At 49.9% G+C, this 51,291-nt stretch carries 54 protein-coding genes and 1 tRNA gene; 43 read left to right on the top strand and 12 right to left on the bottom strand.

What is annotated here, in order from left to right; genetic code table 11:
* Positions 1-198: 198 nt before the first annotated feature.
* Together dapE and NP590_RS15315 are read right to left on the bottom strand one after the other, a co-directional pair.
* Entirely contained in the window at positions 199-1,326 is a 1,128-nt protein-coding gene (gene dapE, locus NP590_RS15310) for a succinyl-diaminopimelate desuccinylase (protein ID WP_256603463.1), read from the bottom strand.
* A complete protein-coding gene (locus NP590_RS15315; RefSeq protein ID WP_256603464.1) occupies positions 1,323-1,676 on the bottom strand; it encodes an ArsC family reductase in 354 nt (117 codons plus the stop codon). Before NP590_RS15315 ends, dapE begins: the two co-directional genes overlap by 4 nt.
* Before the next feature lie 288 nt (positions 1,677-1,964).
* Here NP590_RS15315 and NP590_RS15320 point away from each other — a divergent pair, with 288 nt between their 5' ends.
* The 7 genes from NP590_RS15320 to NP590_RS15350 all read left to right on the top strand — a co-directional run bounded on the left by NP590_RS15320 (position 1,965) and on the right by NP590_RS15350 (position 10,868).
* Positions 1,965-3,530, top strand: coding sequence for an oligosaccharide flippase family protein (locus NP590_RS15320; protein ID WP_256603465.1), 1,566 nt, complete (start codon positions 1,965-1,967; stop codon positions 3,528-3,530).
* 11 nt (positions 3,531-3,541) lie between these two features.
* A complete protein-coding gene (locus NP590_RS15325; protein WP_256603466.1) occupies positions 3,542-4,441 on the top strand; it encodes a glycosyltransferase family 2 protein in 900 nt (299 codons plus the stop codon).
* Positions 4,442-4,471: 30 nt separating this feature from the next.
* On the top strand, positions 4,472-5,575 hold the full coding sequence (locus tag NP590_RS15330; RefSeq protein WP_256603467.1) for a glycosyltransferase family 4 protein: 1,104 nt from the start codon (positions 4,472-4,474) through the stop codon (positions 5,573-5,575).
* Entirely contained in the window at positions 5,575-6,528 is a 954-nt protein-coding gene (locus tag NP590_RS15335; RefSeq protein WP_256603468.1) for a GDP-mannose 4,6-dehydratase, read from the top strand. The genes NP590_RS15330 and NP590_RS15335 overlap by 1 nt, the downstream gene beginning before the upstream one ends.
* 67 nt (positions 6,529-6,595) lie before the next feature.
* Positions 6,596-7,561 (top strand): glycosyltransferase family 2 protein, encoded by a 966-nt coding sequence (locus tag NP590_RS15340; protein ID WP_256603469.1) that lies wholly within the window; start codon positions 6,596-6,598, stop codon positions 7,559-7,561.
* Positions 7,562-7,572: 11 nt separating this feature from the next.
* Positions 7,573-8,550, top strand: coding sequence for a glycosyltransferase family 4 protein (locus NP590_RS15345; protein ID WP_256603470.1), 978 nt, complete (start codon positions 7,573-7,575; stop codon positions 8,548-8,550).
* A 302-nt stretch (positions 8,551-8,852) separates the two neighbouring features.
* Positions 8,853-10,868, top strand: a complete 2,016-nt coding sequence (locus NP590_RS15350) for an acyltransferase family protein (RefSeq protein ID WP_256603471.1) — start codon at positions 8,853-8,855, stop codon at positions 10,866-10,868.
* A gap of 66 nt (positions 10,869-10,934) precedes the next feature.
* Here NP590_RS15350 and NP590_RS15355 read toward each other — a convergent pair whose 3' ends face one another.
* The 5 genes from NP590_RS15355 to NP590_RS15380 form a co-directional block, all read right to left on the bottom strand.
* Entirely contained in the window at positions 10,935-12,878 is a 1,944-nt protein-coding gene (locus tag NP590_RS15355; protein ID WP_256603542.1) for a glycosyltransferase, read from the bottom strand.
* Entirely contained in the window at positions 12,865-13,731 is an 867-nt protein-coding gene (locus NP590_RS15360; protein WP_256603472.1) for a glycosyltransferase family 2 protein, read from the bottom strand. The genes NP590_RS15355 and NP590_RS15360 overlap by 14 nt, the downstream gene beginning before the upstream one ends.
* 21 nt (positions 13,732-13,752) lie before the next feature.
* Complete coding sequence (locus NP590_RS15365; RefSeq protein ID WP_256603473.1) at positions 13,753-15,582, bottom strand: tetratricopeptide repeat protein; 1,830 nt, start codon at positions 15,580-15,582, stop codon at positions 13,753-13,755.
* A 92-nt stretch (positions 15,583-15,674) separates the two neighbouring features.
* Positions 15,675-16,100: a pilin gene (locus NP590_RS15370; RefSeq protein ID WP_305888704.1), complete on the bottom strand. Its 426-nt coding sequence runs from the start codon at positions 16,098-16,100 to the stop codon at positions 15,675-15,677.
* 34 nt (positions 16,101-16,134) lie between these two features.
* Positions 16,135-16,365: a hypothetical protein gene (locus tag NP590_RS15380; protein WP_256603474.1), complete on the bottom strand. Its 231-nt coding sequence runs from the start codon at positions 16,363-16,365 to the stop codon at positions 16,135-16,137.
* 52 nt (positions 16,366-16,417) lie between these two features.
* Here NP590_RS15380 and NP590_RS15385 point away from each other — a divergent pair, with 52 nt between their 5' ends.
* Positions 16,418-16,849: a tetratricopeptide repeat protein gene (locus NP590_RS15385; protein WP_256603475.1), complete on the top strand. Its 432-nt coding sequence runs from the start codon at positions 16,418-16,420 to the stop codon at positions 16,847-16,849.
* Positions 16,850-17,142: 293 nt separating this feature from the next.
* Here NP590_RS15385 and NP590_RS15390 read toward each other — a convergent pair whose 3' ends face one another.
* The 3 genes from NP590_RS15390 to NP590_RS15400 all read right to left on the bottom strand — a co-directional run bounded on the left by NP590_RS15390 (position 17,143) and on the right by NP590_RS15400 (position 19,592).
* Positions 17,143-17,700 carry a Uma2 family endonuclease gene (locus NP590_RS15390; protein WP_256603477.1) on the bottom strand — a complete coding sequence of 186 codons (558 nt, stop codon included), beginning with the start codon at positions 17,698-17,700 and terminating at the stop codon, positions 17,143-17,145.
* Positions 17,701-17,725: 25 nt separating this feature from the next.
* Entirely contained in the window at positions 17,726-18,298 is a 573-nt protein-coding gene (locus tag NP590_RS15395) for a Uma2 family endonuclease (RefSeq protein WP_256603479.1), read from the bottom strand.
* A gap of 166 nt (positions 18,299-18,464) precedes the next feature.
* A complete protein-coding gene (locus tag NP590_RS15400) occupies positions 18,465-19,592 on the bottom strand; it encodes an aminotransferase class V-fold PLP-dependent enzyme (protein ID WP_256603480.1) in 1,128 nt (375 codons plus the stop codon).
* A gap of 270 nt (positions 19,593-19,862) precedes the next feature.
* Between NP590_RS15400 and hrcA the strand changes: the two genes are divergently transcribed.
* The 10 genes from hrcA (at position 19,863) to greA (ending at position 32,109) form a co-directional block, all read left to right on the top strand.
* On the top strand, positions 19,863-20,903 hold the full coding sequence (gene hrcA / locus NP590_RS15405; protein ID WP_256603482.1) for a heat-inducible transcriptional repressor HrcA: 1,041 nt from the start codon (positions 19,863-19,865) through the stop codon (positions 20,901-20,903).
* Positions 20,904-20,956: 53 nt separating this feature from the next.
* Positions 20,957-21,601, top strand: coding sequence for a nucleotide exchange factor GrpE (gene grpE, locus NP590_RS15410; protein WP_256603485.1), 645 nt, complete (start codon positions 20,957-20,959; stop codon positions 21,599-21,601).
* A 72-nt stretch (positions 21,602-21,673) separates the two neighbouring features.
* Entirely contained in the window at positions 21,674-23,611 is a 1,938-nt protein-coding gene (dnaK, locus tag NP590_RS15415) for a molecular chaperone DnaK (RefSeq protein ID WP_256603487.1), read from the top strand.
* A 690-nt stretch (positions 23,612-24,301) separates the two neighbouring features.
* On the top strand, positions 24,302-24,574 hold the full coding sequence (locus NP590_RS15420) for a hypothetical protein (protein ID WP_256603488.1): 273 nt from the start codon (positions 24,302-24,304) through the stop codon (positions 24,572-24,574).
* A 41-nt stretch (positions 24,575-24,615) separates the two neighbouring features.
* A complete protein-coding gene (locus NP590_RS15425; RefSeq protein WP_256603489.1) occupies positions 24,616-24,840 on the top strand; it encodes an addiction module protein in 225 nt (74 codons plus the stop codon).
* A gap of 333 nt (positions 24,841-25,173) precedes the next feature.
* Complete coding sequence (gene dnaJ / locus NP590_RS15430; RefSeq protein ID WP_256603490.1) at positions 25,174-26,316, top strand: molecular chaperone DnaJ; 1,143 nt, start codon at positions 25,174-25,176, stop codon at positions 26,314-26,316.
* A gap of 3 nt (positions 26,317-26,319) precedes the next feature.
* Positions 26,320-27,129 (top strand): 4-hydroxy-tetrahydrodipicolinate reductase, encoded by an 810-nt coding sequence (gene dapB, locus NP590_RS15435; protein ID WP_256603491.1) that lies wholly within the window; start codon positions 26,320-26,322, stop codon positions 27,127-27,129.
* Positions 27,130-27,234: 105 nt separating this feature from the next.
* A complete protein-coding gene (gene carA / locus NP590_RS15440) occupies positions 27,235-28,368 on the top strand; it encodes a glutamine-hydrolyzing carbamoyl-phosphate synthase small subunit (protein WP_256603496.1) in 1,134 nt (377 codons plus the stop codon).
* Between the two features lie 15 nt (positions 28,369-28,383).
* Positions 28,384-31,605 (top strand): carbamoyl-phosphate synthase large subunit, encoded by a 3,222-nt coding sequence (gene carB / locus NP590_RS15445; RefSeq protein WP_256603505.1) that lies wholly within the window; start codon positions 28,384-28,386, stop codon positions 31,603-31,605.
* A gap of 27 nt (positions 31,606-31,632) precedes the next feature.
* Positions 31,633-32,109: a transcription elongation factor GreA gene (gene greA / locus NP590_RS15450; RefSeq protein ID WP_256603506.1), complete on the top strand. Its 477-nt coding sequence runs from the start codon at positions 31,633-31,635 to the stop codon at positions 32,107-32,109.
* Between the two features lie 41 nt (positions 32,110-32,150).
* On the opposite strand, the gene NP590_RS15455 is transcribed toward greA, so the two are convergent.
* On the bottom strand, positions 32,151-32,417 hold the full coding sequence (locus tag NP590_RS15455; protein WP_256603509.1) for a YhbY family RNA-binding protein: 267 nt from the start codon (positions 32,415-32,417) through the stop codon (positions 32,151-32,153).
* A 50-nt stretch (positions 32,418-32,467) separates the two neighbouring features.
* Here NP590_RS15455 and rlmE point away from each other — a divergent pair, with 50 nt between their 5' ends.
* The 8 genes from rlmE (at position 32,468) to NP590_RS15495 (ending at position 39,278) form a co-directional block, all read left to right on the top strand.
* Positions 32,468-33,085 (top strand): 23S rRNA (uridine(2552)-2'-O)-methyltransferase RlmE, encoded by a 618-nt coding sequence (gene rlmE, locus NP590_RS15460; protein ID WP_256603511.1) that lies wholly within the window; start codon positions 32,468-32,470, stop codon positions 33,083-33,085.
* Positions 33,086-33,207: 122 nt separating this feature from the next.
* Complete coding sequence (ftsH, locus tag NP590_RS15465) at positions 33,208-35,127, top strand: ATP-dependent zinc metalloprotease FtsH (RefSeq protein ID WP_256603513.1); 1,920 nt, start codon at positions 33,208-33,210, stop codon at positions 35,125-35,127.
* A gap of 73 nt (positions 35,128-35,200) precedes the next feature.
* Positions 35,201-36,541 (top strand): phosphoglucosamine mutase, encoded by a 1,341-nt coding sequence (gene glmM / locus NP590_RS15470; RefSeq protein WP_256603516.1) that lies wholly within the window; start codon positions 35,201-35,203, stop codon positions 36,539-36,541.
* 54 nt (positions 36,542-36,595) lie between these two features.
* Positions 36,596-37,342: a triose-phosphate isomerase gene (gene tpiA, locus NP590_RS15475; RefSeq protein WP_256603518.1), complete on the top strand. Its 747-nt coding sequence runs from the start codon at positions 36,596-36,598 to the stop codon at positions 37,340-37,342.
* Between the two features lie 21 nt (positions 37,343-37,363).
* On the top strand, positions 37,364-37,744 hold the full coding sequence (gene secG / locus NP590_RS15480) for a preprotein translocase subunit SecG (protein ID WP_256603519.1): 381 nt from the start codon (positions 37,364-37,366) through the stop codon (positions 37,742-37,744).
* A gap of 21 nt (positions 37,745-37,765) precedes the next feature.
* Positions 37,766-37,850: transfer RNA gene (locus NP590_RS15485), tRNA-Leu, on the top strand.
* A gap of 175 nt (positions 37,851-38,025) precedes the next feature.
* Positions 38,026-39,048, top strand: coding sequence for a tyrosine-type recombinase/integrase (locus NP590_RS15490; protein WP_256603520.1), 1,023 nt, complete (start codon positions 38,026-38,028; stop codon positions 39,046-39,048).
* Positions 38,991-39,278, top strand: coding sequence for a tyrosine-type recombinase/integrase (locus NP590_RS15495; protein ID WP_256603521.1), 288 nt, complete (start codon positions 38,991-38,993; stop codon positions 39,276-39,278). The genes NP590_RS15490 and NP590_RS15495 overlap by 58 nt, the downstream gene beginning before the upstream one ends.
* 437 nt (positions 39,279-39,715) lie before the next feature.
* Here the strand turns inward: NP590_RS15495 and NP590_RS15500 are convergent, their stop codons facing one another.
* Positions 39,716-39,973 (bottom strand): ogr/Delta-like zinc finger family protein, encoded by a 258-nt coding sequence (locus tag NP590_RS15500; RefSeq protein WP_256603522.1) that lies wholly within the window; start codon positions 39,971-39,973, stop codon positions 39,716-39,718.
* A gap of 185 nt (positions 39,974-40,158) precedes the next feature.
* On the opposite strand from NP590_RS15500, the gene NP590_RS15505 reads away from it, so the two are divergent.
* The 17 genes from NP590_RS15505 to NP590_RS15585 all read left to right on the top strand — a co-directional run bounded on the left by NP590_RS15505 (position 40,159) and on the right by NP590_RS15585 (position 50,537).
* Positions 40,159-40,611: a Panacea domain-containing protein gene (locus NP590_RS15505; protein WP_256603523.1), complete on the top strand. Its 453-nt coding sequence runs from the start codon at positions 40,159-40,161 to the stop codon at positions 40,609-40,611.
* On the top strand, positions 40,608-41,021 hold the full coding sequence (locus tag NP590_RS15510; RefSeq protein ID WP_256603524.1) for a hypothetical protein: 414 nt from the start codon (positions 40,608-40,610) through the stop codon (positions 41,019-41,021). Before NP590_RS15505 ends, NP590_RS15510 begins: the two co-directional genes overlap by 4 nt.
* 147 nt (positions 41,022-41,168) lie before the next feature.
* Positions 41,169-41,774 (top strand): hypothetical protein, encoded by a 606-nt coding sequence (locus tag NP590_RS15515; RefSeq protein WP_256603525.1) that lies wholly within the window; start codon positions 41,169-41,171, stop codon positions 41,772-41,774.
* Between the two features lie 96 nt (positions 41,775-41,870).
* A complete protein-coding gene (locus NP590_RS15520; protein WP_256603526.1) occupies positions 41,871-42,101 on the top strand; it encodes a helix-turn-helix transcriptional regulator in 231 nt (76 codons plus the stop codon).
* A 286-nt stretch (positions 42,102-42,387) separates the two neighbouring features.
* Positions 42,388-42,780 carry a DUF7673 family protein gene (locus NP590_RS15525; protein WP_256603527.1) on the top strand — a complete coding sequence of 131 codons (393 nt, stop codon included), beginning with the start codon at positions 42,388-42,390 and terminating at the stop codon, positions 42,778-42,780.
* Positions 42,777-43,100 (top strand): hypothetical protein, encoded by a 324-nt coding sequence (locus tag NP590_RS15530; RefSeq protein ID WP_256603528.1) that lies wholly within the window; start codon positions 42,777-42,779, stop codon positions 43,098-43,100. The genes NP590_RS15525 and NP590_RS15530 overlap by 4 nt, the downstream gene beginning before the upstream one ends.
* Positions 43,090-43,782 (top strand): hypothetical protein, encoded by a 693-nt coding sequence (locus NP590_RS15535; protein ID WP_256603529.1) that lies wholly within the window; start codon positions 43,090-43,092, stop codon positions 43,780-43,782. The genes NP590_RS15530 and NP590_RS15535 overlap by 11 nt, the downstream gene beginning before the upstream one ends.
* Complete coding sequence (locus NP590_RS15540) at positions 43,775-44,428, top strand: phage virion morphogenesis family protein (protein ID WP_256603530.1); 654 nt, start codon at positions 43,775-43,777, stop codon at positions 44,426-44,428. Before NP590_RS15535 ends, NP590_RS15540 begins: the two co-directional genes overlap by 8 nt.
* Before the next feature lie 110 nt (positions 44,429-44,538).
* Positions 44,539-45,399, top strand: a complete 861-nt coding sequence (locus NP590_RS15545; protein ID WP_256603531.1) for a toprim domain-containing protein — start codon at positions 44,539-44,541, stop codon at positions 45,397-45,399.
* Positions 45,399-46,901 (top strand): primase-helicase family protein, encoded by a 1,503-nt coding sequence (locus NP590_RS15550; protein WP_256603543.1) that lies wholly within the window; start codon positions 45,399-45,401, stop codon positions 46,899-46,901. The genes NP590_RS15545 and NP590_RS15550 overlap by 1 nt, the downstream gene beginning before the upstream one ends.
* Positions 46,898-47,197, top strand: coding sequence for a hypothetical protein (locus tag NP590_RS15555; protein ID WP_256603532.1), 300 nt, complete (start codon positions 46,898-46,900; stop codon positions 47,195-47,197). Before NP590_RS15550 ends, NP590_RS15555 begins: the two co-directional genes overlap by 4 nt.
* Positions 47,198-47,330: 133 nt before the next feature.
* Complete coding sequence (locus NP590_RS15560) at positions 47,331-47,648, top strand: hypothetical protein (protein ID WP_256603533.1); 318 nt, start codon at positions 47,331-47,333, stop codon at positions 47,646-47,648.
* Between the two features lie 67 nt (positions 47,649-47,715).
* Positions 47,716-48,078 (top strand): hypothetical protein, encoded by a 363-nt coding sequence (locus NP590_RS15565; protein ID WP_256603534.1) that lies wholly within the window; start codon positions 47,716-47,718, stop codon positions 48,076-48,078.
* A gap of 50 nt (positions 48,079-48,128) precedes the next feature.
* Complete coding sequence (locus NP590_RS15570) at positions 48,129-48,386, top strand: hypothetical protein (protein ID WP_256603535.1); 258 nt, start codon at positions 48,129-48,131, stop codon at positions 48,384-48,386.
* Positions 48,387-48,407: 21 nt separating this feature from the next.
* Entirely contained in the window at positions 48,408-49,079 is a 672-nt protein-coding gene (locus NP590_RS15575) for a hypothetical protein (RefSeq protein ID WP_256603536.1), read from the top strand.
* Between the two features lie 65 nt (positions 49,080-49,144).
* Entirely contained in the window at positions 49,145-50,176 is a 1,032-nt protein-coding gene (locus NP590_RS15580) for a phage integrase (RefSeq protein WP_256603537.1), read from the top strand.
* Positions 50,177-50,186: 10 nt separating this feature from the next.
* On the top strand, positions 50,187-50,537 hold the full coding sequence (locus tag NP590_RS15585) for a hypothetical protein (RefSeq protein WP_256603539.1): 351 nt from the start codon (positions 50,187-50,189) through the stop codon (positions 50,535-50,537).
* The last annotated feature ends 754 nt before the right edge of the window (positions 50,538-51,291 follow it).

Genomic DNA, 51,291 nt, shown 5'->3' on the forward strand with positions numbered 1-51,291 from the left:
GCACAGTCGCGATGATGGCCTTGCGGATCGCGACTGTGCGTCGCTCCTACCATGACTTTCAGAGTAAAAACGCGGTTGAGCCTATCAAAATCCCGTTCGCCCTGAGCCTGTCGAGGGTAGGAGGGGATTTAGTAGGCTCACCATCTATGCCCAGTGGGTTCGAACGGTTTCCACGCGCTTCAACTGATTTTTTTAGGATCAAGCCAACAAATTCGCCAAAATCTGTTCGTAAATTTGGCTCAAGGTTGCCAGATCGTTCAAGTCGATATGCTCGTTGACCTTATGAATGCTGGCATTGACCGGGCCCAGTTCCAGCACCTGCGCGCCGGTGGGGGCGACAAAACGGCCGTCCGAGGTACCGCCGCCGGTGTCGTCCAGGGGTTCATAGCCGCAAACCGATTTTATCGCCGCATGGGTGGCTTTTATCAATTCGCCTTGCGAGGTTAAAAACGGATTGCCGGACAAGCGCCATTGCAGATCGTATTTAAAGCCGAATTTGTCCAAAATGGCATGGGTGCGGGCCTTGATGGTGGCTTCGTCAAGTTCGGTGCAAAAGCGCAGGTTGAATTGCGCTTCCAGTTGGCCGGGAATGATGTTTTCCGCGCCGGTGCCGCTGGCGATATTGGACACCTGCAAACGGGTGGGTGGAAAGAAGGTGTTACCGTTGTCCCAGACTTCTTCGGTTAATGCCTTTAACGCCGGGGCAAAACTATGGATAGGATTTTCCGCCAGTTCCGGATAGGCCACGTGGCCCTGCATGCCATGCACCGTCAACTTGCCGTTTAACGAACCGCGCCGGCCTACCCGGATCACGTCGCCGATTTTCGTGCTGCTGGAGGGTTCTCCCACCAGACACAAGTCGATTTTTTCCCCGCGCTGTTGCAACACCTCAACTACCTTGACCACGCCGTGGGTGGCTATGCCTTCCTCGTCGCTGGTCAGCATGATGGCTATGGAACCATGGTGTTGCGGGTGTTTCGCTATAAAGCGTTCCACCGCCGTCATAAAGGCGGCTATGCTGCCTTTCATGTCCGCCGCGCCGCGGCCGTAGAGCTTGCCGTCGCGAATGTCGGGTTCGAACGGCGGCGAATCCCAAGCGCTTAAAGGACCGGTCGGCACAACGTCGGTGTGGCCCAAAAATACAAATAGGGGCGCATGTTGTCCGCGCCGCAACCACTGGTTTTGGGTGTCTGCAAAATTCAGGCGTTCGTCAATGAAGCCCAGATTGCTCAAGCGTTGGGCCATTAGATCTTGGCAGCCGGCATCGTTGGGGGTGACGGATTCGCGGCGAATCAGGTCTATCAATAAGTTTAAAGTGTCGCTCATAGGGCCGAGGATAATTGTTCCGGATGAAAGCCGGCGAACAGTTGTTCGCCGATAGCAATGATCGGACGTTTGATTAGGGTAGGGTTGCTTAACATCAGTTGCAGGGCTTTTTCCGGGGTCAAGTCGCATTTTTGCTCATCAGCCAACTGCCGCCAACTGGTGCTGCGTTGATTAAGTATGGCGTCGGTACCCAGTTTATCGGCGAATTGTTGCAATAAGGCCGGTGTCAGACCGTCGGTGCGGTAATCGTGAAAGCGGTGGCTCATTTGCCGGCCATCCAGCCAAGCGCGAGTTTTTTTGATGCTGTCGCAGTTTTTGATGCCGTAGACAGTAATGATGTGTGTATGCATATAAGATAGAAGTGGAATATCCAAGTATTTGTATTGAGTTGCAATGCGTTTTATGCATGTCATGAATCAAGGCGAAGCGTTATATATTTATCTTTTCTAGTGATACGGAAGGTGATGGGCATTGATCAAACTGTGTAACAAGTCTTTTTGTTGCGTCGATGCAGCGATCCTTGTTCTAGCCAGCGTCAACAGGGTGTGTAAATTAATCTACACTATACCCGAGGAACGGTAAATGACGATAGCAACTATTCAGCCATGTAACTTCGCGACGGGAAGCAGTCGTTCGAAATGTCAGCTGACCAAGGATATATTGAAATCCAAAAATCAACGCAATCAGATCGGCCGGTGGGCTTGGTACACTTTTTCAATCCTGTGACGGTCAAACGCAACATTATCGCCAATTTCTCGGGGAGCGCATGGTCGGCTCTCATGAGCTTGGCTTTCGTGCCATTCTATATTCGTCTGATGGGTGTGGAATCCTACGGTATCGTCGGCGTATTCAGCTCGTTGACGGCAATGCTGGCCGTGCTGGATTTGGGTCTTTCGCAGGCCATGAGTCGGGAAATGGCGTTGCTCTGTGGAGATAAAAGCAATACCCGGCGAATAGTTGATACCGCCAGGACATTGGAAGTCATTTATTGGTTGATTGCGTTGGGGGTAGTTACGGCAGTCATTTTGCTCTCTGATTTTATCGCCTATCGCTGGTTGAACCCTGAACGTTTATCGCGCGATACGTTGCGGCAGGTACTTGGAATAATGGCACTGGTGATTGGATTACGTTGGCCGGTTGCCATTTATATGGGGGGATTAAATGGTCTGCAGCGACAAGTGCTGGTCAACATATTATCGTCTGTTATTGCAACCTTACAGGGGGTTGGATCACTTGCGGTTTTGTGGTTTTTCGAACCAACCGCGCGAGTTTTCTTTTTGTGGCATGCATTGATTGCAGTGATTCAAGCGATAGCATTTCGCATTGCTTTATGGCGGAGCTTTTCTACTGATCGGAAAGGGACGTTTTGCAAAGAAGTTTTACATAACGTTTGGCGTTTTGCCGCTGGTATGACGGGAATATCCATGATGGCAACAATATTAACGCAAATGGATAAAATATTGCTCAGCAGGATGCTTACCCTGACCGATTTTGGGTACTACACTTTTGCCACGACCATTGCCGCAGTCATTTATAGAATTGTTGGCCCGGTTTTTACGGCCTATTACCCACGGTTGACCACGTTGGTAGCTAAAAATGATTATATGGAGCTTGTTGACGCGTACCATCAAGGTTGCCAGTTAATGGCGGTCATGATTCTTCCGGCAACATTTGTTCTGGCTTTTTTTTCCAGGGAAATTCTGGCGCTATGGTCGTGTAATGTAGAGTTGGTCGAAAATTCATCTTTGCTTGTCAGTTTATTGGTGATAGGCAATGCATTGAACGGTTTAATGCACATACCCTATGCGCTTCAGCTTGCACATGGTTGGACGAAGTTTGCGTTTTACACCAATGTCATAGCTGTGATTTTTCTGGTGCCGGCCATTTATTTTGCAACAATTCGTTGGGGGGTAGTTGGCGCCGCCGGCGTTTGGATTACTTTGAATGTCGGCTATATCTTGGTTGGTGCCCAGATTATGTATTGTCATTTGTTGGTTGGGGAGAAATGGCGTTGGTACAGCAGCGATATTGGAAGAATTATGTTGCCGGTTTTGGTTGTTATGGGTGTTGCAAGGCAATTAATGCAGAGTAATTTAGGCGGGGTGGCGGAGACTGTTATATTCATACTTGTATTTTGGATTTCTACTATTGCTGCATTTTTTTGTGCCGGTAATTTGCATAAACGGCTCAATTTTAATGGCTGACTGGGTGGCAAATGGATAGAAATCAGCCATTAGTGAGTGTAGGTATCCCAACATATAATAGAGCCGCCTTGCTGAGCCGTTCAATTGAGTCGGCGTTGAGTCAAGATTACAAAAATATTGAAGTATTGGTTTCAGATAATGCATCAACTGATGAGACAGAGACTGTTTGCTTGCTTCATTGCGGAAAAGACTCACGGTTAAAATATATTCGACACTCTAATAATAGGGGGGCAGTTATCAATTTTTACGATGTGCTTATGCGTGCGTCTGGGCAGTTTTTCATGTGGTTAGGAGATGATGATTGGATTGATGCTGGTTATATTAGCTCGTGTGTTAAACTGTTAATAAGTGATCCAGATATTTCTCTAGTTAGTGGGGTGCCTAAGTATTATCGTGATGGTGAGAAAATCTATGATGGGAATATATTTAGTTTATTACATGATGCATGGTGGGTAAGAGTTGTTTTTTATTACGGATGGGTAGCGGATAATGGTATGTTTTACGGGTTGATGCGAACCCAGAAGCTTCGAAAAATTGAGATATGGAATACGATGGGCGGAGATTGGCATTTAATTGCCAATATAGTCTCTATTGGAAAAGCCGCAATGGTTCCAGAAGTGTCCGTGCATAGAGAGCTTGGTGGAGCTTCAGCTAGTTATAGACATATTGCTAAATCTCTTGGCTTACCATTAATTCAGGCAATGTTTCCAATGTCTACCATTGCCTGCGGTGCATTCAATAACATTGTCTTTAAGGCACATGAATGTAAAAAACGTAGTATTTTTAGTAGAATAATTTTAGCTGGTTTTGTGTTTTCTCTTATTTTAATAAAGGCTATTCTAAATTTTATAGGAAGAATGAGACGCTTAATTACGCGCCTAATATACAGTGAGTCTAAATTTTTCATATAAATGCAATTTATTTTCTCTAGCTGATACAACATGAAGATAGTCTTTGATTCACAGATATTCGCTATGCAAGAGTATGGTGGAATTTCTCGATATGCGTATGAGCTCGCTGTTGAGTTGGCGACATCTACTAAAGAGGATGTTGCCGTCATTTCGCCTCTTTATGTTAATCGTTATCTGGCCTGCGCTCCTTCTGACCTAAATGTGATAGGTGTGCCTGTCCCAAAATTGCCAAAAACCGTGCTACTTTTTCGAGCCATTAATTCTATTCTCGCTTGGCCGGTCACAAGACACATTCGTCCAAACATTTTCCATGAAACCTATTATTCATCAATTAGTATGGCGCCCAAGAGCGCCAAGGTAGTCATGACTGTGTATGACATGATTCATGAGAAATTCAGTGGGCATTTTCCTAAGACTGACCCTACAAGTCGAAGAAAAGCGTTAGCGGTCAAGCGAGCGGATCATGTGATTTGTATATCCGAACAGACTCGACAGGATTTGATCGAGTTGCTGGGCGTCAATCCGGCAAAGACTTCGGTGGTGAACCTCGGCTTCAGCTTAATGAGTCAGAGTGATTCAGTGCCTGAATCCGTTGCTAGAGCCAACCCGTTTTTACTTTATGTGGGGGAACGGCGAGGGTATAAGAATTTCGAGGGTCTACTTCAAGCCTATGCAATGTCGCTTACGTTAAAAAATGATTTTGACTTGATTTGCTTTGGTGGTGGTGAGTTCACGCATCGAGAAAAAACTCTGCTGCAACAGTTCGGACTTTCTAATGAGAATGTTCGTCAGGTTTCTGGAGATGACGCGCTTTTGGCTGGGTACTATAGATCGGCTAGCGCTTTTGTTTATCCTTCTCTATATGAGGGCTTTGGTATTCCGCCACTTGAGGCTATGAGCTTTAATTGCCCCGTGATCTGTAGTGGGGTGAGCTCAATCCCGGAGGTTGTAGGTAATGCGGGAGAAATGTTTGATCCCTGTGATTTGGATTCGATGCGAATGGCGGTTGAACGCGTAGTAAGTGACAATGTTTTGCAACAAACTCTGATTGCCCGCGGCCAGGAACGGATCAAGCTCTTTTCTTGGCATAGTTGTGCGCAGGAAACATTAGCTGTCTATCGGAGCATTCTCTGATGCGGGCATTGATTTGTGGTGTCAGCGGTCAGGATGGAGCGTATCTAGCCAAATTGTTATTAGCTAAAGGTTACGATGTATGGGGTACATCGAGGGATGCTCAAGTAGCCTCGTTTGCCAATCTTGAGCGCTTAGGTATTCGGAGCAAAGTCAATGTGATTTCGATGGCTGTTAACGATTTTCGTAGTGTTCTCACAACCTTGAGTCGTAGTGATCCGGATGAATTGTATTTTCTGGCCGGCCAGAGTTCTGTGGGTTTGTCATTTGAGCAACCTGCGGAAACACTCGAGAGTATTTTGATGGGGACGTTAAATTTGCTAGAAGCGATCCGTTTTCGGGACAAGCCGGTTAAGTTTTATCATGCCAGTTCTAGTGAATGTTTTGGTGATGTGGGTAAACAAGCTGCGGATGAGGGTACCCCATTTCAGCCACGAAGTCCCTATGCAGTAGGCAAAGCTTCGGCACATTGGTTGGTTTCTAATTACCGGGAGGCATACGGTTTGTTTGCGTGCAACGGGATTTTATTCAATCACGAGTCCCCACTTAGGCCGGCCCGGTTTGTGACACGTAAAATTATCGCGGCAGCCTGTCGAATCGCGCAGGGAGACAAGGAAAAGCTTCGGCTTGGTCGTTTGGATATAGTGAGGGACTGGGGGTGGAGTCCAGAATATGTTGAGGCAATGTGGCTCATCTTGCAGCAGAGTGTTGCAGAGGATTTTATTATTGCAACAGGTGAGGCTCATTCGCTGGAAGATTTTGTTTCAGCGGCATTTGATTCGGTTGGACTAGACTGGCATGATCATGTCATTTCTGAACGATCCTTATTTAGGCCAACCGATATCGCATGGAGTCAAGGGAATCCGGCAAAAGCTTTTAGCTGTTTAGGGTGGAAATCAAAAGTGCGTATGCATGAGCTAGTATCGTTGATGATTAAGGCCGAGAGTCTTAATTAGTATTAGCGTGTAACCCTAAAAGGTTTAAATTAGGGCTGTAAAAAAAATCTATGGTTTGTGGGAAATTATGGAAACAGCAGAACGCCCCCCTAAAACCATTGCTTTGGATAGTCGTTATTCCACAGCGCGACACTTGAACACGCTAAGGCCGCCGTTATTGACAAACAGTCCTGATAATAAAATTCAATTTAGTCTATTCTCAACCTCTAACGCGCCTGAAAAGATTGACGGTGGGCTACGCTGTTCAGGGTATTTTAAATATAATTTACCCGATCATCCGCTTATCACAGTGGTTACTGTTGTTTATAACGGCGAGAAATATCTGGAACAAACTATACAAAGTGTCATTAATCAAAGTTACGATGCTGTTGAATATATTGTGATCGACGGTGGCTCAACTGATGGCACTCTGGATATTATTCGTCAATACGATGCATTGATCGATTATTGGGTGAGTGAATCCGATAAGGGAATTGCTGATGCAATGAACAAAGGAGTGAGTTTTGCAACCGGTGAATATATTGTATTTATTAATTCAGATGACTTTTTGTATAATGTAAATAGTTTAGAGGTGGCGGCTAGTTTTCTTGATAATAACTATATGATTTTTTCGTTTGATATTTTGTATGGTAGTAATCTTGTCAGATTATCATCAAGAGGATTTAATTTCTGGCTGAATTTTAGAAATGGAATTTTACATCAAGGTGTCGTCTGTAGTCGTTTATTGTTCAATATGGTGGGCTATTTTGACGAACAGCTTGAAATTAGCATGGATTATGATTTTTTTCTAAGAGCTTATTATAACCGCTTTAAGTTAAAAAAAATTAAAACCGTGCTTTCAGTTATGCGGGACACGGGCCTAAGCTCCCAAAAAGATTGGCAGTCACTGGTGTTACGATTTAATGAAGATAAACTTGTTCAGCATAGAATGATTCAAAATTCCAATACCAAAGTATTCAATAAATTTTTCTGGTTTTTTTATATGCCTTATAGGAAAATAAAATTTTTGTTTGCGGAAAGGTTTGGTAAGTGATAATAAGTCCCATGGCAACCGGTAATGGTGCTTATGTTGTCCATAAAACCTTAGAGAGTGAGCTAAAAAACTATAGGGTTATCCCCTATAATCCTTTTCTCACTTTAATGCCACCCGTTTTATATGGCCTGGGTCGTCTTTCCAAGGCTAGGTTAATTCATACTACACCAGATTACGGACTGTTTCATGTCCGACGAAAAATACCTGTAATACTGACTTTTCATAATTATGTGCTTGACGTCTTTATGAAGGATTATAGTAATTTTTTGCAAAATACTCATTATCAGACTGACTTGAAATGGTTTACCCGTCTATCAGTCAATAATGCATCGGTCATTACCGCTGTCAGTGAATTCACCGCTAAATTAGTCAGTAACGAACTAGCTATTGACAATGTGAAGGTTATTTACAACGGCATCAATCATAATGTTTTTTATCCAGATCGGTTTCGCAATCGCTCGGATAATGAAATAAAAGTACTCTTTTGTGGCAATTTAACAAGTAGAAAAGGAGTGCAATGGCTGTTGCCCATTGTTTCAAGACTTTCACCAAAAATTACGGTTTTTTATACGTCTGGTTTAAGAAGCAAAACAAAACTGCCTGAAAATAGCAGCATGCAATGTTTAGGCTCCATAGATTATGCAGATATGCCAGCCGTTTACAATGAAATGGATATACTTTTATTCCCTACTGTTAGAGAGGGTCTAAGTTTAGCGGCAATTGAAGCGATGGCCTGTGGATTGCCTATTGTTACCACTTACTGTTCATCTTTGCCTGAGTTGGTTGACGATGGCAAGGGAGGCTTTTTGTGTCCTTTGGGAGATGTTCATACGTTCGCCGATAGGATCAATCGACTGGCTGATGATGCGCTTTTGAGGAGGGACATGGGTGAATATAATCGGGAAAGGGTTGAAAAGACTTTCACTTTGGTAAGAATGGTAAAGGAATATAAACTCTTGTTTGATGAGGCGTTGGATACAGCAAATTGAGGAATTATCTGTTGAGGGAGTGCGCCTAATATTTAGGCTTATATGTGGGTGAAATATTTATAACTTAACGAGAATTAGATTTAACTTTTCGGTACGTGTATGAAATAATGGCTTATATCACTATGATTATTAAACCATCAGCAGGCTTGGTTTGATTTTCCTAACCTTGCATGAATAAATTCGAACAACTTTTTGGTCTGCAGCACGTATCATTATTAAAATGTTCTGGATGAATTAAATACGGAAAAACTAACGGCTATTTGGATAAATATACAAGAATAATGCGTATTAATGCAATGGATATGACACTCGATAAAACCATCACCTATCGCCCTGACCTCCAGGGTTTACGCGCTATCAGCATTATTTTGGTGGTATTGAACCATGCCGGAGTATCGCTTGTTTCGGGCGGGTTTGTCGGGGTCGATGTTTTTTTTGTCCTATCGGGCTATCTAATATCCGGTCTCCTGATTAAGGAATATATGAATGTCGGAAGTATTGATCTGTTGCAATTTATAGCCCGGCGTTTGAGGCGTTTACTTCCAGCTCTTTTTGTTATGTTGAGTGTGGTCGTATTGATCAGTTCGTTATTGTTGTCGAACTACGAAGCGTGGCAACAGACTGCGTCAGTGGTATATGCAACGACATGGACCAGCAATTTGTTTTTTTCATTTTCAACGATTAATTATTTTGAAGAAATAAAAACCAAGGACTTGTTTTTGCATACTTGGTCGCTGGGTGTGGAGGAACAGTTTTACATAACGTGGCCCGTGATGATTCTGCTCATTTTTATCGCCCTGAAAAAGCTGCGACAAGGTGCGCTTGATCGGTCCGGGTTGCTTGCGATGCTGACAGTATTGTTTCTGGGTAGCTTGGGTCTGTCCTGGTATTGGATGGCGACGAATCCTTTATGGTCTTTTTATATGATGCCGTCGCGCATCTGGCAGTTTGCCTTGGGTGCGGTAACATTTGTATGGTTTCAGCCGAAAATGCTCCCCCTAAACGATGCCGGGCAACTTTATTTTTCGCCGTGGTGGGGACGCGGTTTGAGCGCTTTGGGTGCGGGATTGATATTCGGTGCGGCCACGTTCCTTACTGCCAATGAGACTTACCCAGGCTATTGGGCCTTGTTGCCCTCCGTGGGTGCAGTCTTGATCATCTCCGCCGGGTATTTCAATCGTGAGCGCGCGGAGCGCGGTATATTGGCTCATCCGGTTCTGGTTTGGGTTGGAGACCGCTCTTATTCCTGGTATCTATGGCACTGGCCGTTATTGATGTTGGGTTTTTCGTGGGGTCTGCATCATCGTTTCTCCGAGACCACGGGTTTGGTGGCATTGTCATTCTTGTTTGCAATAGCGAGCTACCGCTATGTTGAGTTGCCGTTTTGGAAAGGGCGTTTTCGGCATCAGGCCCCGCTTAGAGTGATCCTTTTATCCATCCTTGCCATGCTGACAATGATCTGGGGGGCGCAAAATTATTTGAAACCGCCGCCCGTTGATGAAATGCCTAAAGAGGAGTCATACAGCACTAAAGCTCGTTCGGATTTGCCGATTATCTATACTTACGGTTGTGATGCTTGGTATGGAGATGCTAATTTGAGTCCATGCGTAATAGGCGGAACTGACGCTGAAAAAACCGTCGTTCTGTTGGGGGATAGCATTGGGGCGCAATGGTTTTCAATGTTTCCAGGGATATTCCAGGCACCTAAATGGCGTATCGTGGTCTTGACTAAATCATCCTGTCCAATGGTCGACGAAGATTTTTTCTACAGCCGTATCGGAAAGATTTATACCGTCTGTACCGAGTGGCGTAATAAAGTATTGGATTATTTGGAGTCTATCCGCCCCGACATTGTGTTTTTGGGAAGCGCCGCAACATACGACTTTACCAAGGAGCAGTGGGAGAATGGCTCGGCGCGTATATTGGCCCGTCTGACCAAGATCGCCGGTCGCGTCGTTGTAATTCCAGGAACCTACCCGTTGTCATTTGATGGCCCCGGTTGTCTTGAACGCGATTTCTCGTCTCATCAACTTTTCGATGCCGCCGGTATCCAAGATTGCCGCGAAAATATATCCAACAAACAACCTGAGACGGTGGCCGGGTACTTGGGGCAAGCGGTAAAGCCGTTTTCAAACGCCGCATTGCTTGATCTTAACGACTTGGTTTGTCCTAACGAACAATGTAGCGCGCAAGATGCTGACGGAATCGTAGTGTTTCGTGATCAACAGCATCTTACCGATACATTTGTAAAGTCACGGGTCTCTGTTATACGGAAGCGTCTGGAAATGCTTGGTTTGGAAATGGGTGTCGCGCATTGAGGATTGGTATCGCTTATAGAGAGTGCAGCTCCATGGTCTTCAATGCAAATCGCTGACATCAGACATTCAAGAAGTGGAACACCGAGTATAGAGAGCCGCGAATTTAGCGCCAATCTGCTTCCAGTCATAAGCTTGAGCGGTGGTTTTAGCTGATTCGGCAAGTGCTTTGCGAAACCTGTCGTTGTTTAATAATTCTTCCATGGCATTTTTAAGTGCTTCCGGTTGTTTGGGCTTAACCAGTAAACCATTTTTACCGTGTGTGATGATCTCTGCAATGCCGCCGGTCATTGTCGAGATCACAGCGGTGCCGCTGGACATCGCTTCCAACAACATTACGCCCTGTCCTTCGGTATCGCCAGAGGCGTCTGTAACCGAAGGGGCGATGAACAGGTCGGCGGCAGCATAGTAGTCCGGCAGATGCTGGTTTGGCAGTCTGCCAAAAAAGATTGTTTTTTCTGTAAGCTTTAGCGAATTTGTCAACGTTTCCAGCGTTTTGCGTTCCGCGCCGTCACCAACAATCCACAGTTCGGTTTGGTCGCGTAATGCTTCCGGCAGTAAGGAAAAAGCGTTCAGAAGATCGGAAACGCCTTTCTTTTCAACCAATCTCCCTACAAACAGTAAAACAAACTTATCCGTTGGTTTTTTTACGGATTGTCCGGAACTGAAGCATTGATAATCGATGCCCATCGGAATAATTTCCGGTTGGGGTAGGTCATTGCCCACGGCATCGGCGGTTGCGGAGGTGTTGCTGGTCCAGGCGCTACTGTTTTGGATTGTCCAGTGTTTGATTCTTGCCAATAGAGAGCTTTGCAAGGCGAAAGCGTCGCCGCCATGCGCGGTAAGGATAACGGGAACGCCCGTTAATTTGCCCAGCAATATGGCAATGAAGCCTTGCGGGATTACCCAGTGCGCGTGAATCAGAGTAGGTTTGAGTCGGCGAATTAACACCCAGCTTGCAAAAAAATGAGCTATCAGAAAGAAAGGTAGTTGTAAATATAGCCAGGGATGTTCGCGTAAATTCGGCAAAATGCCGGAGCCATAGGCGAGTTTTTGTTGTCTCCTAGGTAGAGCATAACGAAAGTGATAGCAATAAATCCCGCTGTCGGGAAATGAAGGGTCTACCAAGTCATGATCCGGAGACAAAATATGTATTTCAAACCCTTGCTCATTCATGGTTTCGGCTAAATGACGCAAAAAAATGGAGGCGCTATCCTCTTCAAAGCGCGGAAAACTGGATGTCAGCCATAATATGCTTTTTGCCGGACTCTCTTTTTGCAACATGAAAATAAATGTCGGCATGAACCAGTGGGCGGCGACAAATAGCGTTTTGGGAGTGTTGTTCAGGATTCGGTTTATCCGCTCGGACACATGTAATCGATAACGTTTGGGGTGCTTGCATATCTTTTCGCTGATCGAATAAATTTGGGAGAATTGTCGGCAAAGCGATTTGAGCTGCCAGGAGGTTTGTAGAGAAATGTTTTCCTGATATTTTCCGGTCTTTTGCATTAACCTATGAAAAACCTTATTAGGCAGATAGTGGACTAAGGGAACCCTGTAATGGACTTCCCACGGCCACAAACGGTTAGGGGTTGCCAGATAAAGCCAACCTTGCGGCTTTAGGACCCGGTGAATCTCGTTTATATGCAATTTCGGATGGTTGACGTGCTCGATAACATGATTTGAAATGACCACATCAAAGATATTGCTTGCGAAAGGTAAAGATTCGTTTGCAATTAAAAAATTGAAATTATCGCTTGCCGAGCGATGGTCATTGATATCAACACTGATAACCCAAAAATAATTGCCGAGGTAATGGGCAATCTCACCGTTACCCGTGCCAATATCCAGCACAAGCAAGCGATGGTTGGGGGTGGTTTTTAGATATTCATCCAGAATGATTTTTATTTTTTCGGCTTTGGAGCGACGATTTTGGTCCGAAAAAAAACCGTGTGTTGTCTGACTTGAACGCTGATCGTTCGATGGTGACAAGGGGGGGCTAGCGATTGTCATCACTGTGTTTATAATGCAGGGATGAAATTTGTTCGGAAAGAATGCCGATTAAAAATATGAGCAAAGACGCCAGAATCAATACCGCGCTCATATTGGTAAACCGGCCAAAGTGGATAAACGTGTATGCGTAGTAGGATATTCCGGTCACAAAAACCGCGCCACTCACGGGCAAAAATAAGCGCATGGGAGAAAACAAGGCGCCAACTTTTAAAATAATGATAAAAAAGCGAATGCCATCTTTGATGATTTTAATATGGCTTTTGCCTTCGCGCTTGCCGGCCTTTATCGGCACGTAGGCTACGGGAAAGCCGGAGCGAAAAAAAGCCATGGTGGATGTGGTGGGGTAAGAAAAACCGTTGGGAAGCAGATATAAAAATTTTTTGAATTTGTTCGCTCTGACGGCGCGAAAGCCCGAGGTTAGATCCTCGATTTTATGGCCTGTCATCATCGAGGCGAGGTGGTTATAAAAGCTATTGGCAATGCGTCGGAATAAACCGGCATGCGTATTGGCTTTTCTGGCTCCAATGGCCATGTCGTAGCCATGATTGAGTTTATCCAATAGTTTGGCAATATCGCCCGGTTTGTGTTGGCCGTCCGCATCCATGAAAACAAGAATTTCCCCGTTGGCGTTTCTGGCGCCGGTTTTGATTGCCGCACCGTTGCCTTGGCTGTAAGGATGGCTGATTACCTTGGCACCGCTGGCAATGGCGACGGCGGCGGTGGTGTCGGTGGAGCCATCATCCACCACAATAATTTCGGCGGCAAGGTTCTGTAACCCAATATCCGCCAATAATTCAGGCAGATTCTTGGCCTCGTTTTTGGCGGGAATGATAATGCTGAGTTTATGGCTCATGCTATTTTGATTTTGTAAATGTTACTTGGCTTTGGATGACCATTTGTCAATAAATTCAGTTTTATTTTGAGTTTGCGCAACCAGCAAGGCGACCTTTAAAGCGTCATTGCCGATGTGATAGGTTAATGCGGTGTCAAAATGTTGTAGCGCATGGGCAATGTCTTCATATTGTAGTGCGATAATGCCTTTCAGTACGAAAAGGTTATGCATTGCGATAGGACTTGAAGCGAAGCGATGGTTGCTTATCATGGCGTCGACTATAAAGCTAACCGTACGAAAACTCATGCCTGCACAGTGATGCTTCATCAACCAGGCATGAAATTGCTCGGGTTGATCCACCGCCCAATTTTCAAAACGGGCTGTCGGTGCATTACTAATCAGTTCATTTAGTCTGGCAGCATGATCCCCAGTGGGATTCAATACGCACGACAATTTTAGTGCAGGTATTTGTAAACCAAGGCTGTCGGGGTATCGCTTGTTGAACCTATCCAACACTTGCAGCGCCGTGTTCGTGTCGCCGTCTATTTCTAGTCGTTTAGCCAAATGGAGTGTTGCCCGATTGGATTTTGGATTATCCATGGCCCAAATTTCCGCGGCTATCAGCGGCCGCCCCCATAAATGAGTGGTCATGTAGGTAATCAGTCCAAGTAAGACAATATATGAAGTGCTAAATAATGTTAAGCCATTTCGCCATTTTGGAATTGAAGATAAATATACTATCAGCGCAAAGACAGGGCCGAATAACGGTACATAATTTCGATGCTCGAAATATAATTCCAACGCAATTGTTGTCGATTCCAGCATGTGTCCGAACAGGTACCACAAAATAGCAAATGCCAATAACGGAAAACGTTTACGGTAACGAATACAAAAATAGCCAATAATGACCAAGCAGGCAAAAAGTGCAAGGCCAAAAAATATTTCGTAGGATCCTAAAAGCCAGGGTTCGTCATGAAAAGGCCCCAGCTTGGAAGGGATGGGAAAAAATGCCCTAAACAAATATAACCATAGAATATACCCTTGGATTGCGATACGTTCGGTTTCGGTAAACCCGCGTTGCAGTATCGTTGAATCGTGATAGGGTACTTGTAAAATCAAATAACCTACAATAATTAATAACGGAAACAAAAGAAACGTCCATTGCCAGATTCTCCAGGCATTGTGGCTTGTGTGATAACAATTGGCGGAAAAAAAAGTGGATTCAATTACCAGAGCGTAAACAGGAAAAAGAATGCCGTTTTCCTTGCTGAATGCCGCCAGGGCGCTAAACACTATCACGATACTGCTGAGTTTTATTAAATGCCGCTCGGGCTGATTTAGCGCCTGAAGTCTGACTTTGGTATAAAAAATAAGCCCGCTAAATGTGAAAGTCGCTGAAAGCGTGGTCATGCGTTGAACGATAAACAGTGAGCTGGAAACGAGTATGGGTAATACCAGCCATAGCGCGCCGGCAAAGACTGCGATTCGCGGGAGCGGCATTTTTTGATCGGGAAGGCCCCGACCTAAATTAAACGCCAGCATGGTCACCAGCGCCCCATTGAGCAAGTGGAGATAAATATTCCATTCAATCATCACCTCCGGATTTGCAGGCCATGCATAATATTGCAAGGCGAACGTTAATAGCGCCAACGGTCTGCCCAATGGGCCGGCAATGCCGCTTAAAACGAAGTTTTTTGCCGAATCGTAGTCGTATATTTTTCCCAGGTCCTGCAAGTTGGCAACGTCGTCGAATTGAACACCCGCATTCAAACTTTGAAAATAAATAAATCCAGTGATTAACATTACGCCATAAAAAATCAGCCCCCAGATGGCGTGGTTGGATTCCACTGTTTTGGATGAGATATTTAACATGATGCCGAATAGTTAAGCTGGTGGTTAAGTCTGGTTTTTAGCGCGCCAAATAAAAAAGGCCCCAAAGGGGCCTTTAAAGTGAGCTATGTCGACTATCTGCAAGAGGTTGGGCGGTATTTCTCGGGTATTGTACCGCCGCAGGTCCAGACGACTTGACCGGTGGTAGCGTTGACAACACCAGAAAGCTCTATTGTTTGGTTGTCAATTGCTGCTACGCCAGTGCTTCGGGCTGTTGCTGTGATAACGCCACTAGCGTAAGTAACGCCGGAAACATATTTAGATACTTGCGAGGAAACAGAGGCCGCAGCCGGCAATGTTCCAGTTACGCTGGCCAACTCGGCTAATGTCGTCCGGGCGGATGATGCGGCCAGGATGATCTCCGATACTTTAGCTCGAGCGGTATAGTCTTGATAGGCGGGTAAGGCAACGGCCGCCAGGATGCCGATAATGGCAACCACGATCATTAATTCGATCAAGGTAAAACCTTGCTGTACTTTATTCATGGGTAATGTGTTCATTGTGGGGTCCTCGTTGGTGAATAATCGATTTTACTTAAGCACTAAGTGTGCCATGGTTGCTTGGTGTCGTTGCCTTGTTGAGGTTACTTGATTGTTCTATAAACCAAATCGCTGGCAAATATGAGGTTTTTATTGCTGGGGTGCTGGTGTATTTGCCGGGCATTTTGTGGCGGTAGGGGTAAAATAAAGATGCAAAAGCCCCGTTTGCCTGTAAAAATACTCTGCCAGCCAATAGTTGCCTGTTAAAAAAGCCTGCCAAATTCATGTTGCTAAATTTAAGCCGTAAAAAGTCGCCCAATATTAGTTTGCAAGCCGCAATGACTTTGACTCAATGGAGCGAGCGTACCATTCGGCGGCGCGTTGCTGACGGCAGTTTGCCATGCGTGAGCGGTGTGCCGTTTTCCAACAAAACCCTGATCAGTCTTGAATCCATCAAGGCCGATATTTGTCTGACCTTGTCGGATGAAGACATAGAACTGCTCAAATCGGCCGATGCCGGCAGCGCCCAAGCGCAAACGGAAATGGCTTTGCTGTTTTTGGAAAACGGTAAGGAAAAAAGCGCGATTTATTGGTTGGAGCAGGCAGCCAAGCAAAACTTCCCCGATGCCTTGCATTGGATGGGCAATTGTTATTTGCGCGGCGAAGGTTTTGCCAAGGACGATAATCTGGCGGTGATGTGGATCGCCAAGGCCGCCTCTTTGGGGCATTCGGTTGCAAAATTACAAATTGAGGCCCTGTCAAGAAAATGATTGCCGATACGGGGTTACGGCCAGTAGGCCGGAATAAGCGGGAGCGTTTCCGGCAAGCTTAAGTCGCCAGAAACGCCTATCGGCTTATTCCGGCCAATTTTGGTTGCACTGAACGTTTTTGCTTATTCTGAAAGTCGCTCCTACGAGACTGCCTTTCATTTGCCGGGGGCGATGCGCAGGTTTCATGATCGTTAAATTAATCGTCCCGGCTTAACGTACAGCTAGTCAAAAAGCGTCATCCCGGCGAATTGCCGCCTATCTGGCGCCAACCAACGCTTACTGGCGGCCGGGCGTTATTCCCACAGATTGCTTAATTGAAACGTATGCGATGCAAAAGGCGGTGCACTTACCGGATCGCTGTCCTTTAAGCTCTGTAACAGCATCCAGTGCCCCTCAATCAGTTGATAGGCTTCCAGCGTTTGCAGAATGGGATCTATCAGCCATAAAAAAGGTAGGCCCAAACCGGCATAAATGGGCATTTTTTCGCTGCGGTCGATTTTTGCGGTGGAGGGCGACAGAATTTCGCACACCCAGTCCGGTATTGTCTCGAACCAAGCGGTTTCCGGTAATTTCGGCAGACTTTGTTTACGCCAGCCGGCCAGGTCGGGAACCAGAATATGGCCGCCCAGGTGCAATTCGGGTTCGTCGATGATCCACCAACCGTCTTCTCGGCCGGAAAGACCATGAAACAGTGAGCCAATTTCTATGCCTAACGAAGAACTTGCTAACGCATGTTTGGGCGACGGTCTTGGCTGAACCTCCAGTCGGCTGTTAATAATCTCGCCAACCAGATGTTCCGGCAGATTCAGTATGTCTTCGTAATCGGCTGGTTTTAATGCCGGGTTCGCCATGCTCGAGTTCTCATATGTGTTGTTTTTAATCCCGGTCGAATATTACGTCTTCGTATAGCTCGCTCAGCGAACACGTCAGTTCAAGGTCGGGCAGTTTCAGTGTTTCGTCGGGATCCGAGTAGCTGTGCAATAGCCAATCGTTATTATCTTGGCGGGTAAAGCTGTCGATCAGCATGCGTTTGCTATCGATCAGCCAGTAATGTTGCAGGCTGTCCAGTTGCCGGTAGGCATTAAATTTTTCGCCTCGGTCGAAGGCCTCTGTAGAAGGCGATAATACTTCGGCAATGAACGACGGGTATTGTTTGTACAGCTTGTTGTCGCGGTCTTTGCTGTCGCAGCTGACCAGTACATCGGGGTAGAAAAATGCGTCGGCTTTTTCTACCCGCACTTTCATATCGGAGATATACGTTCGGCAGGGGGTGTTTTTAAAGGCTTGTTTTAGCAAAAAAAATAAATTACCGGCAATAGTCACATGAGTGTCGGAAGCGCCAACCATGGCCCAGACTTCGCCGGCCATAAACTCGTGCTTAAAGTCTGCGCTGGCTTCGCCATGCAGATAGTCTTCCCGTGAGAGGGGTATTTTTTCTGCGAGTGACATACGGTTTTCCTGCCGGTAACGGATGGGGCGATTCTACTTCGCATTGGCGGTTGATGAAATAGCCGGGCGACAAAGGTAGTCGGGCCGCGTTGGAGGGAAGGAGGGCTTTCACATACGGAAGCTGTTTGATCCGATCTGGTTGCAAAATTCCTAACCGGGCATTTGCTTATAACGGCGTGATAGTGGTTAGCGCCAACGCACGCTCCAGCTCCGCAAAACTATTATAAAAATGCGGCGAAAAGCGGATGCCGCCGCCGCGCAGCGCGCACACCACGCCGTTTTGCTGCAAATGCCGATATAGGGCCTGATTGTCATGGTGTCGGTGTTTGAAAACCACGATGCCGGATTTCAGCGGACTTTGCCTGTCCGACAATAAAATCAATTGCGGATGGGCGGCGATGGCGGCTTTAAGATAATCGCTACGCTCTATCACTTTGGCTTCGACGTTATTCATGCCGGTTTCCAGTAATAAGGACAAACTGGCCGACAGGGCATGGATGCCAATCATGTTGGGGCTGCCGCATTCGAAGCGACGGGCGGCGGGGTGGATTTCCCAGGGCAGGTTTTCGTAATTATGGCTGTCCTTCATCATATGCCAGCCGTATTGGGTCAGCTTCAGACAATCTCGGGCCGAGGCCGTGCTGTAAAACACTCCCAGTCCTTCCGGACCGAACAGCCACTTGTGGCCGTCGGCCATTACAAAATCGGCTTGGCAGGCACGGGCGTCGAACTGCACCGCGCCCAGGCTTTGAATGGCGTCCACGCAAAACAGGATGCCGCGCTGTTTGCAAAACTCGCCTATGCGGAGCAGGTCCATGCGCAAGCCGGAGGCAAATTGTATCGAGCTAATGGTCAATAGCCGGGTACGGTCATCCACCAGTGCAAACAAGGCGTCCTCCGGTGTATCGGCACTGTGCAGGTCGGCTTCACGAAATTCCACGCCCCGGTCGGCCAGCGATTGCCAAGGCAGGCGGTTGGAAGGAAATTCCTGATCGCTGGAAACGATATTGTCGCCGGCTTGCCAGGGTAAGCCGTAGGCCACGAAAGACAGGGCTTCGGAAGTGTTTTTCACCAGCGCTATGTCGTCCGCCGAGGCCGCGTTCAGCAAGCTTTGGAATTGCCGGCGCAATTCGGCTTCCTTCTTCAGCCAGTCCGGATAAAAATGCGAGCCGAAGCGGCTGTTTTGTTCGGCAAAGGCGATAACCGCGTCGCGGGTACGTTTGGGCCAGGGGGCGACGGCGGCGTGATTCAGGTAAATCAGGTCGTCGGTAAGCGGAAATTCGGGGTGTTTCATGAAGGACACGCTGATTGAAATTAGGGAATGCGGCTTATGGAATTGCCCACGGATTGGGCCGCGCGGGTTGCGAACTAAACCCGAGTTGGCCATTCGCTTCGATTATCCGCCAACCACCCGGCCGAAACAACTCGGTCGGTGCCGACGGCCTGCTAAGGAAACCGCGAAGCGGTCGCATGATAATGCTTGGTTGACAAGGGTATTTCCAGCTGATAGCTTTCTCTGGCACTCGCGTATTTAGAGTGCTAACAGTCGGCATTGGGTGATGGTGTGGCAAGCAATCAGGATTTAAACGAGAGGTCGCTTTACTTATTGAAAACCTTGGTGGAGCGTTATATTCATGACGGTCAGCCGGTGGGGTCGCGGGTACTGTCCAAGGATCCCAATCTAAAGCTGAGTCCGGCCACCATCCGCAATGTGATGGCGGACCTGGAAGACATGGGTTTGATACACTCGCCGCACACCTCGGCCGGACGGGTGCCTACCGTCAGCGGTTACCGTTTGTTCGTCAACAGTCTTTTGACGGTGAAACCGTTGGAATCCAGCGAATTGAACCAATTGCAAAGCAGTTTGCTGACTGAATATGACGGGCCCGGCGATGTATTGAACAAAGCCTCGCGCCTGCTTTCCGAGGTGACCAAAATGGCCGGGGTGGTGACCTTGCCGCGCCGGGAAACCGTGACCTTGCGGCATATCGAGTTTTTGCCGATGTCCAATACCCGGGTGCTGGTGATATTTGTCACCGACGGTCAGGAAGTGCATAACAAAATCATCCACACCGACCGGCTTTATAGCCCGGCGGAATTGCAGCAGGCCGCCAATTATCTGAACTCTGTGTATGTTGGCCGCAGTCTGGCCAAGATCAGGGATTTGATCCTGAACGAGATGGAGCAGGATAGCAATCAAGTCAACCAGGGCATGATGGACGCAGTCTGCATGGCCCGACTGACCTTTGCCCAGCAACCCCAGGACGACTACGTGCTGAGCGGCGAAACCAACTTAATGGGTTTTTCGGAATTATCGGACATGGAACGTTTAAAACAATTATTCGAAGCCTTCAGTCAGAAACGCGGGGTGATTCATCTGTTGGATCAATGTCTGCAGGCGGAAGGTGTACAGATTTTTATCGGCGAGGAATCCGGCTACCGGGCCTTCGATCATTGTAGTCTGGTGACGTCCTCGTATTCCATCAACGACGAGGTGGTCGGGGTATTGGGTGTAATCGGTCCAACCCGCATGGCCTACGAAAAAGTGATTCCCTTTGTCGATGTGACCGCAAAATTATTGGGCGCGGCCTTGAATAGCAAATAAACGCCCCTATCGTTATAGCCAACTTAGAAAAATGACAACCTTTGGAGTGAACTATGAGTCATCAGCAATCAAGCCACGAACAGCAATCCGATAGTGAGTTAATCGCTGAAGTGCTTGAGCAAACCAGCGAAGCCCAGGCCGAAGCGGCGCTGGAAGCGGAAGCCGAGCTAGCAACCGAACAGGTCAGCGTCGAGGTGTTGCAAAAACAACTGGAAGAAGCGCAACAACAGGCTGCCGATAATTTGGACAAAGCCATCCGTACCCTGGCGGAAATGGAAAATCTGAAAAAACGCGTGCAAAAAGATCTGGAAGACGAACGCAAATACGGCTTGGCCAGATTCGCCAAGGAGTTGTTGAGCGTTTTGGACAGTCTGGAATTGGGCATTCAAGCGGCCGCCGGCGACAGTCCGGAAGTGGTCAAGCTGCGCGAAGGCAGCGAATTGACCATGAAGCAGTTCGAAACCGTATTCGCCAAATTCAATATCGAAACCGTCGACCCGACCGGTCAGCCGTTTAATCCGGAATTCCATCAGGCCATGGTGATGCAGCCCAGTTCCACAGTGGCGCCGAATCATGTGATTACCGTATTCCAGAAAGGCTATGTGTTGAACGGCCGCTTATTGCGTCCGGCCATGGTGGTAGTGGCCAAGGCCGAAGATAAGCCGGCCGATAACGCAAAAATTGATGAGCAGGCTTGAAATTCAAACGATCAACCGCATATCGCTAACAAATTCTTAAACTAACTACTAATTCAAGTCTGGAGAAATTCAATGGCTAAAATGATCGGCATCGATTTAGGAACCACCAACTCTTGCGTGGCCGTGCTGGAAAACGGTACCGCGCGGGTTATCGAAAACAGCGAAGGCGCGCGCACCACGCCATCCATCATCGCCTTCACCGGCGACAACGAAGTTTTGGTCGGTCAATCCGCCAAGCGTCAAGCGGTCACCAACCCTGAAAATACCCTGTTTGCGATCAAACGTTTGATCGGTCGTCGCTTCAAGGAAGACGCGGTGCAAAAAGACATCAAAATGGTGCCTTACAAAATTATGGAAGCCAACAACGGCGACGCTTGGGTGGAATGCCACGGTAAAAAAATGGCACCGCCCGAAGTGTCTTCGCGCGTATTGATGAAACTGAAAAAAGACGCCGAAGCGTTTTTGGGCGAGGAAGTCACCGAAGCGGTGATTACCGTACCGGCCTATTTCAACGACTCGCAACGTCAAGCGACCAAAGACGCCGGCCGTATCGCAGGCTTGGACGTCAAACGCATCATCAACGAGCCGACCGCGGCGGCGTTGGCGTTCGGCATGGATAAACCCAAAGGCGACACCACCATCGCGGTCTATGACTTGGGCGGCGGTACTTTCGATATTTCCATCATCGAAATCGCCGAAATCGAAGGCGAGCACCAGTTCGAAGTATTGGCCACCAACGGCGATACCTTCCTGGGCGGCGAAGACTTCGACTTGCGCATCATCGATTTCCTGGCCGGCGAGTTCAAAAAAGACAGCGGCATCGATTTGCACAACGACCCGCTGGCGTTGCAACGTCTGAAGGAAGCGGCGGAAAAAGCCAAAATCGAATTGTCGTCTTCCGAGCAAACCGATATCAACCTGCCGTACATCACTGCCGATGCCTCGGGTCCGAAGCATTTGAACGTCAAATTGACTCGCGCCAAACTGGAATCGCTAGTTGACGATTTGATCGAACGCACCAAGGGCCCATGCCTGCAGGCGATTAAAGACGCCGGTATTTCCACGGCGAAAATCAACGACGTGATTTTGGTCGGCGGCCAAACCCGGATGCCGAAAGTGCAAGCTTTCGTCAAGGAACTGTTCGGCAAAGAACCGCGCAAAGACGTCAACCCCGACGAAGCGGTGGCCTTGGGTGCGGCGATTCAAGCCGGCGTATTGGGTGGCGACGTTAAAGACGTTTTGCTGCTGGACGTGACTCCGCTGTCATTGGGTATCGAAACCCTGGGCGGCGTGATGACCAAGCTGATCGAGAAAAACACCACCATCCCGACCAACGCTTCGCAAGTGTTCTCGACCGCCGACGACAACCAAACGGCTGTCACCGTGCACGTGCTGCAAGGCGAACGCGAGATGGCTTCCGGCAACAAATCGCTGGGCCGCTTCGACCTGCAGGACATTCCGCCGGCGCCGCGCGGTATTCCGCAAATCGAAGTGTCGTTCGACATCGACGCCAATGGTATTCTGAACGTGTCGGCCAAAGACAAGGCCACCGGCAAGAAACAGTCTATCGTCATCAAGGCCTCCAGCGGTTTGTCGGATGATGAAGTCGAGCGCATGATCAAGGACGCCGAAGCGCATGCCGACGAAGACCGTAAGTTGAAAGAATTGGTTTCCGCACGTAATAGCGCGGAGGGCATGATCCACGCCACCGAAAAATCCATGAAGGAACTCGGCGACCAAGTCAGCGGCGATGAAAAATCGGCCATCGAATCGGCGATCAAAGACTTGCAAGCCGTGCTGAAATCCGACGACAAAGACGCCATTGAAGCCAAAACCAACGCCTTGACCGAGCTGTCCGGTAAACTGGCCGAACGGGTCTACGCGCAAAAAGGCGGCGAAGCGGGCGCGGCGGGCGGCCACGAGCATGCGTCCGGCGGCCAACAACAAGCCGAGCCGGACCACGACGTGGTTGATGCGGAGTTTGAGGAAGTTAAGGACGACCATAAGTAAAGCTTTACGGTAAGCGCGTCATGGCGCTTACCGATGCTTTAGATAGTCCACATTCGGCGGAACGCGGACTGGCGTGTCCGCCTTAGGTGTTTAAAAGCGGTTTTAAATTCCGCTAGTCTAAAAATTGGAAAGTCCGAGTAGGTCCGATTACGCTATCGCTAATCGGAGCTACCGTGATTTGATATTGCTTGGCATACACCGATTCAATCGGAACGTATAACGAAGTGTTGTAGGGTACGCATCGCGTACCTATTAAAATATGCAACCTGCGGTTTCAGAAGTCAAAGAATTGCTTCGCCTGCGTAGGTCCGATTAGCGGAGATTAGTCGGACGCATGTTCCGAGTTTTGTAGGGTACACATCGCGTACCGTTTTGTTTTTAGGGGGGGATGCAAACTGCCGTTTCAGAAGTTAAAGAATTGCTAAACAAACTTCCTGAAGAAAGCAGTTATGAAGACATTTATATGTGATCGCGAAAATACAGCAAGCAATAGCTCGGGCGGAAACCGAAGGTACTGTTTCACACGAGGAAGTCGAAAAACAATTCGATTGTATGTAAGGTTAAGCCCGTAGGTCCGATTTGCGGAGCGTAATCGGACGCAGGTTCGGAATAAAAACGTTCCTCCGATTACGCTATCGCTAATCGGAGCTACCTTGATTCGATATTGGTCGGTATAACGATTCTATCGGAATGTATTTACACAAGGCTGAAAAGAATCAAATTAGTAATATTTGTAGTCACTTAGGGTACGCACCGCATACTTTTTGTTTTTGCGAGGTAGATATGCAAGCTGCTGTTACGGGAGTCAAAGAATTACTGAATCGATTGCCTGAAGAAAGCAGTTTTGAAGACATCCAATACCACTTGTATGTAATTGCCAAAATCCAACAAGGCTTGGCCAGGGTGGAGTCGGAAGATGCGGTTCCTCACGAAGAAGTCGAAAAACAATTCGATTGTATGTAAGGTTAAGTACAAACTTCCAAGGTGTTTTTGAGGTAAAAATAATGGATCGCACAGTAATCGAACGCGAAGCTCTTCATCTTCCTGCATCGGAACGTGCCAAACTTGCTCATGCTTTGTTGTTAAGTTTAGAAAGCCTCTCTGATACGGAATTGCAGGAGGCGTGGCTGGACGAAGCGCAAAGACGTGCTGACGAAATAGATCAAGGTTTAGTTGAGTTGATTTCCGCCGAGGAAGTCAGCGCTAAAGCGCGTTTATTATTGAAATGAGTTATCGGTTTCATCCAGGTGCCGAACATGAGCATTTTGAAATTATCGGGTTTAACGAATCGCGACAGTCCGGCTTAGGCGTCGCCTATTTGATGGAATTTGAAAATTTGATGCATCGTGTCGCCAATATGCCGGGACGTTATCGAGTTGAGAGGAAACCCAATATTCGAGCGGTTTCCCTTTTTAAATTCCCTTATCGAATCATTTTTAGGGACGCCCCTGCAGGAATACAAGTTTTAGCGGTTTCGCATAAGAAAAGACGGCCTGATTATTGGTTAGGTCGGTTGTAGCTAAATTTACCCATACTTAAGAAACAATATTCAAGAAAAATAAATGGCCGCAAAAGAAGATTTTTACAAACTGCTGGAAGTTGACCGTAACGCCAGCGAAGCCGAGATCAAAAAAAGCTATCGCAAGATGGCGATGAAATTTCATCCGGACCGAAACAAGGACAATCCCGAGGAAGCCGAGAAAAAATTCAAGCTGATCAAGGAAGCTTACGAGGTGTTGTCCGACCCGAAAAAACGTTCGGCTTACGACCAGTTCGGTCATGCCGGCGTCGACCCGTCCATGGGTGGGCGCGGTGGCTTCAGCGGCGCGGAAAGTTTCAGCGACATTTTCGGCGATGTGTTCGGCGATATTTTCGGAGGGGCCGGCGGGCGTCAACAGCGTAGCAATGTGCAGCGCGGCGCCGATTTGCGTTACAACCTCGAATTGACGCTGGAAGAGGCGGTCGGCGGTACCGAAGCGGTGGTCAAGGTGCCGGTGTTGGTGGCCTGCGGCGAATGTAACGGTTCCGGCGCCCGGAAGGGCAGCAGCCCGGTTACCTGTAGTACCTGCCACGGCCATGGCCAAGTCCGCATGCAGCAGGGCTTTTTCTCGGTGCAACAAACCTGTCCGACCTGTCACGGTAGCGGTAAACAGATCAAGGATCCCTGCCCGAAGTGCTACGGCCAGGGCCGGGTGCAGGAAACCAAAACCCTCAATGTCAAGGTGCCGCCCGGCGTGGATAGCGGCGACAGAATTCGCTTGGCGGGCGAGGGCGAAGCCGGTTTGAACGGCGGTCCTTCCGGCGATTTGTATGTACAGGTGCAGGTCAAGGATCACGCCATCTTTACCCGTGATGGCGCCAACCTGTATTGCGAGGTGCCTATCAGCTTTCCGACCGCCTGCCTGGGCGGCGAGTTGGAAGTGCCGACCCTGGATGGCAAGGTCAAGCTGAAAATTCCAGCCGAAACCCAGACCGGTAAACTGTTCCGCTTGCGCGGCAAGGGTGTCAAACCGGTGCGCGGCGGTCCGGTGGGCGACCTGTTGTGTCGGGTGCAAATTGAAACGCCGGTGCGTCTGACGAAAGAGCAGCAATCTCTGGTCGAGCAACTGCAGGCCTCCCTGAGTGGCGGCGGCAAGCAACATAGTCCGCAGGAACACGGCTGGCTGGATGGTGTGAAAAGCTTTTTCGATAAATTGACGGGATAGGTCATGGTCAGAGTTGCCTTGGTCGGGGTGTCCGGCCGCATGGGAGTCTGTTTGGTCAAGGCTACGGTTTTGGCTGAGCAAGCCGAGTTGACGCTGGCCGTATCGCGCCCCGATAGTCCCGCCGTTGGCCGGGATGTCGGCGAGTTGGCCGGTATTTCGACGTTGGGTTTGCCGGTCGCCACTGATTTGGCGTCGTTGGTTGATCGGTTTGATGTGTTAATCGATTTCACCCGGCCCGATGCATCCATGGCTTACATCGATATCTGTCGGCGGGCCGGCAAGAAAGTGGTGATTGGCACCACCGGCTACTCGGATAGTCAAAAAGCGGCGATTGCCGAAGCCGCCAAGGATATAGCCATTGTGTTGGCGCCAAACTTTAGCGTAGGCGTCAACCTGTCGCTGAAATTATTGGAAATGACCGCCAGGGTAATGGGCGATTACACCGATATCGAAATCATCGAAGCTCACCACCGCCACAAGGTCGACGCGCCGTCGGGTACCGCCTTGCGGATGGGCGAAGTGGTGGCGGCGACCCTGGGGCGCGATTTGAAAGACTGCGCCATTTACGGCCGCGAAGGCGACACCGGCGCCCGTGACCGAAAAACCATCGGTTTCTCCACCATCCGCGCCGGCGACATCGTCGGCGAACATACGGTGATGTTTGCCGATGAGGGCGAACGGGTGGAAATCACCCATAAAGCCAGCAGCCGGATGACTTTCGCCAACGGCGCCGTGCGAGCCGCGATATGGTTGCAAGATAAGCCCGCCGGGCTTTACGACATGCAGGATGTGTTGGGTTTGAAAAATTGTTAATGACCAAATCGGCATAATTTCGTAAAATTGCCCCCAGTTTTAACTCTTTTGGAACGGGATCAGTCGTCAGGCTCATCCCGTTTTCTACATCTAAGGTGGCCAATCTTGAATAAACCTGCATTACTGGTATTGGAAGACGGTACGGAGTTTCACGGCATTTCGATAGGTGCCGACGGCTGCTCCGTGGGAGAAGTGGTTTTTAACACCGCGCTCACCGGCTATCAGGAAATACTCAGCGATCCTTCCTACGCCCGGCAGATCGTCACGCTGACCTATCCGCACATCGGCAACGTCGGCTGCAACAACGAAGACGATGAAGCGGCGGCCGTATTCGCCAGCGGTCTCGTAGTGCGCGACTTGCCGTTATTGGCCAGCAGCTGGCGCATGCAACAAACCTTGCCGGAATATCTGCGGGAGCACAAGGTGGTGGCGATAGCCGATATCGACACCCGCAAATTGACCCGCTTGCTGCGGGACAAGGGCGCGCAACGCGGTTGCATCATGGCCGGCGAAACGGTCGACGTCGCGGTCGCAAAGCAGGCTATCGAGGGATTTCCCGGCTTGCAAGGCATGGATTTGGCCAAGGAGGTGACGACGGATAAGGTATATGAATGGACTCAAGGCATATGGAAACTCGGGCGCGGCCACACGGAAGCGCCGAATTTGCAAAAGCACGTGGTGGCCTACGATTTTGGCGTCAAACGCAACATTTTGCGCCTGTTGGCGGACCGCGGCTGCCGGGTCACCGTGGTACCGGCAACCACGCCGGCCGCGGAGGTTTTGGCCATGCGCCCGGACGGCGTATTTTTATCCAACGGCCCCGGCGACCCAGAGCCGTGTACCTATGCAATTGAAGCCATCAAAACCATACTGGAACAAAAAATCCCGCTGTTCGGCATCTGCCTGGGGCACCAGTTACTGGCCTTGGCCAGCGGAGCCAAGACCGAAAAAATGAAATTCGGCCATCACGGTGCCAATCATCCGGTGCAGGAACTTGCCAGCGGCCGGGTCATGATCAGTAGCCAGAACCACGGTTTCGCGGTCAGTGCGGACAGTTTGCCGGCCAATTTGCAAGCCACGTATAAATCGTTGTTCGACGGTAGTTTGCAAGGCATAGCCCGTACCGACGCGCCTGCTTTCAGTTTTCAGGGGCACCCGGAAGCCAGCCCCGGTCCGCATGATGTCGAGGCCTTGTTCGACGATTTCATGGTGCTGATGAACCAGCCCCGTTCCGCTTAAGTGTTATAGAGTCCTATGCCAAAAAGAACCGATATAAAATCGATTTTATTACTGGGCGCCGGACCGATTGTGATCGGTCAGGCTTGCGAGTTCGATTACTCAGGCACGCAAGCCTGTAAAGCGCTACGTGAGGAGGGGTACCGGGTGATTCTGGTCAACTCCAATCCCGCCACTATCATGACCGACCCGGACATGGCCGACGCCATTTACATCGAGCCCATCGATTGGCAGACGGTGGAAAAAATCATCGAAAAGGAGCGTCCCGATGCCGTGTTGCCGACCATGGGCGGCCAGACCGCGCTGAATTGCGCGCTGGCATTGGATAAACACGGCGTGTTGGAAAAATACGGCGTGGAAATGATAGGCGCCACCAAGGAAGCCATCAACATGGCCGAAGATCGCGATTTATTCAATCAAGCCATGCGCCGGATAGGCTTGGAAGTATCCAAGGCCAAGGTGGCGCACAGCATGGAAGAAGCCTTTGCGGCACAGGAAGAAGTAGGTTATCCGACCGTGATCCGGCCGTCGTTTACCATGGGCGGTAGCGGCGGTGGGATTGCCTATAACCGGGAAGAATTCATCGAGATTTGCGAGCGCGGCCTGTATTTATCGCCGACTAGCGAATTGCTGATCGAGGAATCGATTTTGGGCTGGAAAGAGTTCGAAATGGAAGTGGTGCGCGACTCGAAAGACAACTGCATCATCATCTGTTCGATTGAAAACTTCGATCCGATGGGCGTGCATACCGGTGATTCGATTACCGTGGCGCCCGCGCAGACCCTGACCGACAAGGAGTATCAAATCCTGCGTAACGCCTCGTTGGCGGTACTGCGGGAAATCGGCGTCGATACCGGCGGTTCCAACGTGCAGTTCGCCATCAATCCCGAAAACGGTCGTTTGATCGTCATCGAGATGAACCCGCGGGTTTCCCGTTCCTCGGCATTGGCCTCCAAAGCCACCGGTTTCCCGATTGCCAAGGTCGCCGCCAAATTGGCGGTGGGCTATACGCTGGATGAGTTGCGCAACGAGATTACCGGCGGCAAAACCCCAGCCTCGTTCGAACCGTCCATCGATTATGTGGTCACCAAAGTACCCCGGTTTGCCTTTGAAAAATTTCCGCAAGCCAATGACCGTCTTACCACGCAAATGAAGTCGGTCGGCGAAGTGATGGCCATCGGCCGCACCTTTCAGGAATCCCTGCAAAAAGCCTTGCGTGGCTTGGAAGTGGGCGTCGACGGCCTGGATGAAATTGTCGATCTTGCCGACGAAAACAGTCAGGACACCATATTGCGCGAATTGCGTTATCCCGGTCCGCAGCGCTTGTGGTATCTGGCCGATGCCTTTCGTAGCGGTTTGAGTTTCGACGAGATTTATCAGGCCTGCAAAATCGACCCGTGGTTTTTGGCCCAGGTTGAGGATTTGATCGCCACCGAAAAAACTTTGTCCACCAAAACCTTGGCAACGCTGGAAAAAGGCGAGCTGTTACGCTTGAAGCGCAAGGGCTTTTCCGACAGACGCTTGGCCAAACTGCTGGAAACCAAGGAATCGGAAGTTCGCAATATCCGCCATAAGCAAGGCGTGCGGCCGATTTATAAACGCATCGATTCCTGCGCGGCGGAATTCGCTTCCGATACCGCTTATCTGTATTCGACCTACGAGCAGGAATGCGAAGCCAATCCGTCCAATAGGGAAAAAATTATCATTCTGGGCGGCGGACCCAACCGAATCGGCCAGGGCATAGAGTTCGATTATTGCTGTGTGCACGCCGCGCTGGCACTGCGCGAAGACGGTTACGAAACCATCATGGTCAACTGCAACCCGGAAACCGTGTCCACTGATTTCGACACTTCCGACCGTTTGTATTTCGAACCCTTGACGCTGGAAGACGTGCTGGAGATCATCGAGCTGGAAAAACCCAAGGGCGTCATCGTCCAATACGGCGGCCAAACCCCGCTGAAACTGGCGCGGGCTCTGGAAGCGGCCGGTGCGCCGATTATCGGTACCTCGCCGGACTCCATCGACTTGGCGGAAGACCGCGAGCGTTTTCAGAAGCTGTTGGAACGCTTGAGTTTATTGCAGCCGCCGAATGCCACCGCGCGTTCGGTCGAGCAGGCCGTCAATTCCGCCAAAGAGCTGGGTTATCCGCTGGTGGTGCGGCCGTCCTACGTCTTGGGCGGTCGGGCCATGGAAATCGTTTTCAACGAAGAAGGTCTGCGCCGTTATATGAAAGAAGCGGTCAGCGTCTCCAACGATTCGCCGGTATTGCTGGACAGATTCCTGGATGATGCGGTGGAAATGGACGTCGACGCGATTTACGACGGCGAAACCGTGTTGATCGGCGGCTTGATGGAGCATATCGAGCAGGCCGGCGTACATTCCGGCGACTCGGCCTGTTCGATTCCGCCCTACGATTTGCCAGCGCATTTGCAGGATCAACTGCGCGCGCAGGTGGCCAAAATGGCCGAAGCGCTGGGTGTGTGCGGCTTGATGAATACCCAGTTCGCGATTCAGGGCGAAACCATTTATGTGCTGGAGGTTAATCCGCGCGCATCGCGCACCGCGCCTTTCGTTTCCAAGGCCACCGGCTATCCGTTGGCTAAAATCGCCGCCCGCTGCATGGTCGGCAAGTCTCTGAAGGAGCAGGGCATTACCGAAGAACGTATCCCGGAATATTTTTCGGTCAAGGAAGCGGTATTTCCGTTCATCAAATTCCCTGGCGTCGATCCGTTGTTGGGGCCGGAAATGAAATCCACCGGCGAAGTGATGGGGGTGGGAAAAACCTTCGGCGAGGCCTTTGCCAAGTCGCAACGCGCCGGCGGTGTCGACCTGAGTCAGAGCGGCAAGGTGCTGATCAGTATTCGTGACGCCGATAAGCCCAAGTTGCCCGAGTTGGCCAAGATGCTGATCGAAAAGGATTACGAGATTGTGGCGACCCGAGGCACGGCCAGAATTCTGAAGGAAGCCGGCATACCTTGTAAGGAGATTTTCAAGGTCAACGAAGGTCGTCCGAATACGGTGGACATGATCAAAAACGGCGAGATTCAATTGATCGTCAACACTACCGAGGGGGTCAAGGCCGTCGCGGATTCATTTACCATGCGCCGGGAGGCCTTGCAGCGCAAGGTGACTTATTACACCACCATGGCCGGCGCGCGCGCGGCCTGTTTTGCCTTGGGCGAATTGTCCGCCGGTTCGGTCAATTGCCTGCAGGATTTGCATAAAACCTTTAAAGGATGATGTCAGACATGTTTGTAGGAGTTGTTCATGAATAAAGTGCCGTTGACGGTGACTGGCGCCAATAAACTGCGCGCCGAATTGGAAGAATTAAAAACCGTGGTCAGGCCCCGTATCATTCAGGCGATTTCGGAAGCCCGCGCCCACGGCGATTTGAAGGAAAATGCCGAATATCATGCGGCCCGCGAGCAGCAAAGTTTTGCCGAGGGCCGAATTGCCGAAATCGAGAGCAAGCTTTCCAATGCTCATGTCATCGACGTTACCAAGGCCGAGGCCAACGGCAAGGTGATCTTTGGCGCCACGGTTAAAATCGAGGATCTGGATTCCGGCAGGGAAGTGACCTACCAAATCGTCGGCGAGGACGAGGCCAATATCAAGGAAGGCAGAATCTCGGTCGGTTCGCCGATTGCCAGGGCCTTGATCGGCAAGGAAGTGGAGGATGTGGTGACGGTTAAAGCGCCCGGCGGCAATATCGAGTATGAAATTATTGCGGTGGATTACATTTAACCGGTTAAACTGGCGAGCAGGGAGGTGTAACCTCCCGGGCTTTATTTTTTTGGGTTTTTTCTGTAAATGACAGCTACCTGGCCAATGGATTGCACCAACACTGCCTGAGTATCCGCGCAAATTTGTTCACCGATGACGTTACGTTCGTCGCGTTCGGCGCGAATTCTGATTTTGATTAATTCATGCGCATCCAGCGCCACATTGATTTCCTTCAACACGGCTGGAGTCAGACCGGCTTGTCCGATAATCACCACCGGGTTCAATGGGTGTGCCAAGGCTTTCAACTTCTTCTTTTCTATGGGATTCACTCTGTTTCCTTTAACTTTAAAAACCGGACGATTTTACACGAATCGATACTATGTCACGCACTAAAAGTAGCCAGCAGTGGATGCAAGAGCATTTTCAGGATGAATATGTCAAAAAAGCCCAGGCATTGGGCTATCGTTCGCGAGCGGTATTTAAACTGATTGAAATTCAAGAGAAAGATAAAATTATCCGGCCCGGCATCAATATCGTCGATTTAGGAGCCGCGCCGGGTGGTTGGTCGGAATACGCTAGAAAATTGCTCGGGAAAAATGACAAGGTGGTGGCTTTGGATTTGCTGGATATCGAGCCGATTGCCGGCGTTGATTTTATTCAGGGCGATTTCAGGGAAGACGAGGTGCTGGAAAAACTTTATAAAGTGCTTGATGGCCAACCGGTTCACTTGTTATTGTCGGACATGGCACCCAATATAAGCGGTAACAAGGAAATGGATCAACCCAGATCCGTCTATTTGGGGGAATTGGCTTTGGATGCGGCCGACAGCATTCTGGAACGGGGCGGAGTGTTTTTGATCAAAATGTTTCAGGGGGCCGGCTTCGACGCATACTGCCATCAGGTCAGGCAGCGGTTTGCCAGTGTGGTGATCCGAAAACCCAAGGCCTCGCGGCCAAGAAGCAATGAAGTCTATATTTTGGCAAAAGGTTTTAAATAGCTTGGTACACTCTACCCTGTATCGGGTAAAGTTGATCGGTAGCGATTAAACTATTCCTGATAGAATTATTCAGTTTTAATAATTTAGGCCGTTTTACGGCCGGAGCGCGTAAATTGAGCGATATGATGAAAAATTTAGTGCTGTGGGTTGTCATCGCAGTGGTTTTGATGGCGATATTCAACAATTTCGGCTCCCGGTCGATACGAAGCGACGCCACCTTGTCTTACTCACAGCTGATAGATGCGGTGAAGGCCGGCCAGGTGCAACAGGTTTCGATTGCCGATAACACGGTGACCGGCAGAATGCAGTCCGGCGACAAGTTTAAGACTTATATGCCGAACGACCCGCATTTGATCGACGACTTGTTGGCCAACGGCGTGGAGATTATTGTGCGTCCACCGGAAGAACCGTCGATGTTGATGTCTATCTTCGTTTCCTTCGGGCCGATATTGCTGTTGATTGCGGTATGGGTGTTTTTCATGCGGCAGATGCAGGGCGGCGGCGTTGGCGGTCGCGGCGGCGCGATGGGCTTCGGCAAAAGCAAGGCCCGCATGTTGGATCAGGATCAGAATAAAGTCACTTTTGCCGACGTGGCCGGTTGCGACGAAGCCAAGGAAGAAGTGCAGGAAATGGTCGATTTCTTGAAAGATCCGTCCAAATACCAGAAATTGGGCGGCAAGGTGCCGCGCGGCGCCTTGATGGTAGGGCCTCCCGGTACCGGTAAAACCTTGCTGGCCCGGGCCATCGCCGGCGAAGCCAAGGTGCCGTTCTTTACCATTTCCGGTTCGGATTTCGTGGAAATGTTCGTTGGTGTCGGTGCCTCCAGGGTGCGCGATATGTTCGAGCAAGCCAAAAAGCACGCGCCTTGCATCATTTTTATCGACGAGATAGACGCTGTCGGTCGGTCGCGCGGCGCTGGTTTGGGTGGCGGCAACGACGAGCGCGAACAGACCTTGAACCAGTTACTGGTGGAGATGGACGGTTTCGAGGGTCACGAAGGCATTATCGTCATAGCGGCCACCAACCGTTCGGACGTGCTGGATAAAGCCTTGCTGCGTCCAGGCCGTTTCGATAGGCAGGTGGTGGTGGGATTGCCGGACGTCAGAGGCCGCGAACAGATTCTGAATGTGCATTTGAAAAAAGTGCCGGTGGCGGACGATGTCAAAATCAAGTATATCGCCCAGGGCACCCCAGGTTTTTCCGGCGCCGATTTGGCTAACCTTGTGAATGAAGCGGCGTTGTTTGCGGCCCGCTTTAACAAGCGCTTGGTCAGCATGGTCGATCTGGAAAAAGCCAAGGATAAGCTGATCATGGGGGCGGAAAGACGTTCCATGGTAATGGACGAAAAGGAAAAGAAAATGACCGCCTATCACGAAGCCGGACATGCCATCGTCGGTCGCATCGTTCCCGAACACGACCCTGTGTACAAAGTCAGCATCATGCCGCGCGGACGCGCCTTGGGCGTGACGATGTTTTTGCCCGAGCGCGACCAATACAGTGCCAGCAAGTGCAAATTGGACAGCATGATCTCCAGTTTGTACGGCGGCCGTATTGCCGAAGAGTTGATATTCGGCTGGGAGCAAGTTTCCACCGGGGCGTCCAACGATATCGAGCGCGCCACCGAATTGGCCAGAAACATGGTTACCAAATGGGGCTTGTCGCAACGCCTGGGGCCGTTGGCGTATAGCGAGGAAGAGGGCGAGATTTTCCTGGGCCGGTCGGTGACACAGCATAAGTCGGTGGCGGAAGAAACTTCGCACACCATAGACGAGGAAATTCGTTCCATTATCGATAGAAATTACGAGAGGGCCGAGAATATTCTAAAAGAGAACATGGATATTCTGCATGCCATGGCGGATGCGTTGATGAAATACGAAACCATCGACAAATATCAAATCGAGGACTTGATGAACAGAAAGCCGGTCAGGGAGCCCAAGGGTTGGGACGATACCCCGCCTTCATCGAACAGCGATGTCGAAGTCGAGCCTTGGGGGCCGGCAAACAAAGACCAATCTATTGGCGGCGCGGCCGAACAAGGCTGATCGTCAGGCAATTTAAAAATAGAGAGAGGCCTCGGTCTCTCTTTTTTTTGTAAACAGGAAAGTGGAATCGACTATGGCAAAAAAATATTTCGGTACCGACGGGATTCGCGGCAAGGTAGGCGAGTATCCGATTACGGCGGACTTTATGTTGAAGCTGGGCTGGGCCACCGGCCGGGTGTTTGCCAAGGAAGGCAGCGGTTTTGTGTTGGTGGGCAAGGATACGCGTATTTCCGGCTATATGTTTGAATCGGCCCTGGAGGCCGGTTTATCCGCGGCCGGCGTGGATACCCGTATGTTGGGGCCTATGCCGACGCCGGGTATCGCCTATTTGACCCGTACCCTGCGGGCCAAGGCCGGGATTGTGATCAGCGCTTCGCACAATCCGTACTACGACAACGGGATCAAATTTTTTTCCGTCAACGGGACCAAATTGCCCGATGCGATGGAGCATCAAATCGAGCAATATATCGATGCACCCATGACCACGGTAGAGTCGGCAAAGCTGGGCAAGGTTAAAAGAGTCAGCGATGCCGCGGGACGCTATATCGAATTTTGCAAATCCACCGTGCCGGCCAATCTGGATTTTAAGGGTATGCGCATCGTTATCGATTGCGCGCACGGGGCGACTTACCATATTGCGCCGCACGTGTTTAGCGAAGTGGGGGCGGAGGTCGTTGTAATTGGCGGAGAGCCTGATGGTTTAAATATCAACGACGAATGCGGCGCAACCCATCCGGAAGTATTGGCTACCAAGGTTATGGAATACCGGGCCGACTTGGGTATCGCATTGGATGGCGATGGCGATAGGGTTCTTATGGTCGATCACAAGGGTGAGATTGTCGATGGCGATGAACTGATCTATATCATTGCCAAGTCCTTTCATGAGAAAGGTAAATTGTCGGGGCCGGTTGTCGGTACCTTAATGTCCAATCTCGGCATGGAACATGCGCTGAAGGACATGGGTATTCCGTTATTCAGAGCGAATGTCGGGGATCGTTATGTCATGGAGTTGTTGGCGGAAAAAAAAGGCATGCTGGGCGGAGAAGGGTCGGGACATATTATTTGCCTGGACAAAACTACGACCGGAGACGGCATCATATCGGCATTGCAAGTCTTGGCCGAGATGAAGTTCGCGGGCAAAAGTCTGCACGAATTAAAGTCCGGCATGAAAAAATATCCGCAGGTGTTGATCAATGTCAGAACAGAGAAAAAGGTCAAGCTCGATGAAATCGATGCCGTGAAAAAGGCCGTTGAAGCGGTAGAGAAAAAGCTGGGGGAAAAAGGTCGTGTGCTGTTGCGTTCATCCGGTACCGAGCCCTTGGTAAGGGTTATGGTTGAAGGTGTGGATGAGGAAGAAGTCAATAAATATGCCAATCAGCTGGCCAATGACGTCAGAAAAGCAATCGCATCTTGAACTTAAGGCCGGCAAGGTTTAATATACTCGGCTTTATTTGGCCTGGAGTGAGTGATGCGGCAAGCTTTGATCATGGGAAACTGGAAAATGAATGGCTCTCGGGAAGAGGGTGTGCAACTGGCGAAAGCGCTGGCTGAAGGCTTAAATGCCGGCAGTCAGGAAGTTGCGGTTTGTGTTCCGTTTGTCTATTTGTCGGATGTTCGCGGCGCTCTGGCCTCATCTTCCATTGCATTGGGCGCGCAGAACGTTGCCGATCAGGCCGCTGGTGCCTACACGGGCGAAATTTCGGCGGCCATGCTGGCGGATTGCGGATGCAAATACGCTTTGGTTGGACATTCCGAAAGACGTTCATACTACGGCGATACCAATCAAACCGTGGCCAGCCGATTCTGTCAGGCGCAAAAACAAAACGTTATTCCAGTGCTATGCGTCGGCGAAACCCTGGAAGAGCGCGAGCAAGACAGAACTTTTCAAGTGGTTGACGAACAATTGGATGCGGTTATCGATGCGGCCGGTATCGAAGCGTTCGCAAACGCCGTAATCGCCTACGAACCGGTTTGGGCGATAGGCACCGGTAAAACCGCCAGCGACGAACAGGCGCAAGAAGTTCACCAGTACATTCGTAAACGTATCGCGGACAGAAACCCCTCCATAGCCGAAAAAGTGCAAATTTTGTACGGCGGCAGCGTAAAACCCGACAATGCCAAAGGCTTGTTTGCGATGCCGGATATCGACGGCGGTTTGGTCGGCGGCGCTTCGCTGGATGCAAAGGGATTCTTGCAAATTTGTCATTCAGTTTAGAATTTTTGTTTTAGGATTAATATGCTGTATCAAATTATTATTGTTATACACATCCTGTTAGGTATCGGGATTATCGGCCTGGTTCTGATGCAGCAGGGCAAAGGGGCCGACGCCGGTGCTGCTTTCGGCAGCGGTGCATCCGGCTCTGTTTTCGGAGCTCAGGGTTCGGCTTCCTTTCTGTCCCGAACCACAGCTATTTTTGCCAGCTTGTTCTTCGTGACCAGCTTAGGCTTGGCTTTTTTGAGCGGCTATCAAGGCAAGAAAACCGACATCATGGATGTCCCCGCTGTTGAAAAAACGGTTTCCGATGTGCCTTTATCGCAAAATAAAGGGGATGATTCGGTACCGGTGGCAACCCTGCCCGAAGCTCCCGCCATTAAAGAAGTAACGCCGGCTGAATAAGTCCGGGCCAAGTACGATTAAGCCGACGTGGTGAAATTGGTAGACACGCCATCTTGAGGGGGTGGTGACGCAAGTCGTGCCGGTTCAAGTCCGGCCGTCGGTACCATTTGAGAATGCACGGAAGTGCAAAGAAGTGCAAAAACCCGCGAATCTTCTGGGCTCGCGGGTTTTTTATTGTTCAGGGAAGTTCAACGAAATACGGGGACATACAAGTAAAAGTGTGTCCTTTATCGTGTCCTTTCATATAATGTCGATCAGAAGGACACACTCGAGGACACAATATGGCCATAAACCTCAATAAAGACACGGTCTACAGGGCTGCTAAGCCGAAAGATAAGGACTACTTTATCAGTGATGGCGGCGGCCTTAATCTCGTGGTTGGTAAAAACGGCACCAAGATATGGAAGCTAATTTTCACCTACGAGGGAAAGCGCAAAAAACTATCCTTTGGTGTCTATCCAGATACAACCTTAGAGGCCGCCAGGCGTAAAGCCGAAGAAGCCAGGCAGCGAATTGCCGATGGTTTTGACCCCAGCGAAGCAAGGAGAGAAATCAAAGCGGCTAGACAGCTAGCTAAGATCAACGATAACAGGGTAAACGCGGGGCTTCCGATAATAGACAGCTTCGCCGACGTTACCCGCCAATGGCTTGACTCAATCGCCCACCTTACCAGTGCCACAACGCACCAAAAGAAAGCCAGCCGCATCGAACGGCTAGCCTTTCCCGTCTTAGGCAACAAGCCCATAAAAGAAATCAAATCCGCCGATGTACTGGCGGCGTTAAAGCCGATGATTGAGAAACAGCAACTCGAAACGGCCCACCGGCTACATGCCGAAATCAGTGCAATCTTTGCCTATGCCATCGTGCATAACTTTACCGACTACGATCCATCTCAACCGGTAGCCAAGCAGATACCGGCGCAAAAGGTAAAGCATCGGGCGGCGGTCATAGAACCCAAAGCGGTCGGTCAACTGCTGCGAGACATCAGTAATTACAACGGCACGTTCGTTGTGCAATCCGCTTTCAGGCTGTCACCATTGCTGTTTCAGCGGCCGGGAGAAATTAGGCAAATGCTTTGGGCAGATGTCGATTTAGCTGCCAAAGAATGGCGCCCCTACATTTCCAAAACTGATTTTCATCACATCGTTCCGCTATCCACACAAGCACGGGCAATATTGGAAGCTATCCAGCCGCTTACCGGCGGCGGCCAGTACGTGTTCCCTCTAGCCGTGGCGATGGCCGGCCAATGTCGGATAACACCATCAGAACGGCCCTTAAATCGCTTGGCTATGAATCGGATGTGATGACGGCGCACGGATTCAGAACCACGGCATCAACCCTGCTTAACGAACAAGGCTGGAGCCCCGATGCCATAGAAAGGCAATTGGCCCATGCGCCGCGCGATCAAGTCCGAGCTGCCTATAACCGGGCGCAATATTTGGACGAAAGAAGGCGAATGATGCAGGCTTGGGCCGATTATCTTGATCAACTCAAGGCCGGCGCCATAATAATTCCCTTTCAACGCCAGGCATAACCCGGCCGGGCTAAACGGTTTTTTTATAGAATTTCTTGGAATAGTGAAAAAACCCAGCACAAAACTTTATTTAGTTTGTTCTTTTTACCCCGAAAACTGATTTGACTTGTTTTTGCTGTCACAGTATCTTGGTGCTAAGATACTGTGACATTTAGGAGGGCGTATGGAAATAGTGAAAGTACACGATGACCAATATCATGAAACGCGGGCAAAGCGCTTATCCGATATTGCCAATGCGCCGCGTGGTCGCACTGCCACGCATAGCAAAACTATCGTCATGTCCTACAGCCGACCGCTGTATCTGCACAAATGCCCCATGTGTGGCGGTCGTTTCGAGGGCATCAAAACCGCGATTACCTGCGGCCCGGCATGCCGCAAGCGAAGGCAACGACTTATGCAAAGCCAGGCATAAGCCAATGACGGATGATTTTTAACGATCAGCCGGGCGGCAAGCCTTGCAACAATGCCTCGCGTTCGGCTTTGCTGAGCGTGTTCAGCAGATTGGCGGCCAGTTGCACTATTGAAATCGCCGGCGGAGCAAGCCAGCGTTGAAAGGCCAGTTGCATGACAAAGCGGCCGGCGCAGTCCGGATTCAGACAAATGCAATAGAGGTCCGAGATAGTTTTTTCGTCGTTCAGGTCGTTGCTCGAGGTGATGTGGGCTTTGTGTAGGCAGTGCGGGCAAGTGATGTGCATGGTGGCGGCCTTGGTTGAGCGATAGCGGTATTATGACCGGAACGCGGCCGGGTTTGCCTGTTGGTCATGGACTTGTTACCGCTATATCACCACGATGACTTCTGGCAAATGTTATTGAACGCCGACGGACTAAAATACGCAGCAACCCCGATTGCCTTTTATCCGGTTTAACTTACAATTCACCCATGGCCGTATCATCGCACGCAGTTGCAAACGAATTTATTCGATTGGCGCAGGAACAAAGCAAGCGACTCACCAACATGCAGTTGCAAAAGCTGGTATTCCTGGCCCAAGGGTACGCGCTTGCCATTTTGGACGAGCCCATCCACTACCACAATACCCACGCCTGGCAGTGGGGGCCGGTCATTCCAAAACTGTACAAACCGCTGCAAAAATACGGTTCTAATCTGGTTACCGACTATCTGGATACCGACGATAAGATCGAGCCGGATTCCGACGAAGCCGATTTGATCAAAGGTGTTTTCGACAATTACGGCCACTACACCGGCGGCCAATTGTCGGCGCTGACCCACCGGCCAAACACGCCCTGGAGCGAAACCTGGGCCCGCCAGCAATTCGCGGTGATCGATAACGAGCTGATCGCCAACTACTACAAAGGCCTGATAGAAACCGCGTGACCAAGGCCACGTCCTCGCAACTGATCCACAAAGCGGCTTCCCACGACAAGCCGACCGAGGAAGAATCCGGCCTGCCTGACCTCAGCCTAGACTTAAACGAACACAAACTGCAATGCGAAGTCGATGCTCTTCGCCAGCAAATCACCGAAGCCTCCGACACGCACCAACTCAGGATCGCCTACGCCAACAAAATATTCTGGCTGGTCTGCATTTGGCTGGCTTGCGTGATCGGCTCCATTTTGCTGGCCGGCTTTCAAACCAACGGATTCGTGCTCACTGAAAAGGTGCTGATCACCTTTATTGCGTCCACCACGTTAAACGTCCTGGGCCTGTTTGCCATCGTCGCCAAGTGGATGTTTCCGCAAAACGGCAAACAGCCGGCACAAACCGGTAAATCAGCCAAAAACTAAGCCAGGCTTTACGCGGCTGGCGGTCATAAAGCCAATCTGGTTATAATCGAATCAACCGGATAGCTTTAGCGGGCAATAAGCAGGTTTCGTCCACCTGTTTCCGGTTAACCCTTCTTGGACGGCTTTCACTTTGACGGAGTGAATTTTTTGGACTCTACAAATTCAGGATATTACAAACCGGTTGAAGACTTTCGAGCCTGTTTTACTGACAGTATCTGCGATATTAAAAATTCAGTTAGATTTGAAATCGGAAATAAGTTAGATGGCCAAGCGCTTGAATCTGAAATTAATAGAATATTTGAAATTTACTTGAATCTTGCTCACGGTGCGGCTATTGCGCACGAATCAACCGGACAAGAACTTGATAAATGCCTATATGACGCGCTAACTGAGTCAGACTCGAGTGACGACGATTTGATATTGTCTATAGCGTTTTTTTATGCCTTGAAGTGCGGATACAACTACGCACAAGGCCGAATGGATTTAGCCATGAAAGCGCTAATCGATGCCAACTTTTACCTTGGGTCTTATTATGGTTTTTGTCACTTTGCTACTGGAGACAAAGCCACAAGAAGCAAAGGCGGTAGATTTAGACATATAAAACATCCGCCAACGAGAAAAGAAGCTGCAATTAAATATTATCTAGACAATGAGGACAGGCTAAAACTAAATAAAAAAAACGCGGCTGATGAAATATCAAAAAAAGTTAATTTATCCTTTGAATACACAAGAAATTTATTGAAGAAACTATAAATAAATCAGGATGTCAGCTAGCTGTCGTTCTGGTTATTTTTTTTAACTCCATCATCATGCAGCCATGTACCACACGCCACAGAGGAGTGCATTTACATGGCGACAGCAGCACACAAGCTTCCAGAAACAGGTTTTTTGCGGATTTGGCAAATCGTTGGAGACAGTAAGAAGAAAATCCCGGCTCTAATTCCGGTCGGTCGGACGACGTTTTTGAATCGCGTCAGAGAAGGCACCTATCCTGCCCCCGTGAAACTCACGGAGCGAACCACTGCATGGCGCGTTGAAGACATCCGTGCTTTGATCGAAAAGATTGGCGGTGCTGCATGATGTTGACATGCCAAACTAGCAGCGCTATTCTTTCAGTCGCTGGCACATCCAGCACCGGGCGTGGAAACCTGGTACTAGGCGAAAAATCGCCGCAGTCATTAGCGGCTTTTTTATGCACGTCACTTTTTAGCGCGGTGTTATCGCGTCTAGTCATAATGGCGGGCTTGTTTGGGCAGCGTTCGGCGCTGGCCGCACCTAGTAGCGGTTTTCCACTCCACTCAAGTCCGTCGCCCGATACCGTGGAAAGTATCAGCGGCGGTTATTCCTCACTACTAGGAGTTACCGCATGAACACCCAAGCCACGGGCCAATTGCGCCCAGAATCCACCCAACACCCCGAAGCCCTTAACGATTTCTTCCGGCGAATGGCCGAGCTGGACACCGAGCGCCAAGCCGCTACCGAGGCCGGCCTTCCTGCGTTGATGCGCCTGGCCGACGTGGCCGAGCGCGATAGCGGCCAAGCCGAAACCGTCCGCCTGTTCCTGCTCGGGCTGTACAACGGCTACCGCTTCCCGTTCAACCTGGTCCGGCTCAGAGGCCTGGATAAAGCCTTGTTCGACGACTGCATGGCCGTGCTGACGCTGGACGCCAGAGCAACCGCCCAAGAGGTCCATCAGTATTTGGACAGCGGCGGAGAACGCTTCGAACGCTGGGCTCGCTTGGCGGGAGGTGAGCAATGAGCGCCAAGCCAGTGTTACCAAAACAACCGATCGCCATTGTGGCCGAAGATTCCGACCAACAACGCCATCATTTTATGAATTTGACCGAGCGCATGGACGACGCCATCAACGGCCTGAAAGCCCTCGACATTTTGATGGCGGGAAACCAAGACCGGGCCATATCGGACCTATCCAGCTTACTGGCGCCGTTCATCGAAAATATGGCCGAACTCAATACCGAGTTGATGGACTTTTTTAACAAGTCCGACGTGGTATTCGCCTATCCGTCCAAAGGCGATACCAAAAACTCAAATTCAGCCGGAGAAGACCATGATGCTTAAGAATGTTGATATTGCTGGCCTGGATTCGATTTTTGCCGCCCATGGCGATCTCCAACGCGATTGGTCACGGCAGCATCTGTTGCTGGATGCGTTTTTCTCGTCGGCGAATCGATTTGACGAGATTGTCCGCGGCGCCTGCGAAGAAATGCTGGCTCGAGAGCTGGTGCTCGATTATCGCCCGACGTGCGCCGCGCCGTCGTTCGAAGAAATCCAACGTTGCTATGACGATCTGGCGAAACACCTGAATAAGGCCCGAAAACCGCGGGCGAGTATTCGCCAGATAAGCCGGACGTGGTTGTTTGGCTTGGCCCAGCGTTCCGCCAATCTACTTGGCGCCGTCGGCTGGCTGGTCACTGAATCCGCCAGAGAGGATTTGGCAGAAGACACGAACCCAGCACCGGCAGTCGTCCCGGATTTCAGCCACAGGCTGTCTCCTATCGGCGGTATGAACAATACGCTGGCCTTGGCGGATACCGTGAACATGGCTTCCGAAAAAGCTGGCGCTATTTTGAAAATGCTGAGCAACCACTTTGCCAAGGACGACGATGAGGACAGGCCTCGCGACGAAGTCATTTACTATGCTTTGCAGGCTATCAGCGACGAGGTTCAGGACATTAAGTCGCTGGTGGAAGCATTCCACAATGCAGCGGTGCTAAACACTAAGGCGGTGAGCCATGTTTAAAGTCGATATCGAAGGCCTGGATGGGGTGGTTGGCCGGTTGAATACGCTAACGCCGAAACTTCGAAAGCAAATTTACAGAAAAGCCGCGCGCCAATTGATCAAGTCCGCAAAAGCCAGGATAGATAGGCAAACCGACCTCGACGGACAGCCGTTTAAGCCCCGGGCCGACGGCAGCAAAGAACCTATATTGAAAGGCAAACGCGGCGGTAGGCCGGGCATTCGCAAATTGTTGACTGTGCTGGAGGCAACCGATTCAGAGGCTACCGTAGGCTGGAAAAACGCCTTTTTCGGGAATCTGGCCGCTAAGCATCAGTTTGGTTTCAGCGAACCGACCCGGCAACGCAAGCGCAAAAAGGCCGTTGATTACTCCGCGCCGGCTAGTCGTCAGCAAGCAAAAGAGCTGATCGAGGCCGGATACAAAAAGCGCCGGGCGCGCGGTGGCCGGCAAACGCCATCCATTCGATGGATCACAGAAAACCTGACCACGGGCCAAGCCGGGCTGATTTTGCGGGTGCTGCGGGGGCCAAAGGCATCGACAGGCGTTACTACCGTGCCGGCGCGAAGCTTTTTAGGGGTTACCCCGGACGATTTGCGGGATTTGGAAGGCTTGTTAAACCAATTGATCAATGAAGTGTTGAGCGCATAAAAAAAGGCCGGCGGAGTTGAGGAGCCCGCCGGCCATTTATCAACCAAGCTTCTATCCAGAACCAAAAACAGTTTAGAAGCTTTTTGCAGGGTTCGCAAGGAGCTAATGCAATGAATATAAACGATTTAATTGACGCTGTTCGCGCCGATATGGCGGCGCATGGCGTTACGACGGACGACACGCTGATAGCCGATGGCACGATACACCGAGCCCGACACATCGACGACCGAAAAGGGAAACTCAGCATATCCTACAAGATTCACGCGGACGGGAATCCGGCGTGGTATTTCGAGTACTGGCCGACCGGCGTCAAGATAACAGGTTCGTTATCGGGCGAACGCAAACGCCTGTCATTATCCGAGCGTCGGCAAATCGCCGAGGAACAAAAACAGCGGGAAAACGAGCGCCGCGCATTGCAAAAACAAACGGCGGAACGGGCCGCGCATATTTGGAAAGTTGCTAAGCCGGTTTTGAGTGCCAAAGAGCACCTGTATTTACAGCATAAAGGAGTTCCGCCGCTGGGTTTGCGTATGAGCGGCAACGGCCGTCTCATAGTTCCGCTTTATAGAGAGGATCGTAAGTTAGTAAACCTGCAATTTATCGATGAAGACGGCGGCAAGCGATTTTTACGCCATGGCAAGAAAAAGCATTGTTTTAGTGTTATCGGCAATTCGAACAACATCGATCGATTGCTGATTGTGGAAGGTTGGGCGACCGGCGCCAGTTTGCATGAGGAACTAGGCGTTTTTGTCATGGTGGCGATGGATGCCGGCAACCTGGAACCGGTGGCGCAAGCCGCGCGGCGATTGTTTCCGGATGCGGAAATCATCATTGCCGGCGACAACGACGAAAGCGGCACCGGCCAAGCCGCCGCCAATAAAGCCGCTGTGTCTGTCGGCGGCAAGGTGTTGATTCCGCCGCAAACAGGCCAGGACTGGAACGACGTGCTGACCATGGAGGGCGCCGCTTGATGGACGCCGCCCATGAGTTTAGAACCGAGCTGCTCGAAAACTTGGCCGAGCAAGGTGAATTGCCGCAGCGTAAACCGAAGATCAATCTTGATAGTGACCCGGTGAAACCTGTTGGCGATACGGCACCGGCTGCACGCCAAACCTGGCCATCGAGCAACGAGATTGCCGGCATGTACAAAGTTGGCGCCAAGGGTAATCAAGAGCTGGTGAAAGCCTGGGCGAATGGGTCGCCTATCCATGAAGATGACCTTCCTGAGCTGGCCACGATGAACGAACTATATTGCCATGCCCTGGTCGGCGGCAAAAACGTGATTGTCGGGCAGCGGTTTTGCCAGGTGCAAGGCAACGTGCTGACGTTTGAATCACCCGCCGAATTCAAGAAGAAATTCCTGCACATAAAGAAAATCAACGGCATAAACCGGGGTCAGGCTTTTCTCGAGTGGCCCGGCAAAAACTTCAAACCCGGCGGTACCGGATTTTTTCCAGATCCCAAGAAATGCCCGCCGGACGCGCTGAATTTTTACCGCGGCCTGCAAGTCAAGCCGATGGCCGGCGATGTATCGCCCTACCTGGATCACATCAAGCATGTGATTTGCGCCGGTCACGAGCCGTCTTACCGTTACTTGATTGGCTGGATGGCGCACCTGTTCCAAAAACCCGATGAAAAGCCCAGTGTAGCGATCGTGCTGAAATCGGTGGAAGGCACCGGCAAGGGCACCATGGCGGAACCGTTGCTCAGAATACTCGGGCCGCATGGCAACAAGACCAACGGCGCCTATGCCATTGCCGGCCGATTCAACGGCACGGTAGCCAACCGGCTATTGATTTTTGCCGATGAGGTGGATTTGACCGATAAGCACGTGGCCGACCGCCTGAAGGGCATTGTGTCGGAAACCACGGTCAATATGGAGCGCAAAGGCCTGGAGATCGAGCCCTTGCCGAACTATTGCCGGTTGATTTTCGCCAGTAACCATTCGCGGGTGTTGAGCGCCGGCATTCGTGAGCGCCGTTATTTGGTGTTGGAGCCGTCGGACAGATTCGCCCAGAACCCGGACTATTTCAAACGGCTTTGGCGTTGGATCAACACCAACGGGCCGGCCAGGTTATTGAACTACCTGCTGATCGTCGACTTATCCGACTTCGATCCTTACCGCTGCCCACAAACGCCAGGTTTGATAGCGGAGAAGTTGGGCAACCTCAGCGGGGTGAACCAGTTCTTTTACAACAAGATCACCGAGCAAGAACCGTTTGGCGGCCGAGCCAGAATTCCCGCCACGGAATTGGTCGACGACTTTATGGCTTGGTCCGTCGAACATGAACAAAAGGTCACCAAGCCGGCGGCCAGAAGTTGCATCGGGCAAACCATGCTCAAGCTTGGGATTGATGTTCACGGTCGATCAGACCGCGGCGACGGCAAATATTACGAGCTGCCTGAACGGGCGGTACTGGTACAGCAATTCGCCAAAATGCTGGATATTCCGGAGGAGGCCATAGAGCTATGAAAACACCAGAACGGCTTTTTTGCTGTACCACCTGTACCACCACAAAAAAACAGCACAATTTCAGTGCTTTAACTGGTATAGGGAAAAAATATATTACCTATACCGTACCTATACCACTTAAACCATTGCCGGAAAAATCGCGGAAAAGTGGTATGGGTGGGATAGCTGGTACAGCCGCTATACCGCTACCTACACCGGCTGCAAGCCTCGCCATTCGTGGCTTACGGCGTTTTGGTGTAGGTGGTACAGCAAAAATCGACTTTTTTTCTTTTTTTTATTTTCGGCGGGATTTGTGAGGAGAAACCGCCGTAATTACGAAACCTATTTCATTTTGGAGGTGAATCGCTGAACAAATTGGCAGTGCCTGGCTTGAGGAGCAGGCGGCCGACTGTAACCGGTCATTTATCAACTCTATTCAGGAACTTGAAAATGACGAACATGATTAACCCTTTGGCGGAATTGCGCCGGCAAGGCTTAGAAGCCGATATTTACAAAGCCCGTTTGCGCGTATATCCACGCCGGCGATTGAACAAGGCGCTTTGCCAATACGTGACGGCCAATGTGCCGGCGATTGTTGAAGGCCTGATTGCCGAGCAAAAAGCCAAGGCCGGAGACCACGAATTTTTGTGGGAGTTGCCGACCAAGGTCAGCGTTGAGCACTTTGGCTTTGAATTCGATATGGCTGAGGTGATACCGCACCACGTAAACGGACAATTTTTTGCCGAGTCAATCGATCCGGCAATTTGAAAGCAGGGTTTGAGGAGCGGTTCCGGCCGTAAACCGGGTTTCTTAATGATCATTATGGAGAACGAACATGGCTTTAACCATATTACCGGTTAATTCACCACTCACCCAATTGCGGGCACAAGGTTTTGATGCGGAATTCATGACGGCGCATCTGATTGTTTACCCAAAACCCAAAATCACCAATACGATCCGTCAGTTTGTCGTGGATAACCTCGAATCGATTGTGGATGAATTAAACCTGGAAGGGTATTACCGCAAAAATCCGGACCCATTGGGATACGAGGCTAAAAATGGTGGCAATTCGTTGCGGTCGCAAGGCATTTTAATTTGGGGACTGAATAGCACGATGCGTACGCACATTGGCGCAAAACCGCTTGATCAAGTAACTGAAAGCATTCCGGATAGCTTGAACGGCAATCTGTCTATTTAGCGTTTGGGCTGGTCTTGAGGAGACTTTTTAACAATCTATAGGAAATCGACATGCAAAAAACTAACTCACTGTTACAAAACGCCGCCAGCAAGATCAGCAGCGCCATGGATCGAATTAAGTTTGATGGTTCGTTAACGACCGACGACTTTCAAAAAATCCGCGCCGATGTTGAAGAAGCCAAGCGTGACGTGAACATGTTTAGCCATATCAATCAAGACCCAACGGGACTCGCTACCGCGCTGGAGCGTTCTATCGAATTGATCGATCGTACGCTCCATGTTTTGGACGATTCACCCAACATTATTTAACCACTATCATCCCGGCCGGCCTTGGCGCCGGCCCTTGGATTACGGAGAACAATCATGAACCTATCGCATAAGAATCATGCGGAACTGAAGCAAGACGCGCAAAACGCGCGCGATGCCATCGCAGCCAAGCAGGCGGAACGCCAGTCGTTGTTGGCTGATATTCGTCAGTTAAATGAAAAAATCGAAAACCTGAGCCAAACCTTGTCGCGTGAAGAACACGTTATGGCCAGCACGTCGAAACTCAAACAGCCCTCCATGACAGCCATCGAGTTCATAGCTAAGCGCAAGGAGTTGGAAGCCATGCGAGGCGAATTGCCGACCATGAATGAAGCCTTGGCGTTCTTGGATCGATCGATGGAATCGTTGCATGGCGAGTTGAGGCTAATCAACGATTGGATTAACCGAAAACTGGAACAGTCTTCGAAAGACCTTGTGGCGCAATTGGCGCACCGTTTTGTTGAATCATCGGGCGAGGATTTCAAAACCTTGGTGGCGGCGGTCATTGTGGCCAACGGCAAGCAGATGGGCTTTTCAGAAGATGTTAAAAGCCTGTTCGTTAAGGAAACGTCCTCAACGCTATGTGACGCGCTGTTTATGGTGTTGCGAGATGCAGAGGGTTATCGCTTGCCTGATTTTGGTGAGGCAAGGCGCATTGTTTCCGATCGATTGAATACCGTTGCGGAAGCGGCTTAGTGATGACAGGACGAGCCGAACACCTAAACGGTTTTTCGGCTTGTCGTTGCCTATTGGTTTGAGTCATGGCGATTAAACAAGACAAAGACGGCACCTGGCGCGTGCAGATTGACCGCAAGGGCATGCCAAGAACCCGGCGAACCGGCTTTACTGCCAAGGGAGATGCGGAACTGTTCGAGCGCAATTATCTGGCCGAATATCGCGTTAACCATGAACAGGCGATGGACGGTCGCACGCTGAAGGAGTTAATTGAAAGCTGGTTCATTTACCACGGCATCAACTTGGCGGACGGCGAGCGCCGCCGGCGAGCACTGCTGCAAATGGCAAGCGATTTGAAAAACCCGGTCGCCAGCCAATTAACCGCCGAACAGTTTTTGAAATACCGTTACCAGAAAACCTTTGAAGGCGACGTGGTTTGCTTCAAGACCTTCAACAACCTGCATGGCTATTTGGCGGCGGTGTTCAACAAGTTGAAAAAGCTGAAGGTGATTACCTACCAATCGCCGATTTGCGATATTGATTTCATCAAGGTGCAGGAACGCCAACTGAGCTACCTGAGCCGCAAGCAAATTGATGAGCTGCTCGAGGTCATCCGGATCCACGCGCAAAACCTGAATACCTGGTGGGTTACGCAAATCTGTTTAAGGACCGGGGCCAGGTGGAGCGAGGCCGAGAAGTTGAAGCGCAAGCAGTTGCGCGACGGCCGGATTACGTTCGAGTTCACCAAGTCCAAGAAAACCAGAACCGTGCCGCTCGATCCTGCTTTCTTCCATGCCCTCGATCAGTATGCCGGTTATCTGAATCCGGACGATCGAATATTCACCAACTGCATCGGCTCATTCCGGCGTGCGGCGAAACATACAAGTATCGATTTTCCCCAAGGACAGAAGACCCACATCTTGCGTCATTCGTTCGCCAGCCACTTTGTCATGAACGGTGGCAACATCTTGAGCCTGCAAAAAATCCTTGGTCATGCCGATATCAGCATGACCATGCGCTATGCCCACCTGGCGCCGGACCATTTGAAGGATGCAATCAAATTAAACCCGTTGGCGAATACAGTAAAACTATCGGCCGACACATTTAAAACCCAATAAGTAGATATATATGAGTAGCATAAAGCCAATCAAAAAATATCCAGTTCCGAATGTGGTCTATGTCGATGTAGACGGCACACTTCTGATTAACAACCGAGTAAATCATCCGCTTGTCGCATGGGTACGAGATCAACACTCAGAAGGTAAGCAGATAGTTGTATGGAGCGCTAGAGGAGTTGGGGCCGCGATCATGGCTGTTGATGTGTGCGGGATAAGAGATATTGTGTCTCACACACTTTCAAAGCCTGGATATGTGGTTGATGACCTTGGGAAGAGATTTACACAATACATGGAGATCATTCACGTTAACGAGATTGACGGCAGGAAAAATAGCATTATTCATAAACGAAAAATTCGTTGATGAAATTGGACTTTTGTTCGCCGCTAGGGGCGCGGAGTTTCAGCACCGCTTTACACGGATATGGTCGCCAACGCTCATGAGTGAGCACCCTTTTTTAAGTGTTTCCCCCTAAAAGTTATACACAGTTGAGCGGTTGTAAGTTGTTAAAAAAGGATAAAAAACAGGCGTAAAAACGCAAGAACGATGAATTGTAATGGCCTGAATTCTACAGGCCTTGTGTATCAAGGGATGCAGTCCGCGCACTCCTCCTCGCCCCCGGGCTTTTCGCCAAAATTATCCACAGCGAAAATTAAAATAGAATTTGTGCTGTGGATATTTTTATCGCAAAATCGCCGAAAATGCGCGAAAAACACCTAAAAATGAGTGATTTGATTAAAAATAGCATGATCTATAAAAGACTGGGAAATTACGCAATTTGTAAAAATATGGCTGAAATTGCATGTTTTAGAAGTAAAATTTCAGTCGATAAACCACCAAAAAAATGAAAATTTATTTTTGATTCAGATAGTTACGACGATTCGCTGTTTTTTGTTGAATCAACACTGGCACATCGATAAAAAAAATCCAATTACACATCAATGGCTTACATTAAAAGTGATTGCGGTAACTGGCAAAGTTTGGCGGTTTTTGGCATGCTTTGATTCCGGGTTATCTACTAAACTAATTGAATTGCGCTAAGGTATGTTTAGGCAAATTACCATGAAATTGCCGTCGTTTTTGGTCATCTGCACCGTACAAATGTACGGTGCAGATG

Source organism: Methylomonas subterranea (assembly GCF_024505185.1).
Lineage (GTDB): Bacteria > Pseudomonadota > Gammaproteobacteria > Methylococcales > Methylomonadaceae > Methylomonas > Methylomonas subterranea.

Bases quoted from the DNA above. Each gene is read 5' to 3' on its own strand.
- NP590_RS15550 (WP_256603543.1), top strand. From the start codon at position 45,399: ATGGACGCCGCCCATGAGTTTAGAACCGAGCTGCTCGAAAACTTGGCC.
- tpiA (WP_256603518.1), top strand. From the start codon at position 36,596: ATGCGGCAAGCTTTGATCATGGGAAACTGGAAAATGAATGGCTCTCGG.
- dapE (WP_256603463.1), bottom strand. From the start codon at position 1,326: ATGAGCGACACTTTAAACTTATTGATAGACCTGATTCGCCGCGAATCC.
- NP590_RS15565 (WP_256603534.1), top strand. From the start codon at position 47,716: ATGGCTTTAACCATATTACCGGTTAATTCACCACTCACCCAATTGCGG.
- dnaK (WP_256603487.1), top strand. From the start codon at position 21,674: ATGGCTAAAATGATCGGCATCGATTTAGGAACCACCAACTCTTGCGTG.
- NP590_RS15545 (WP_256603531.1), top strand. From the start codon at position 44,539: ATGAATATAAACGATTTAATTGACGCTGTTCGCGCCGATATGGCGGCG.
- carB (WP_256603505.1), top strand. From the start codon at position 28,384: ATGCCAAAAAGAACCGATATAAAATCGATTTTATTACTGGGCGCCGGA.
- NP590_RS15350 (WP_256603471.1), top strand. From the start codon at position 8,853: ATGACACTCGATAAAACCATCACCTATCGCCCTGACCTCCAGGGTTTA.
- NP590_RS15495 (WP_256603521.1), top strand. From the start codon at position 38,991: ATGTCGGATAACACCATCAGAACGGCCCTTAAATCGCTTGGCTATGAA.
- NP590_RS15585 (WP_256603539.1), top strand. From the start codon at position 50,187: ATGAGTAGCATAAAGCCAATCAAAAAATATCCAGTTCCGAATGTGGTC.
- NP590_RS15530 (WP_256603528.1), top strand. From the start codon at position 42,777: ATGAGCGCCAAGCCAGTGTTACCAAAACAACCGATCGCCATTGTGGCC.
- NP590_RS15360 (WP_256603472.1), bottom strand. From the start codon at position 13,731: ATGAGCCATAAACTCAGCATTATCATTCCCGCCAAAAACGAGGCCAAG.
- NP590_RS15365 (WP_256603473.1), bottom strand. From the start codon at position 15,582: ATGTTAAATATCTCATCCAAAACAGTGGAATCCAACCACGCCATCTGG.
- NP590_RS15385 (WP_256603475.1), top strand. From the start codon at position 16,418: ATGACTTTGACTCAATGGAGCGAGCGTACCATTCGGCGGCGCGTTGCT.
- NP590_RS15380 (WP_256603474.1), bottom strand. From the start codon at position 16,365: ATGAATTTGGCAGGCTTTTTTAACAGGCAACTATTGGCTGGCAGAGTA.
- NP590_RS15370 (WP_305888704.1), bottom strand. From the start codon at position 16,100: ATGAACACATTACCCATGAATAAAGTACAGCAAGGTTTTACCTTGATC.
- NP590_RS15340 (WP_256603469.1), top strand. From the start codon at position 6,596: ATGGAAACAGCAGAACGCCCCCCTAAAACCATTGCTTTGGATAGTCGT.
- grpE (WP_256603485.1), top strand. From the start codon at position 20,957: ATGAGTCATCAGCAATCAAGCCACGAACAGCAATCCGATAGTGAGTTA.
- NP590_RS15425 (WP_256603489.1), top strand. From the start codon at position 24,616: ATGGATCGCACAGTAATCGAACGCGAAGCTCTTCATCTTCCTGCATCG.
- NP590_RS15535 (WP_256603529.1), top strand. From the start codon at position 43,090: ATGATGCTTAAGAATGTTGATATTGCTGGCCTGGATTCGATTTTTGCC.
- NP590_RS15580 (WP_256603537.1), top strand. From the start codon at position 49,145: ATGGCGATTAAACAAGACAAAGACGGCACCTGGCGCGTGCAGATTGAC.
- NP590_RS15390 (WP_256603477.1), bottom strand. From the start codon at position 17,700: ATGGCGAACCCGGCATTAAAACCAGCCGATTACGAAGACATACTGAAT.
- NP590_RS15395 (WP_256603479.1), bottom strand. From the start codon at position 18,298: ATGTCACTCGCAGAAAAAATACCCCTCTCACGGGAAGACTATCTGCAT.
- NP590_RS15490 (WP_256603520.1), top strand. From the start codon at position 38,026: ATGGCCATAAACCTCAATAAAGACACGGTCTACAGGGCTGCTAAGCCG.
- glmM (WP_256603516.1), top strand. From the start codon at position 35,201: ATGGCAAAAAAATATTTCGGTACCGACGGGATTCGCGGCAAGGTAGGC.
- NP590_RS15420 (WP_256603488.1), top strand. From the start codon at position 24,302: ATGTATTTACACAAGGCTGAAAAGAATCAAATTAGTAATATTTGTAGT.
- NP590_RS15330 (WP_256603467.1), top strand. From the start codon at position 4,472: ATGAAGATAGTCTTTGATTCACAGATATTCGCTATGCAAGAGTATGGT.
- greA (WP_256603506.1), top strand. From the start codon at position 31,633: ATGAATAAAGTGCCGTTGACGGTGACTGGCGCCAATAAACTGCGCGCC.
- NP590_RS15320 (WP_256603465.1), top strand. From the start codon at position 1,965: ATGTCAGCTGACCAAGGATATATTGAAATCCAAAAATCAACGCAATCA.
- NP590_RS15505 (WP_256603523.1), top strand. From the start codon at position 40,159: ATGGCCGTATCATCGCACGCAGTTGCAAACGAATTTATTCGATTGGCG.
- dnaJ (WP_256603490.1), top strand. From the start codon at position 25,174: ATGGCCGCAAAAGAAGATTTTTACAAACTGCTGGAAGTTGACCGTAAC.
- NP590_RS15520 (WP_256603526.1), top strand. From the start codon at position 41,871: ATGGCGACAGCAGCACACAAGCTTCCAGAAACAGGTTTTTTGCGGATT.
- NP590_RS15400 (WP_256603480.1), bottom strand. From the start codon at position 19,592: ATGAAACACCCCGAATTTCCGCTTACCGACGACCTGATTTACCTGAAT.
- rlmE (WP_256603511.1), top strand. From the start codon at position 32,468: ATGTCACGCACTAAAAGTAGCCAGCAGTGGATGCAAGAGCATTTTCAG.
- dapB (WP_256603491.1), top strand. From the start codon at position 26,320: ATGGTCAGAGTTGCCTTGGTCGGGGTGTCCGGCCGCATGGGAGTCTGT.
- NP590_RS15335 (WP_256603468.1), top strand. From the start codon at position 5,575: ATGCGGGCATTGATTTGTGGTGTCAGCGGTCAGGATGGAGCGTATCTA.
- NP590_RS15540 (WP_256603530.1), top strand. From the start codon at position 43,775: ATGTTTAAAGTCGATATCGAAGGCCTGGATGGGGTGGTTGGCCGGTTG.
- NP590_RS15560 (WP_256603533.1), top strand. From the start codon at position 47,331: ATGACGAACATGATTAACCCTTTGGCGGAATTGCGCCGGCAAGGCTTA.
- NP590_RS15355 (WP_256603542.1), bottom strand. From the start codon at position 12,878: ATGACAATCGCTAGCCCCCCCTTGTCACCATCGAACGATCAGCGTTCA.
- secG (WP_256603519.1), top strand. From the start codon at position 37,364: ATGCTGTATCAAATTATTATTGTTATACACATCCTGTTAGGTATCGGG.
- NP590_RS15570 (WP_256603535.1), top strand. From the start codon at position 48,129: ATGCAAAAAACTAACTCACTGTTACAAAACGCCGCCAGCAAGATCAGC.
- ftsH (WP_256603513.1), top strand. From the start codon at position 33,208: ATGATGAAAAATTTAGTGCTGTGGGTTGTCATCGCAGTGGTTTTGATG.
- NP590_RS15525 (WP_256603527.1), top strand. From the start codon at position 42,388: ATGAACACCCAAGCCACGGGCCAATTGCGCCCAGAATCCACCCAACAC.
- NP590_RS15345 (WP_256603470.1), top strand. From the start codon at position 7,573: ATGGCAACCGGTAATGGTGCTTATGTTGTCCATAAAACCTTAGAGAGT.
- NP590_RS15325 (WP_256603466.1), top strand. From the start codon at position 3,542: ATGGATAGAAATCAGCCATTAGTGAGTGTAGGTATCCCAACATATAAT.
- NP590_RS15315 (WP_256603464.1), bottom strand. From the start codon at position 1,676: ATGCATACACACATCATTACTGTCTACGGCATCAAAAACTGCGACAGC.
- NP590_RS15500 (WP_256603522.1), bottom strand. From the start codon at position 39,973: ATGCACATCACTTGCCCGCACTGCCTACACAAAGCCCACATCACCTCG.
- NP590_RS15555 (WP_256603532.1), top strand. From the start codon at position 46,898: ATGAAAACACCAGAACGGCTTTTTTGCTGTACCACCTGTACCACCACA.